Annotated in this window: 47 protein-coding genes (1 of these 47 running past the window's edge); 22 read left to right on the forward strand and 25 right to left on the reverse strand. The window is 64.2% G+C overall.

Translation table 11 applies throughout. The features are described 5' to 3' along the window. Positions 1–274 precede the first annotated feature (274 nt). The 17 genes from NN5_RS10825 to NN5_RS10905 all read right to left on the reverse strand — a co-directional run bounded on the left by NN5_RS10825 (position 275) and on the right by NN5_RS10905 (position 20,450). A complete protein-coding gene (locus NN5_RS10825) occupies positions 275–1,414 on the reverse strand; it encodes an NAD(P)/FAD-dependent oxidoreductase (RefSeq protein ID WP_067734218.1) in 1,140 nt (379 codons plus the stop codon). Beyond that, positions 1,411–2,802, reverse strand: coding sequence for an FAD/NAD(P)-dependent oxidoreductase (locus tag NN5_RS10830; protein ID WP_245656412.1), 1,392 nt, complete (start codon positions 2,800–2,802; stop codon positions 1,411–1,413). The genes NN5_RS10825 and NN5_RS10830 overlap by 4 nt, the downstream gene beginning before the upstream one ends. Then, entirely contained in the window at positions 2,784–3,092 is a 309-nt protein-coding gene (locus NN5_RS10835) for a (2Fe-2S)-binding protein (protein WP_067734220.1), read from the reverse strand. The genes NN5_RS10830 and NN5_RS10835 overlap by 19 nt, the downstream gene beginning before the upstream one ends. Then, positions 3,089–4,879 (reverse strand): ABC transporter ATP-binding protein, encoded by a 1,791-nt coding sequence (locus tag NN5_RS10840; RefSeq protein ID WP_067734221.1) that lies wholly within the window; start codon positions 4,877–4,879, stop codon positions 3,089–3,091. The genes NN5_RS10835 and NN5_RS10840 overlap by 4 nt, the downstream gene beginning before the upstream one ends. Further along, on the reverse strand, positions 4,876–5,712 hold the full coding sequence (locus NN5_RS10845) for an ABC transporter permease (RefSeq protein ID WP_067734222.1): 837 nt from the start codon (positions 5,710–5,712) through the stop codon (positions 4,876–4,878). Before NN5_RS10845 ends, NN5_RS10840 begins: the two co-directional genes overlap by 4 nt. Continuing rightward, positions 5,709–6,692, reverse strand: a complete 984-nt coding sequence (locus NN5_RS10850) for an ABC transporter permease (RefSeq protein ID WP_174523889.1) — start codon at positions 6,690–6,692, stop codon at positions 5,709–5,711. Before NN5_RS10850 ends, NN5_RS10845 begins: the two co-directional genes overlap by 4 nt. Next, positions 6,689–8,227, reverse strand: coding sequence for an ABC transporter substrate-binding protein (locus tag NN5_RS10855; RefSeq protein ID WP_067734224.1), 1,539 nt, complete (start codon positions 8,225–8,227; stop codon positions 6,689–6,691). Before NN5_RS10855 ends, NN5_RS10850 begins: the two co-directional genes overlap by 4 nt. Further along, positions 8,224–9,510 (reverse strand): NAD(P)/FAD-dependent oxidoreductase, encoded by a 1,287-nt coding sequence (locus NN5_RS10860; RefSeq protein WP_067734225.1) that lies wholly within the window; start codon positions 9,508–9,510, stop codon positions 8,224–8,226. The genes NN5_RS10855 and NN5_RS10860 overlap by 4 nt, the downstream gene beginning before the upstream one ends. A 5-nt stretch (positions 9,511–9,515) precedes the next feature. Next, positions 9,516–10,196 (reverse strand): haloacid dehalogenase type II, encoded by a 681-nt coding sequence (locus NN5_RS10865; protein ID WP_067734226.1) that lies wholly within the window; start codon positions 10,194–10,196, stop codon positions 9,516–9,518. Between the two features lie 153 nt (positions 10,197–10,349). Beyond that, positions 10,350–11,276 (reverse strand): 2-hydroxyacid dehydrogenase, encoded by a 927-nt coding sequence (locus NN5_RS10870; RefSeq protein WP_067734227.1) that lies wholly within the window; start codon positions 11,274–11,276, stop codon positions 10,350–10,352. Then, a complete protein-coding gene (locus tag NN5_RS10875; RefSeq protein ID WP_067734228.1) occupies positions 11,273–12,331 on the reverse strand; it encodes a PepSY-associated TM helix domain-containing protein in 1,059 nt (352 codons plus the stop codon). The genes NN5_RS10870 and NN5_RS10875 overlap by 4 nt, the downstream gene beginning before the upstream one ends. A gap of 78 nt (positions 12,332–12,409) precedes the next feature. Next, entirely contained in the window at positions 12,410–14,578 is a 2,169-nt protein-coding gene (locus NN5_RS10880) for a TonB-dependent siderophore receptor (protein WP_067734229.1), read from the reverse strand. A 325-nt stretch (positions 14,579–14,903) separates the two neighbouring features. Then, positions 14,904–16,112: an acetyltransferase domain-containing protein gene (locus NN5_RS10885; protein ID WP_373280334.1), complete on the reverse strand. Its 1,209-nt coding sequence runs from the start codon at positions 16,110–16,112 to the stop codon at positions 14,904–14,906. 52 nt (positions 16,113–16,164) lie between these two features. Then, entirely contained in the window at positions 16,165–16,917 is a 753-nt protein-coding gene (locus NN5_RS10890) for a DUF4198 domain-containing protein (protein ID WP_067734230.1), read from the reverse strand. 308 nt (positions 16,918–17,225) lie between these two features. Beyond that, on the reverse strand, positions 17,226–19,469 hold the full coding sequence (locus tag NN5_RS10895; protein ID WP_067734231.1) for a xanthine dehydrogenase family protein molybdopterin-binding subunit: 2,244 nt from the start codon (positions 19,467–19,469) through the stop codon (positions 17,226–17,228). After that, on the reverse strand, positions 19,466–19,930 hold the full coding sequence (locus NN5_RS10900) for a (2Fe-2S)-binding protein (RefSeq protein ID WP_067734232.1): 465 nt from the start codon (positions 19,928–19,930) through the stop codon (positions 19,466–19,468). The genes NN5_RS10895 and NN5_RS10900 overlap by 4 nt, the downstream gene beginning before the upstream one ends. Positions 19,931–19,997: 67 nt before the next feature. Beyond that, the gene (locus NN5_RS10905; protein ID WP_245656414.1) at positions 19,998–20,450 is read right to left on the reverse strand and encodes a c-type cytochrome; all 453 of its coding nucleotides are present in this window, start codon (positions 20,448–20,450) and stop codon (positions 19,998–20,000) included. A gap of 170 nt (positions 20,451–20,620) precedes the next feature. Here NN5_RS10905 and NN5_RS10910 point away from each other — a divergent pair, with 170 nt between their 5' ends. From NN5_RS10910 to qhpE, 9 genes are all read left to right on the forward strand, one after another. Next, positions 20,621–21,283: a TetR/AcrR family transcriptional regulator gene (locus NN5_RS10910; protein ID WP_067734234.1), complete on the forward strand. Its 663-nt coding sequence runs from the start codon at positions 20,621–20,623 to the stop codon at positions 21,281–21,283. Positions 21,284–21,352: 69 nt separating this feature from the next. Beyond that, entirely contained in the window at positions 21,353–22,546 is a 1,194-nt protein-coding gene (locus NN5_RS10915; RefSeq protein WP_174523890.1) for an MFS transporter, read from the forward strand. A gap of 351 nt (positions 22,547–22,897) precedes the next feature. Beyond that, a complete protein-coding gene (gene peaA, locus NN5_RS10920; RefSeq protein WP_084384879.1) occupies positions 22,898–24,745 on the forward strand; it encodes a quinohemoprotein amine dehydrogenase subunit alpha in 1,848 nt (615 codons plus the stop codon). Next, entirely contained in the window at positions 24,742–26,208 is a 1,467-nt protein-coding gene (peaB, locus tag NN5_RS10925; protein WP_245656416.1) for a quinohemoprotein amine dehydrogenase maturation protein, read from the forward strand. Before peaA ends, peaB begins: the two co-directional genes overlap by 4 nt. Further along, the gene (gene qhpC / locus NN5_RS10930) at positions 26,205–26,537 is read left to right on the forward strand and encodes a quinohemoprotein amine dehydrogenase subunit gamma (RefSeq protein ID WP_067734235.1); all 333 of its coding nucleotides are present in this window, start codon (positions 26,205–26,207) and stop codon (positions 26,535–26,537) included. Before peaB ends, qhpC begins: the two co-directional genes overlap by 4 nt. A gap of 50 nt (positions 26,538–26,587) precedes the next feature. Continuing rightward, on the forward strand, positions 26,588–27,673 hold the full coding sequence (locus NN5_RS10935; RefSeq protein WP_067734236.1) for a YncE family protein: 1,086 nt from the start codon (positions 26,588–26,590) through the stop codon (positions 27,671–27,673). Positions 27,674–27,675: 2 nt separating this feature from the next. After that, entirely contained in the window at positions 27,676–28,671 is a 996-nt protein-coding gene (locus tag NN5_RS10940; RefSeq protein WP_067734237.1) for a hypothetical protein, read from the forward strand. Then, positions 28,668–30,377, forward strand: a complete 1,710-nt coding sequence (locus tag NN5_RS10945; RefSeq protein ID WP_067734238.1) for an ABC transporter ATP-binding protein — start codon at positions 28,668–28,670, stop codon at positions 30,375–30,377. The genes NN5_RS10940 and NN5_RS10945 overlap by 4 nt, the downstream gene beginning before the upstream one ends. Position 30,378: 1 nt before the next feature. Next, positions 30,379–31,086, forward strand: coding sequence for a subtilisin-like serine protease QhpE (qhpE, locus tag NN5_RS10950; protein ID WP_067734239.1), 708 nt, complete (start codon positions 30,379–30,381; stop codon positions 31,084–31,086). 100 nt (positions 31,087–31,186) lie between these two features. Here the strand turns inward: qhpE and NN5_RS10955 are convergent, their stop codons facing one another. Next, the gene (locus NN5_RS10955) at positions 31,187–33,886 is read right to left on the reverse strand and encodes a TonB-dependent receptor (protein ID WP_084384880.1); all 2,700 of its coding nucleotides are present in this window, start codon (positions 33,884–33,886) and stop codon (positions 31,187–31,189) included. A 534-nt stretch (positions 33,887–34,420) separates the two neighbouring features. Between NN5_RS10955 and NN5_RS10960 the strand changes: the two genes are divergently transcribed. After that, positions 34,421–36,463, forward strand: coding sequence for a tetratricopeptide repeat-containing sulfotransferase family protein (locus NN5_RS10960; RefSeq protein WP_067734240.1), 2,043 nt, complete (start codon positions 34,421–34,423; stop codon positions 36,461–36,463). A 111-nt stretch (positions 36,464–36,574) separates the two neighbouring features. Here NN5_RS10960 and NN5_RS10965 read toward each other — a convergent pair whose 3' ends face one another. Continuing rightward, a complete protein-coding gene (locus tag NN5_RS10965) occupies positions 36,575–37,480 on the reverse strand; it encodes a LysR family transcriptional regulator (protein ID WP_067734241.1) in 906 nt (301 codons plus the stop codon). A 278-nt stretch (positions 37,481–37,758) separates the two neighbouring features. Here NN5_RS10965 and NN5_RS10970 point away from each other — a divergent pair, with 278 nt between their 5' ends. The 3 genes from NN5_RS10970 to NN5_RS10980 all read left to right on the forward strand — a co-directional run bounded on the left by NN5_RS10970 (position 37,759) and on the right by NN5_RS10980 (position 43,694). Continuing rightward, positions 37,759–39,393, forward strand: coding sequence for a GMC family oxidoreductase (locus NN5_RS10970; protein WP_157081105.1), 1,635 nt, complete (start codon positions 37,759–37,761; stop codon positions 39,391–39,393). 148 nt (positions 39,394–39,541) lie between these two features. Further along, positions 39,542–42,217, forward strand: a complete 2,676-nt coding sequence (locus NN5_RS10975; protein WP_067734243.1) for a TonB-dependent receptor — start codon at positions 39,542–39,544, stop codon at positions 42,215–42,217. A 121-nt stretch (positions 42,218–42,338) separates the two neighbouring features. After that, a complete protein-coding gene (locus NN5_RS10980) occupies positions 42,339–43,694 on the forward strand; it encodes a spinster family MFS transporter (RefSeq protein WP_067734244.1) in 1,356 nt (451 codons plus the stop codon). A gap of 76 nt (positions 43,695–43,770) precedes the next feature. Here NN5_RS10980 and NN5_RS10985 read toward each other — a convergent pair whose 3' ends face one another. Next, complete coding sequence (locus NN5_RS10985; protein WP_067734245.1) at positions 43,771–44,766, reverse strand: GlxA family transcriptional regulator; 996 nt, start codon at positions 44,764–44,766, stop codon at positions 43,771–43,773. 126 nt (positions 44,767–44,892) lie between these two features. On the opposite strand from NN5_RS10985, the gene NN5_RS10990 reads away from it, so the two are divergent. Both NN5_RS10990 and NN5_RS10995 read left to right on the forward strand, forming a co-directional pair. Further along, positions 44,893–45,300 carry a hypothetical protein gene (locus tag NN5_RS10990; protein ID WP_067734246.1) on the forward strand — a complete coding sequence of 136 codons (408 nt, stop codon included), beginning with the start codon at positions 44,893–44,895 and terminating at the stop codon, positions 45,298–45,300. Then, positions 45,293–46,729 (forward strand): GMC oxidoreductase, encoded by a 1,437-nt coding sequence (locus NN5_RS10995; protein WP_067734247.1) that lies wholly within the window; start codon positions 45,293–45,295, stop codon positions 46,727–46,729. The genes NN5_RS10990 and NN5_RS10995 overlap by 8 nt, the downstream gene beginning before the upstream one ends. Positions 46,730–46,846: 117 nt before the next feature. Here NN5_RS10995 and NN5_RS11000 read toward each other — a convergent pair whose 3' ends face one another. From NN5_RS11000 to NN5_RS11010, 3 genes are all read right to left on the reverse strand, one after another. Beyond that, complete coding sequence (locus NN5_RS11000) at positions 46,847–48,322, reverse strand: autotransporter outer membrane beta-barrel domain-containing protein (protein WP_169800978.1); 1,476 nt, start codon at positions 48,320–48,322, stop codon at positions 46,847–46,849. A gap of 236 nt (positions 48,323–48,558) precedes the next feature. Further along, positions 48,559–49,335, reverse strand: coding sequence for an anti-sigma factor family protein (locus NN5_RS11005; protein WP_067734249.1), 777 nt, complete (start codon positions 49,333–49,335; stop codon positions 48,559–48,561). After that, positions 49,332–49,847, reverse strand: coding sequence for an RNA polymerase sigma factor (locus NN5_RS11010; protein WP_067734250.1), 516 nt, complete (start codon positions 49,845–49,847; stop codon positions 49,332–49,334). Before NN5_RS11010 ends, NN5_RS11005 begins: the two co-directional genes overlap by 4 nt. Before the next feature lie 158 nt (positions 49,848–50,005). On the opposite strand from NN5_RS11010, the gene NN5_RS11015 reads away from it, so the two are divergent. From NN5_RS11015 to NN5_RS25820, 4 genes are all read left to right on the forward strand, one after another. After that, positions 50,006–51,082: a catalase family peroxidase gene (locus NN5_RS11015; protein WP_067734251.1), complete on the forward strand. Its 1,077-nt coding sequence runs from the start codon at positions 50,006–50,008 to the stop codon at positions 51,080–51,082. Between the two features lie 2 nt (positions 51,083–51,084). Continuing rightward, positions 51,085–51,627 carry a cytochrome b gene (locus tag NN5_RS11020; RefSeq protein ID WP_245656418.1) on the forward strand — a complete coding sequence of 181 codons (543 nt, stop codon included), beginning with the start codon at positions 51,085–51,087 and terminating at the stop codon, positions 51,625–51,627. Positions 51,628–51,813: 186 nt separating this feature from the next. Further along, positions 51,814–52,509: a YkgJ family cysteine cluster protein gene (locus NN5_RS25125; RefSeq protein ID WP_169800979.1), complete on the forward strand. Its 696-nt coding sequence runs from the start codon at positions 51,814–51,816 to the stop codon at positions 52,507–52,509. Continuing rightward, positions 52,490–52,834, forward strand: a complete 345-nt coding sequence (locus tag NN5_RS25820) for a hypothetical protein (RefSeq protein WP_067734253.1) — start codon at positions 52,490–52,492, stop codon at positions 52,832–52,834. The genes NN5_RS25125 and NN5_RS25820 overlap by 20 nt, the downstream gene beginning before the upstream one ends. A gap of 50 nt (positions 52,835–52,884) precedes the next feature. On the opposite strand, the gene NN5_RS11035 is transcribed toward NN5_RS25820, so the two are convergent. Together NN5_RS11035 and NN5_RS11040 are read right to left on the reverse strand one after the other, a co-directional pair. After that, complete coding sequence (locus tag NN5_RS11035) at positions 52,885–53,493, reverse strand: hypothetical protein (protein ID WP_067734254.1); 609 nt, start codon at positions 53,491–53,493, stop codon at positions 52,885–52,887. A 192-nt stretch (positions 53,494–53,685) separates the two neighbouring features. Next, complete coding sequence (locus NN5_RS11040) at positions 53,686–54,843, reverse strand: Yip1 family protein (RefSeq protein ID WP_169800980.1); 1,158 nt, start codon at positions 54,841–54,843, stop codon at positions 53,686–53,688. A 262-nt stretch (positions 54,844–55,105) separates the two neighbouring features. Here NN5_RS11040 and NN5_RS11045 point away from each other — a divergent pair, with 262 nt between their 5' ends. The 3 genes from NN5_RS11045 to NN5_RS11055 all read left to right on the forward strand — a co-directional run. Further along, positions 55,106–55,516, forward strand: coding sequence for a hypothetical protein (locus tag NN5_RS11045; protein WP_067734256.1), 411 nt, complete (start codon positions 55,106–55,108; stop codon positions 55,514–55,516). A gap of 69 nt (positions 55,517–55,585) precedes the next feature. Beyond that, positions 55,586–56,134, forward strand: a complete 549-nt coding sequence (locus NN5_RS11050; RefSeq protein ID WP_067734257.1) for an ECF-type sigma factor — start codon at positions 55,586–55,588, stop codon at positions 56,132–56,134. 148 nt (positions 56,135–56,282) lie between these two features. Then, positions 56,283–57,671, forward strand: the 5' portion of a protein-coding gene (locus NN5_RS11055) for a serine/threonine-protein kinase (RefSeq protein ID WP_067734258.1). 1,071 nt of this gene lie beyond the right edge of the window; 1,389 of the gene's 2,460 nt are visible here — the first part of the coding sequence; its start codon is at positions 56,283–56,285; its stop codon lies off the right edge, out of view.

The following is a 57,671-nucleotide window of genomic DNA, read 5'->3' on the forward strand; positions in this document are numbered from 1 at the left end:
CTGAATGTCGATCGGCCCTAAAGTGACACTCGGCAGGGGTAAGGTGACACGTTCTCCTCTGGACCGTGTCAACCGTGTCAACCTGGGTGTCACCTTGTGCGCCTGCGCGCGGGTTAGAACGCATGGAGCCCTCTCCCCTTCAGGGGAGAGGGTTGGGAGAGGGGCTTTGCGCACCTTCCCCCTCTCAACTCCGGCTAGCGCCCTGCGGGCTCAAGCCTGCGTATCTCTCCCCTTCAGGGGAGAGAGCAGGCGTGGATCAAACATGTTGCGGGAATTACTTGTCGAACCGCCGCACGTCATAGGGCGCCAGCGGAATGTCCGTCGCGCCGGTGGCGATCAGTTCGGCCATGGTCTCGCCCACGCCGGGGCCGATCTGGAAGCCGGAGCCGGAAAAGCCGAAGGCGTGGAACAGGCCGGGCACTTTGGCGCTGGGGCCCATCACCGGCAGGTAATCGTCGGTGTAGCCCTCGATCCCCGACCAGACGCGGATGATCTGCAGCGGGGCGAGGCCGGGGGCGAGGCGGCGGATGTGTTCGAGCTGGGTCAGCGTATTCTGCGGCATCACCCAGGCGCGGTATTCGTCCGGATAGGACGGCGCGCGGGTGCTGCCGCCGAGCACCAGATTGCCGCGCTCTACCTGGCGGAAATAGACCGTCTCAATCTCTTCCGGCGTCATCACGCCGACCGAACAGGGGATCGCGAAAGGCACCGGCTCGGTCACGGTCATCGTCGGCGCGCGCGGAGTGATCGGGACGGGCTCATCGAACCACGCGGCGACCTTGCCTGCCCAGGCGCCCGCGGTGATGAGCACTACCGGCGCGCGGAACAGCCGCCCGTCCTCCGCCACCAGCTCGAAGTCCTCGCCCTGTTTGGAGGCGTGAACGATCTTCGTGTCCTCCACGATCGCGGCGCCCAGCCTTGCGGCGGCGCGGGCAAAGGCAGGCGCGGCAAGGCGCGGGTTGGCATGGCCGTCCAGCGGCGACCAGGAGGCGGCGAGCACCTCCGGCCCCAGCCAGGGAAAGCGCTGGCGCAGCATGTTGCCGCTGATGAGTTCGAGGTCGAGCCCTTCCTCGCGCGCCTTGGCGGCATAGTCCTCCATGGCGCCCACGTTCCCGGGCCGGTCGCGGAAGCAGACGCGCATGTGGCCGCCCTGCAGGTATTCGACATCGCTGCCGAGCAGCGCGTTCGCCTGCCGCCAGATCGCGCTGGCCCGGTTGGCGAGTGGAAGCTGGAAGATCGGGCGCCCCTGACGGCGGACATTGCCGAAATTGGTGCCGCTGGCCTGACGGCCCACTTTGTCGGTTTCCAGCACCGTCACCGAGATCCCGCGCTGGCGCAGGAAGAAGGCGGCCGAGCAGCCCATCAGACCGCCGCCGATGATCGCGACGTCGCTATGAGTGGTCACAGCGTTCATGCCCCGGCCCTCCGCGTGGACAGGCCGATCGGCTTGACCGGCGCCTGCCCGCGCAGCCTTCCGGCCGCTTCGAGCGAGCAGCCGCGCGCCTCGGCAACGATCTCCGCCCCGGCCGCGCCGCAGTACCGCCCCTGGCAGCGGCCCATGCCGACGCGGCTGTATGCCTTGGCGCGATTGGCCTCGGTCGCGCCGCCCACCGTGACGCTGGCGCGCAAGGTGCCCGCAGTCACGTTCTCGCAGCGGCAGACCACGGTATCGTCCGACACCGCGCGGGCGAGGTCGCCGCGCCAGGGGAACGCCTGCGCCAGACCATCGGCAAAGCGCCGGTATCCGGCCTTGGCGGACAGCAGCGCGCGGCGGCGGTCGGTGTCGATAGCACGGCCTAGATCGGCGAGCGCGGCCATGGCGGCCAACTCCCCCGTCACCTCGGCACAGCGCGCGCCGAGGATGCGGGCGCCGTCTCCGGCAAGGTACACCTGCGGCGCAGAAGCCCGGCCATCCTCATCGCATTCGGGCAGCCAGTGGCCGGTCTTCGCATCGAAACCAAAAGCGCAGCGGGCCAGATCGGCAATCTGGGTTTCCGGCCGCAAGTGCCAGCCCATGCCCATCGCATCGCATTCGAACGCGCGCTCGCTGCCGCTGGCGGTCCGCACGCGGACAGCCGAGACGCCGGTTTCAGGAGAGCCTTCGATGGCGATGGGCGTGACGCCGCTCAGCACCGGCACGCCGGCCCGCTTGAGCGCGAGAGTGAGCTTCGCCCCGGTCCACAGCAGATCGGGCTGCGCCGCGAGCTTGGGCAGTGCGGCGATCCGGGCGGAAAGCGGCGCGGTATCGAGCACCGCCGCGACATTCGCCCCTGCCTTGAGGTACTGCGATGCGACCAGATAGAGCAGCGGCCCGGTGCCGAGAAACGCGACCTTGCGGCCAATCGCGCAGGCCTGCGCCTTCAGCGCGATCTGCGCGCCGCCCAGGCTGTAGCAGCCCGCCAGGTTCCAGCCCTTCACCGGCAGCAGCCGGTCCGTCGCGCCCGCACAGACGATCAGCGCGGCATAGGGCACGGCGTCGGCGATCCCGTCACGGTGCGTCCAGACCTGGCCTTCGGAAACGTTCCACACCAGCGTTTCGGGCCAGTAATCGATGCTCTCCTTCAGAGCATCAAACGTCTCGTGCGCGGCCCGCGCCCGCACGGCTTCGGTGCCGTAGAGCGCCTGATAGCCGCGCGTGAAGCCTTCGGGCTGGCGGCGGTAGATCTGCCCGCCGTCGCGCCGGCCCTCGTCGATCACCAGCGGGCGCAGGCCAGCAGCGACCAGCGCCTCGGCCGCCCGCACGCCGGCGGGGCCGGCGCCGACAACGATTACGCGCTGCCCGGTCATTTGAGGTCCGGCCATGTCACCTCCGGCTGATGCGTGGAAATGGCAAGACCCGGCGCGACCACGGCGGAGCAGGCCCGCAGCCGCTCGCCCGCCTCGGTCCAGACCCAGCAGTCCTGGCAGGCGCCCATCAGGCAGAACCCCGCGCGGCGGCCATCACCGAACTCGCTGTCGCGCAAGGCAAGGCCACCCGCCAGCATCGCCACCATCAGCGTATCGCCTTCAAGCCCCCGCACCGGCTCGCCATCGACCGTGAACATCACCGCCGCGCGCTCCCTCTCGTCAAGGCGCTGGAACCGCCCGCTCATACTGTCTCCTTCATCGCCAAAGCCGCTGCATCGTGATGGCAAAGCCATTGCCGGTCCCGCTCCCGGTGAAGCGGCGCCGGTGTCCTGTCGCACCTGCCTGCAATCGCCACCGGGCAGCGCGGCAGGAAGCGGCAGAGCTCTTCACCCACCGGCGCACCGGGCAAAGCAGGCGCACGGCCCTCGCCGGTGTGCTCCAGCCAGCCGGGGTGCATCTCCGGCACCGAGTCCATCAGCAGCCGAGTGTAGGGATGATGGCGGCCGCTGGCGAACCCTTCGCGGCTGCCCTGCTCCACCACTCTGCCGCCATAGAGCACCAGCACCTGATCGCAGAACGCGCGCACCGTGGAAATATCATGGCTGATAAACACCGTCGCGATACCGAGGCGGCGGCGCAGATCGTCGATCAGTTCAAGGATCGCCGCGCCGACCACGGTATCGAGCGCCGACGTCACTTCATCGCACAGCAAAAGGTCTGGCCCGGCGGCCAGCGCACGCGCAAGATTGATACGCTGCTTCTGCCCGCCCGAAAGCCCGCGCACCGGCCGGCCGGCAATGTCGCGCGGCAAGTGGATCAGGTCGAGCAGCTCTTCCACCCGCGCCCGCGCCGCGGCACCTTTGAGGCCGTGATAAAAGGCCAGCGGGCGCGAGAGGATCGTCGCTACGCTATGTGCGGGATTGAGCGCGGTATCGGCATTCTGAAAGACCAGCTGGACGCGCCGGAATTGCTCCCGGCTGCGCCCCTTGAGACCGGCCGGCAGTCCAACGCCGCCGAAATGCACCGAGCCTTCCGCCCGCGGCAGCAGCCCCGCGATCACGCGCGCCAGCGTGGATTTGCCGGAACCGGATTCGCCGATCACTCCCAGCGTGGCGCCGGGCGCGAGCACGAAGGAGACATCGCGCAGCACCGGCACCGCAGGCACGCCATCACGGACGGCGCCGTAGCCCGCCGTCACCCCCTCCACCGAAAGCAGTGGCGCCGAAGCCCCGGCTGTTTCGGGGGCCACGGGGCGTTCGACGGGACGGGCCGCGGCTATAAGCGTGCGCGTGTAATGGTCGCGCGGCGTCTCCAGCACGGTGCGGGCAGGCCCTTCCTCGTGAAGGACGCCATAGCGCAGCACGGCGATACGGTCGGCCATTTGCGCCACGACGGCGAGATCGTGGCTGACGTAGATCGCGCTGGCGCCGCTCTTGGCAATGGCCGCCTTGAACAGCTTGAGCACGTCCACCTGGGTTGTCACGTCGAGCGCGGTGGTCGGCTCGTCCAGGATCACCAGTTCGGGATCGGTGATGAGCGCCATCGCCGCCATCAGGCGCTGCAACTGCCCGCCCGATAGCTGGTGCGGATAGCGCGCGCCGATACTCTCTGGCGATGGCAGGGCCAGCGCACGAAACAGCGCGATGGCCTTGACCTCCGCTTCCTTGCGGCCGGCGAGGCCGTGCACCAGCAACGGCTCGATGACTTGCGCCATGATCGTGCGGCTGGGATTGAAAGCCGCAGCCGCGCTCTGGGCGATATAAGATACGCGGCGGCCGCGCAGGGCCGTGAGACCCGCCTCGCCGAGCTGATCGATCCGGGTATCACCGATCCGGATCATACCGCCGGAGATGCGCGCACCGGGGCGGGTATGGCCCATCAGCGCCAGCGCCGTGGTGGTCTTGCCCGAACCGGATTCGCCGATCAGCGCAGTCACCTGCCCGCGCGGGATGGCGAACGAGACATCGTTCACGATGGCACGGCCGCCAGCCTCGATGGTCAGGCCCGAGACTTCGATGTGCGGCGCGGTCATCGCCTGCCCTTCCCGGCACCCAGCGCATCGATCAGCAGGTTGGCTCCTACGGTCAGCGTCGCAATGGCGAGCGCGGGCATGATGATCGCTGGCGCCCCTTCGGTAAGCCCGGAAATATTCTCCCGCACCAGCGAACCAAGATCGGCGTAAGGCGGTTGTACGCCGAGGCCGAGGAACGACAGGCCCGAAAGCAGCAGGACAATGAACACGAAGCGCAGCCCCATGTCCGCCAGAAGCGGCTGGACCATGTTGGGCAGAACTTCACGCAGGGCAATATGCACGGCCCCTTCCCCGCGCGCCCGCGCCACGGCGACGAAATCCATGCCCACAAGGTTCGTTGCCAGCGCGCGGGCAATGCGGAAGTTGCCCGGGATGTAGATCACTGAGGAAATCAGCAGCAGCAACGGTAGCGAAGACCCGAAAGCCGCGACCAGCACCAGCGCGAAAATCTTGGAGGGGATCGAAATCAGCGTGTCCATCGCACGGGCCAGCGCCTCGTCAATCCAGCCCCCGCGCACGGCGGCGGTGAGCGCCAGCGCCGTGCCGCACGAGCCCGCCAGCAGTGCTGCGCCCAAGGCCAGCAGCACCGTATAGCGCGCGCCCCACAGCAGGCGGCTGAGAACGTCGCGGCCAAGATAGTCGCTGCCGAGCCAGAACCGGGCGGACATCGGGCCGAACACGTCGCGGTCGACAAAAGCCCCGACCGGATGCGGTGCCAGCCATGGCCCGGCCACCGCCGCCGCGAACCAGAACAGCACCAGCGCCAGCCCGATCCGGCCTGAAAGCGGCCCGGAACGCAACAGGGCCCGCAAGGTTCCTCCCCACCGGCTCATTGCGCGCGCAACCTGGGATTGGCCATGATTGCAACGACATCGGCCGTCAGCACGAGCAGCAGGTAGGCAGTGCAGAAGATCATGGCGCAGGCCTGCAGCAGTGGCATGTCCCGGCTCGTCACGGCATTGACCATCAGGCTGGCGAGGCCGGGAAAACTGAAGATCGTCTCGACAATGATCGCCCCGCCCATGAGATAGGACAGCGACAGGGCCACCGCATTGACGATCGGCCCCAGCGCATTGGGCATCACATGGGCAAGAACGACGCGGCTGAAGCGCACCCCCTTGAGCTGGGCCATCTCGACATAGGGCCGGTCCAACTGATCCGCGACGGCCGCGCGGGTCATGCGCGCCATCTGCGCGGTAACGACAACGGTCAGCGTCAGCACCGGCAACGTGGAGGAACGGATAAGCTCGCCCCAGGTCGATGTGTCCGAAACCAGCGCGATCGAAGGCAGCCACAACAGTTTCACCGAGAACACCAGCACGCCCAGCGTCGCCACCAGAAACTCGGGCACGGCCACCATCGACAGCGTCATGATGTTGAGAGCCCGATCCAGCTTACCGCCCCGGTTCACGGCAGAAGCAATGCCGATCGCCAGCGCCAGCGGCACCGAAATCAGCGCAGTGAACCCGGCCAGCATCAGCGAATTGGGCAGGCGCTGGGCGATGATTTCGCGCACCGGCATATTGGCCACCATCGAAGTGCCGGGATCGCCCCGCACCATGCCGGCAAGCCAGTCCGCGTATCGGGCAAGCGCCGGGCGATCGAGGCCGATCTCATGGCGCAGCGCCGCCACTTGTTCCGGCGTCGCGCTCTGCCCCAGCGTCTCCTGCGCGGCATCCCCGGGTAACAGCCCGCTCACCGTGAAGATCACGGCCGAAACCAGCAGCAGCGTCAGCAATGCCGAGGCTACGCGCTTGCCCAGCAGCGGCAAAAGGCCCGACAGCATGGTTCTTGGCGCGGATGCTGCGCTCATCCCTCGTCCCACCAGACATGTTCGGCGAAACGATAGCCCATCATGCCGCCGAGCGGCACCGCCCTCAGCCCTTTCAACCGCCGGTCGTACCCGTCGATCAAGCTGATGAAGACCGGGATTACGGAACCGCACTGGTCATGCACCAGCCTTTGCATCTCGCCATAAAGCGCCTTGCGCCGCGGCTCGTCGGGCTCGCCGCGCGCCTCGACCAGCAGCTTGTCGAACCGCGGGTTTTTCCAGCCGCTCTCGTTCCAGGCGGCATCGGACTTGTAGAACAGGCTGAACACCAGATCGGCGGTAGGGCGCGGGTTGGTGTTGCCGAAAGTCGCCGCATGACGCATCCAGTGGGTGGACCAGTAACCGTCCGCCGGCATACGGTTGACCGCCAGGTTCAGCCCCACCCGCGCGCCATATTCCTGCAGGATAGAAGCCATGTCGACCGAACCGGTCGCCGCCGGACTGGCATAGAGCGGCAGGCGCACGCCGGTCAGACCCGCGCGTTTGAGGTGCCAGCGGGCCTTGTCGAGATCGAGCACGGTCTGCGGCACGTCCGGATTGAAATAGGGATGGAAAGGCGGGATCGGCTGATCGTTGCCGATCGTCGCGAAATCACGGAACAGGGCGCGTTTCACCAGCTTCCGGTCGATCAGGTGCTTGATCGCCTGGACAAAGTCCGGATTGCCGGTGGGGAGCTGGTCCTGCCGCAGGATCAGATTGGTATAGAGCGCCGAAGGCGTCGCCAGCACGGCATGGCCGGGCACGGCTTCAACGCGGCGCGTGGAGCTGGGGTCGATCGCATTCGCAAGCTGGATATCGCCTGCCAGCAGCGCATTCACCCGGCTGACCTCATCGGCGATCGCGATCAGTTCGATCCGGTCGAGATGCGGGCGGCCCGGCACCCAGTATTCGGGATTGCGCGTCGCCACCGTGCGCACGCCGGGCTGAAATTGCGCGAGACGAAACGGGCCGGTGCCATTGCCGGCGGGCGCCTTGTCACCGTCACGCACGATCAGAAAATGCGATTGCGAGAGGATCGCGGGCAGATCGGCATTGGCCCCGGTGAGGCGCAGGATCACGCCGTATTTTCCATCGGCTCGCACTTCGGCAAACTGGGCGGCGATCGTCGCCATCTTCGAGCCCAGTGCGGGATCCTTGTGGCGCAGGAGCGACCAGACGACATCGGCGCTGGTCAGTTCCGCCCCGTCATGGAACCGCACGCCCCGGCGCAGCGTGAACGACCATGTAACGCGGTCGGCGCTTTCAACACGTTCCGCGAGCGAGGGCCGCGCGATCATGTCGGCACCGGTCTCGGTGAGCCCGCTGTAAAGCATGAAATGGCGCACATAGTCGGTCGAGAGCGCGCCCTTGGCCGGGTCCAGCGTATCGGCGGTGGAGGCGGACTGGGTCGCGACCCGAATGCCGCCGCCCTTGCGCGCGGGCGCCTGCACGCGCGCGCAGCCGGGCAGCGCGAGCAGGCCCGCGCCCGCCAGCCCCGCACCGATCAGGCTGCGGCGGGAGAACGGCGCAAGGCTCAATACAGCCAGTCCTGCACGCGATACCAGGCGCCAACCATGGGCAGGAACCACGGCTTGCCGACGATATGGCCAGGGATCGCGGGCCAGGTGAGATCCGCAAGCGGATTGGCACCGGCATCACCGCCCATGACTTTGGCCATGCATTCGCCCATGTGCGTGGCCATCTGCACCCCGTGCCCCGAATAGCCCATGGCATAAAACAGCCCGTCGTGCTCGCCCGCGCGCGGCAGACGGTCGGCCGTGAGATCCACCGTTCCGCCCCAGCGATGCTCGACGGGAACACCGGCAAGCGCCGGGAACATGCGGCGCATGGCGGCTTCGAGCACATCGGCGCCCTTGAGATCGGACACCGGATTGGACAGCGCGAAACGGGCCCGCCCGCCGAAAATCAGGCGGTTGTCGTCGGCCAGGCGAAAGTAATTGCCGATGATCCGGCTGGTCACATAGTTGCGCCGGGCCGGGAACAGCTCCGCCACCAGCGCGTCCGGCAGCGGCGCGGTGGAAATGGCAAAGCTGCCGACCGAGACGATGCGGCGGCGGAACCAGCCGAACGGCGCCTGAGGCGCCGCACCGCCGGTAGCCACGAGAACCTGTTTCGCGCGCAAGGTGCCACGCGCGGTCCGGACCTGCCAGGCGTCCCCTTGCCGCGCGAGCCCGCCGACGGCAGCATCTTCCCAGATCGCCGCACTTGCCCGCGAAGCCGCGCCGGCGAGCCCCAGCCCGAACCTGCCGACATGAAGCTGCCCGCTGGTCCGCTGGACGAGCGCGCCGTGGAATTCGGCCGAGCCGACCTCTTCGCCGATCCGTTCCGGCGGGACGAGCGACACATTGGGATCGACCTCCCGAACAAGAACCTCATACGCCGCCGCCAGCTTGTCGAAGTGCTGCGGCTTGGCAGCCAGCTTCGCCCGGCCGCAACGCGTAAAGGCACAGTCGACCTCCTCTTCGCGCACGATCCGCTCCACCGTGTCCACGGCATCGCAATGCGCAAGATAGAGCGCGCGGGCCTTGTCGAGCCCCAGACTGGCGGAAAGCGCGCTGAAATCATGCGCGGTGCCGGCGTTGCACTGGCCGCCGTTGCGCCCCGACGCCGCGCCGATGACTTTGCCGGCTTCCAGCACCGCCACGCTTGCGCCCGCCTTCGCCAGGCTGCGAGCCGCGGAAAGGCCGGTAAAGCCCGCACCGATCACCGCTACATCGAATTCGCCCTCGACGGGCCCGCCGGTTCCGCCCTGAAAAGGCGGAACGCTCGCCTGCCAGTAGGACGGAGCCGGCGCCGGCATGGCGATCAGAGCCCGACCAGTGCGGGAAGACAGCCGATGTGCGGAATTTCCACGTCGCGGTAATTCGCGTTCGACGGCTCGTGCCCACGCCCGACGAAAACCCGGCAGCCGAAGCCGAGATCGGTCGCAGTGTTCTGGTCATAGCGGAAGCTGGACGAGACGTGCATACCCACTTCCGGCCCCCAGCCGAGCTGGTCGAACATATATTCGAACGCCTGCATACGCGGCTTGTAGGCCTGCGCGCTTTCGGCGGTATAGACGCGGTAGAACGGCGCGCCAAGCTTGGCGACGTTCTCGTTGATCTGGCAGTTCATCGCATTGGAGAGGATCACCAGCGGGATCTTGTCGCCAATCTTCGACAGGCCGCCCGGCACGTCCGGATGCGGCCCCCAGGTCGGCACGGCCTGATAGATCGCCTCGCCATAGTCTTCGAGATAGTCCACGCCCCACTTCTTCGCGGTGCGTTCGAGCGCATTGCCGATCACTTCGCGGTAGGGCTTCCATGCTCCCAGCACTTCGTCGAAGCGGTAGGCGGAAAAGTCCTTGCAAAAGCGCTCCATATCGGCGCCCTGGATGCGGTCGCCATAAAACTCGCGCGCCATGTCCGACATGTGGAACTTGATCAGCGTTCCATAGCAATCGAAGCTGATGAACTTCGGGGTGAAGATATAATCGGCACTGGTCATCGCTTACCCGTTCCTGATTGTCCGGAGCGTCGCGCTCCGTTCCCTGTTGCCCGCATATGGCCACCATGCGACCGGAACTTGTCTCCGATTGCCGGACCCGCGCAAGCGGATAGGAGCATTTGTGCCGTGCGTTTCAGCACAGCATGCTGCGGCTCAATATCCGCGGGTGCGGTCCACCTCACCCACGAGCGGCGCCCCTTCGGCAAGGCGGCCCAGATTGTCGATCAATACCAGCCCCGCACTTTCGGCCCGGGTTACTGCGGCCACGTGCGGAGTGAGGAAAACCGCGGGATGCGCGTAAAACGGATGGCCTTCCGGCAAAGGTTCGGGATCGCTCACGTCCAGCATTGCGGCCGACAATTGCCCCGAATCGAGCGCCTTGATGAGGTCCGCCGAAACGAGATGCCCGCCCCGCGCGGCATTGATCAGCATGGCCCCTCGCGGCATCTTCGCGAAGGTTTCCCGGCATAGAATGCCGCGCGTATCCTCCGTCAGCGGCAGCAGGCAGACGAGAATATCAGCCGAAGCGAGAAACGGCTCCAGCCCTTCCGCTCCGGCAAAGCATTCCACCCCGTCGATCGCTTTTGCGCTGCGGCTCCAGCCGGACAGGCGAAAGCCCAGCGGCATCAGCGCATCGAGCGCGGCGCGGCCGAGTTCGCCCAGCCCCATCACGCCCACCCGGCGCGCGCTAGGCATTGGCGGCGCACGGAAGCTCCAGCGCCCGGCGCGCTGTTCGGCCAGGAAGAACGGCATGTCGCGATGCAGGGCCAGCGTGGCCATCACCACATATTCGGCCATGCCCTCGATGATCCCCGGATCGACCATGCGCACCACGCGGACGTGATCGGGCACCGCGTCCAGATTCAACTGGTCGATGCCCGCACCGACGCTGAACAGCACTTCGAGATTGGGCAGTGCCGTGATAAGATCGGCGGGCGGCGTCCAAGCGACAAGGCAGCGCACTTCGGCGGGATCGCCGATGTCGGGCCAGCAGCGGAAATCGACTTCGGGCAGTCTCTCGGCGCAGAGGTGCTGCCAGGTTTCCCCGCGATCAAGTGTGCCATGATAGAGAATGTTCATCGTTTCACCTTGCCCCGATTGCGCCGCGCACGCCACCACATCAGCGGACCGCTGCCTGCCAGGAAGGCCAGCGAGAGAGCGCCTGCCAGCAGCAGCAACCGTCCGCCCAGACCAAAACTGTCGCCCGTGTGCAACGGGAGAATCGTCATCCACAACACCGGATTTTCAGCGGCCGGAATGGCGCGCAGCACCTTCGCATCGGGCAGCGAAACGGAAACCACATGCACGGCGCGCGGATTACGCGCCGGAGCGCAGAAATTGATGTCGAGCCGGTCCGCTGCCGGAAAGCGGATATCGCGAAGCCTGGCAGCGGGGAACCGCGCCTGGGCAGAGGCCACGGCCCGGTCGATCTGCCCCGGGTCGGGCATCGGAACCGCCCTCTCCCCTGCACTTGCCCCTGCATTTGTGGGCGCGGCCAGATCGGGCACGACCAGCAGCACCCCGCTCGTCGCACTGAACAGCAACAGCGCTGAAACGATGACGCCAGTGCTGCGATGCCATTGCCGCAGGCGCAGATGCGGCGGCGCGCCGGCACGGATCGTCAGACTGCGCCGCACCCGGCCGCGTCCCGGCCACCAGAACAGAAACCCCGTCGCCGCGAGCACGCACAGCGCCACGCCGTTGGCCAGAACGACAGCCAGTCCCAGTTTGGAATCCATCAGCCGGTAATGCAGTTGCAGCGCCGCCTCGAGAGGGAAGCGCCAGATTGTGCCAGCGGCCAGAACCCGCGCCGAGCCGGGATCAAGAGAGGCATAGCGCAGTGCACCTTCCGTGCAGGACAGATGCGCGAAGGCCGTCCCCGTGGGCGTCGTGGGAAGGAACAGCCGGGTCACGCGGCACCCGGGCAAAGCCGCAGCGGCCCGTTCGCGCAGCCGCGACACGCTGGCTTGCCCCTGCCCGGGCGGACTTTCGCGCGTCATCCCCGCCGGATCGGCAAGCTGTGCAAGGGAATCGCGAAACAGCAGAACGGCGCCGGTCAGCGCCTGCAGCATCAGCAGCGGCGCAAAGGCCAGTGCCAGCCAGCGGTGAAAGGAAAGATAGGTCTTACGCGTCATAAACAGACCCGAAAATGGCCGAACCGCCAGTAAGGATGCTGGGAATATCCCGGCGGTCCGGCCAAGGGTGGTGCCTGTTTAGAAGCTGAACGTCACGCGGCCGGTGATCGTGCGCGGCGCGCCCGGGGCCACCCAGTACTGCGAGTAGGAACTGGCGTACCAGATCACGTTGAACAGGTTGGTCACATCAACGCCGATCCGGATATTGTCCACCGGTTCATAACTCGCGAAGGCCCGCGTCAACGTGTAGTCGGGCAGATAGAAGCTCGTGGCCGTCTCGCCCAGCCGCTTGCTGACGTAATTGACGCCAGCACCGATGGTCGCCTTGCCCGCATCGCCCAGATCGAAGTCCTTGCTGACAATCACATTGGCCTGATGTTTGGGAATATTGATCAGGGGATCGCCCGGCGTGATCTGCACGGCGAAGTTCGGATCGAGCGAGGAGCTGCTCCAATAGGCGTCGGTATAGGCATAGGATGCCATCACGTTGATATCGCCCGGAAGCTTCGCATTGACGTCCAGTTCGATACCCTTCGACCTCGCGGCGCCAGCAGCCATCGAGTATCCGGCATTGACCGGATCGGAGGTCAGGATGTTGTTCTTCTTCATCGTGAAGGCGGCCAGCGTCGCGTTCACCATCGGCGAGGAATAACGCAGCCCCACTTCATACGACTTGCTGGTTTCCGGTGCGAACGGAGCGCGATAGCCATCCGCATCAGGCGCAGCCTGACCGCTGTTGGGACGGAAGCCGGTGCCATAGCCGCCGTAGATGCTGAGCGCCCCGGTGATTTCATAGAGCACGCCCGCGGATGGGCTGAAACGCTTCTTGAGGACGTCGATCGTCGGCGCGAACGCTCCTTCACGATTGCCGATCAACTGGTGGAAGTGATCGAAACGTCCGCCGAAACGGACTTTCAGCTTATCCGTGATGTCGATCTGGTCCTGCGCATAGATGCCGTAGGACTTCTGCTTTTCCAGCGAATTGGTGATCGTCGTGTTCGGCTCGGGCAGATAGCCATAGACCGGATCGTAGATGTCGATCGCGTTATTGGCCGCGGTAATCGTGCTGCCTGCAGTGTAGGCCGGCGGACGGTAGCGGGTCTGGTAGAGGTCGATGTTAAAGCGATCCCAGTCACCGCCCAGAACTACGTGGTGCGTAAAAGGCCCGGTCTCGATCCGGCCGGAAATCTCCGCGCGCAGTACCGTGTTGGTGGTGCTGAAATCGCGATAGCGGCGCTGACGGGCAAGATGGATGCCATCGTTGTCGAGGATCTGGCGGCTGCCGGCCAGTTCCGGATCGTCCGAATAGCCCTTAAAGCTGGTGTCGCGGTAGCCGAAGCCCGCCAGGAACGTCCAGCCGTTGCCGCCCAGATCCTGCTGGAACTGAACCTGATGGCCAAGCACATTGACGTGGGTCGGGCCATTGCCCGGCTCATCCAGAAAGCGCGAGCGCGGGATCAGGCCAAGCACGCCATCGACAGCGACGACACCGCGCTCGAAAGGCACCTTCAGATCGACGAATTCCATTTCGTAGCTGATGCTGGTCTGGTCGGACAGCTTGAGCAGCACCGACGGCGAGGCAACGTACTTGGTGGTGTGGACGTAGTCGCGGAAACTGTCGGAATCCTGCGCCGCACCGTTTACGCGCACTGCCAGCTTGTCGCTGATCACCAGATTGTAGTCACCTTCGACGCGGTAGTTGTTGAAGCTGCCGCCCGAGAGCGTGAAGCTGCCGAAGTTGCCGTCCAGATTCGCCTTCTTGGTGATGATATTGACCGTTCCGCCTGGCTCGCCACGCCCGAAAACGGCTGCATTCGGCCCCTTGAGCACTTCTATGCGCTCAATGTTGGAGGCATCACGCGGGCCGCCGTAACCGCGGCCGCCATTGAAGCCGTTGACCAGGAAGCCGCTCGGGAAGTTCTCGTCACCAGCAAAGCCGCGAATGGCGAAAGCGTCCCACAGACCGCCGAAATTGTTCTGCTTCGCGACGCCCGATGCCAGGCTGAGAGCATCGTCCAGACGCGTGACGTTGAGATTCTTCAACGTCTCGGCATCGATGGTCTGGATACTTTGCGGAATTTCCTTGATCGGCACATCGCCGCGGTATTGCTGGCGCTGGCCGGTAACGACGATTCCCTCATCGGCGCCCTCCCCTGTGGCGGGCCCTTGCGCCCAGGCTGTGGAAGGCAAGACCGAAAGCGCTACACCGGCCGCCAGAATCGAACGAAACGCAGATTTGTTCAACATCGCAAAATCACCCCTCAATCGAGTTGATCCCATCCTGCAGATCTCGGGACAATCCAGTTCGGTTTCGGTGTGCTCCATACCCTTAGCATGGTTCTGCCAATCCCCCCGTTTGCCCTCTTTTCAGTAAGGTCGAGCCTATGGGCGGCGAGAGGAATCTTGCGTCGAAGAATTCCCTCCGGGCGGCGGATAATTGTGAATAGTTGATGACAGCCGCGCTTTATGCCGCGCCCCCGCCGGGCAAGGATATTACAGCCAACACCCAAAAAATGGGCCGGACATTGCTGTCCGGCCCAGTCACAAGTTCCTGTGAGGAAACGCTGTCAGGTCAGAGATATTTCAGCCACCAGATATCCCGCCGGCGCTGCTTGAGGCGCGCGAACCATCGGGTGGGAAAATAGAGCAAGGGGATCAGCAGGATGACCCACAGCCAGACCGTCGAAAGGTGATCCACGCCGAAGACCTTGCCTTTGACCGGCCCGTACAGGACCAGCGCCACGTTATAGAGCAGCTTCAGGACATAGAGGTGCAGGATGTAATAGAACATCGGCGCCCCGCCCAGCAGCGCAAGGTGCGGCAGCACGCGACTGTCCTGGAACTTCTCGAACAGGGCAAGCAACAGGCAGCCTGTGCCCACTGTGGGCATCAGGAACAGCAGCGAAGGCGGATACTTGGTGAGTGCAAGGAAGCTCATCACCGTGCGCAGCGGCGTTTCGGCATGGAACCAGGGCTTGTCGCCATAGACGTTGAGGAAACGGATCGCCACGAAGCCGAGGATCAGCGTCAGTCCCAGCCTGACCAGCCGCCGCATCCGCAGATCCGGATCGCTGCCCTTCGCGAACCAGGGGCCGCAGGCATACCCGAGAAGGATCACCCCGATCCAGGGCAGCACCGGATACGTCGTCTTGGCAACGATCCCGCCCCCCAGATCGATGATCGCCCGTTCATGGAGCACGGCCCAGAGCGGATACCACGGCGAAGCATCGGTAAGCTGGATCGGATCGAGCAGATTGTGCAGGCACACTATCGCCAGACCCACTGCGAACTGGGCGGATCGCGGCAGGTGGATCAACACCGAAAGCGATATCATGCTGATGCCGATGGCCCAGATCACCTGCAGCCAGAAGACCGGCGGCGGAAACGCGATCGCCTGGGTCGGCCAGGCCATGCAGACCACGGTGAGTTCGAGAAAGATCAGGAACAGCCCGCGCTTGGCGAGAAACTCCGACACTTCGCGCTTCGTGTGCGACTGGCCATAGAGCCAGGCCGAAAGGCCGGTAAGCGCAACGAAAGTCGGCGCACAGAAGGTCGAGAGCAGGCGCGTGAAGAACAGCCCCGGATCGGTGGTATGGGCATCGACGGGGTCAGTGACCTGCAAGTGCAGGAACCATGTCTCACGCGTGTGATCGACGAGCATGAACAGCATGACAAGGCCACGCAGCGCGTCGATAGCAATCAGGCGAGTCCGGGCAACCGGCGCGGCTTTGCCGGCAGGAACCGCCGCAGCCTCCGGCACCGCTCCCAGAGACTGGGCCATACTGGTCATATCGTCTTCTCCCATTCGATGCGGTTCATCATCTGCACGCCGGTTACTCTTCGGCGTGCGGCAGGATGAAGCTCAGAGTCGCGCGATATTCGATGTAGTCATACTTCGTGGGCTGATCCGTCTTGCCGATGATCGTCGCGGCAATGACATTGAGGCCCTGATTGCGCAGGCGAAAGCTGACAGTGCCGTCCGGGCCGGTCATCAGCGGGGGCATGTCTGGATCGTTGACGAAGTCCGTCAGGATCTGGGCCCCGGCAGCAGGCTTGCCGTCCAAATAGACCTTGAACGTGACCGGCTGGCCCAGCTCCTGCGGGATATCGGTTCCTTCCGGCACGATCTGCAGGCGGTGGCCGGGCAGCAGCGGCACCTTCTGCTTGAGCGGCTTGGCCAGGAACACGGTGTACTTGAACGTACGCTCGGAGAACTGGACGTCAGGAACTTCATCCCTGGGCTTCTTCACGAATTCGCCGTCCGACTTGCGCTTGGTCCAGATGCCATAGTCCATTATCGCCGCAGCTGCCGCGTAAGGTGCCTCGGATTTGACCACGGGAATGGCACCGTCCGCTTCCACGCGGATCGGAACCGGCTTCCAATCGGCGTCATAGCCTGTCACCGGGCCCAGCAGCGGCAAACGCTGCACCATATCGAGGTCATCCGAACCGATGCCATAGATCAGCGCGATCTGCCGTGCGCGCTGGGCGAACCAGATGCCATGCGCCTGCGCCTCAAGGCACATGCCAAACGTTCCGGCCAGGACCGCCGTCGCAGCCGCTACGTGGGAGAGACGAAATCTCATCAGTGCATTCCCCTTAAGAACCTCCGAGAATGTCCACGGTAAGTGCTGTTCACGAACAATCCTTCCGAATTGGCCGAACAGGCGGCAGCATCGTCCATATCGGGAGCCAGCGACAAACAGTGATGTGGAAGGGAAGGTGCCGCCCCGCTTCCTGCCGGCACACCACGGCGAGGCCACGGAAGCCTCAGGCGACAAGCAACCGTCATTCGGCCAATGCGGCCGAACGTGGCGTGCCCCCGGCGGATATCGTGCCAGACCAGATTCCCGCGGAAGCGGGCCACCATCGCAAAGCTCAGCGGACTATTGTGTCACGCGGTCTGGCTGTTCAACGTCATCGGCAGCGAACGCACCCTCTTTCCGGTGGCGGCATAGATGGCGTTTGCGAGCGCGGGGATGACCGGTGGCAGGGCCGGTTCGCCGAGCCCGGTGGGCGGGAACGGCGATGGGACGAACTTGACGGCCACGTCCCGCGGCACGACATCGATGCGCAGGAGCGGGAAGCTGTCGAAGTTCTCCTGGACCACGGCCCCTTCGACCTGATCCACTTTCTGCCCGATCATCGCCTGGGCCAGACCCTCGATGGCCGCCCCCTGCACCTGATGCAGCGCGTTGAGCGGATTGATCACGTGGCTGCCGATGTCGCCTGCCACCCAGATCTTCTCGACCTTGATCTCGCCGTCCGGGGAAACCGCCGCATCCACCACTTCGGCGAAGTAGCCCGCGTGGCTGAAGTAGAAGCCGAAGCCCCTTCCCCTGCCACCGTTGTTGTTGCCGTTGCCCCCACCGTTACCGCTGCCGTTGCCGCCCGACGGACGCTTGCCGTCCCAGCTGGCGAACTTGCAGACTTCCTCGATCACCTTGCGGGCACGGCCGGTGTGGAACTGGTTCGCCCGGCCTACCTGGGGCAGCAGGCGGTCCTTGCCCAGAAGGCCCAGCACGAAGGTGGGCAGGTCGACCCCGGCCGCTTCCGCCGTCTCGTCGAGGAAGGACTGGAAGACGAAGCCCATGGCATTCGACGTCGGCGCGCGCAGCCAGCCGGTGGGCAGGTTGGTCGGCAGATAAGTCGCCCCGAAATGGACATGCGGGAGGATCTGCGCCGGAAACTCGGTCTCCTCCAGCGCCGCGGCGCGGACCGGCTTGCCATCGGCGCCGAAGCTCACGAAGTGGTCCCTGAGCGCGACGAGATTGCCCTCGCCGTCCAGCCCGGCGGTCAGTTCGTGCCATCCGCCCGGCCGATAATAGTCGTGCCGCACATCGTCGGCGCGCGTGTAGATCAGCTTGACCGGCTTGCCCGGCACGGCGCGGGCGATCTGGGCGACCTGGACCATGTAGTCGCTCATCAGCCGCCGGCCGAAGCCGCCGCCGATCCGCGTCATGTGGATGGTCATCGCCTCCGGGGCGATGCCGAGCATCTCGGCAACTTGCGCCCGCCCGCCAGCCGGGGCCTGCGAGGGCGCCCAGAGCGTGAGCGCGCCGTCCTCGAACAGGCCGGTGCAGTTCTGCGGCTCCAGCGTGCCATGCGCCAGGAATGGATAGTCGTAGCGCGCCGTGACTGTCCGCGCCGCGCCGGACAGGGCCGCTGCGGCATCGCCCTTGTTCAGGATGTCGGCCTGCGGGGCCTGCTTCAGCGCGGCCTCGGCCTGCCGGGCATAAGCGGCGGTCGAGAACTGCTTGAGCGTGCCGGTGTCCCAATCGACCTTGAGCTTGCCGCGAGCCTGCTGCGCGGTCCACCAGCTGTCCGCGACAATCGCCAGGGCGTCGAATTGCCCCTTGGGCACGAGGCCGGTGTTGAGCTGCACCACGGCGATCACGCCCTTGACCGCCTTGGCCGCCTTGTCGTCGAACGCGGCGATCGTGCCCTGGAACACCGGGCAGGCCTCGATCGCGGCATAGACCATCCCGGGAAGCGCGGTATCGATGCCGAACAGCGGCGTGCCCCGGACAATCGCGGGCGTGTCGACGCCGCGCCGCGAGGTGCCGATGATCCGGAAGGCATCGTCCGGCTTGAGCGCCACCGCGTCCAGCGCCGGGGGCTCGATCCTGGCGGCGGCCGCCGCCAGCGAGGCGTAAGTCGCAGAGCGCCCGGAGGCTGCGTGGCGAACCATGCCGCTGCCGGTCGTCAGCGATGCAGGCGCGACGCTCCATTGTTTGGCCGCGGCCATGACCAGCATCGACCGGGCCGCAGCGCCGGCCTGCCGCATCGGCAGCCAGTTCACCGGCGTGGAGCGGCTGCCGCCGGCGACCTGCGGGCCGTACTTCGTGGCATCGGCCAGCGTCTGCTCGATGTGGACCTGTTCCCAGTCGACATCGAGTTCCTCGGCGATGAGCATGGGCAGCATGGTCTTCACGCCCTGCCCGATCTCCGGGTTCTTGGCGCCGATGACCACGCTGTTGTCCGGATTGATGCGGATGAAGGCATTGAGCACGGTGTCTCCGCCGCCCGCTTCCGCCTCGTCCGACAGCGCCAGCCAGGCGCCGAAGCTCAGGACCGCGCCGCCCACCAGCGACACGGAAAGAAACGACCGGCGGCTGATCTCGAACGGCGCGTTCATGCCGCGGCTCCCTTGGCCCTGGCGGCCTGCTTGATCGCAGCACGGATGCGCAGATAAGTGGAGCAGCGGCAGATGTTCCCGCTCATCACGGCATCGATGTCCTCGTCCTGCGGGTTGGGCATCTGCTCCACCAGCCAGGTGGCGGACATGATCTGCCCCGCCTGGCAATAGCCGCACTGCGGCACGTCAAGCTCTTCCCAGGCCGCAACGACATGCTGGCCCGCAGGCTGGGACGCGACATCCTCGATCGTGGTGATCGCCGCCTCGCCCACCGATCCCACCGGGGTCTGGCAGGACCGGACAGGCTGGCCGTCGAGCAGCACCGTGCACGCCCCGCAAAGCCCCGCACCGCAGCCGAACTTCGTGCCCGGCAACTGAAGATCCTCGCGCAGCACCCACAGCAGCGGCTTCTCCGCGTCCACCAAAACACTGTGCTTCGCGCGATTGACTGTCAGTTCCATAAATTATCCTGACCTTCCAGATGCCGGCGTCGGCGGAACTCTCTGTACCGGGATTACCCCGGGCTGCTCAGGGAATCACACCTTTGGTGGCAAGCTCCGCCCTCTGCTTGGCAACCCCTGCGGCCGGCAGACGTCCGGCCCCGCGTACAGTCTTGACTTCGGCCGCCGTGAACACTGCCACTTTCTTCCTCGGCTTCTCCAGCGCTACAGCGAAGTTCAGCGTATCCGCAATATCCTGATCACTAAGTGACCCCATGGGCGGCATCATTCCGCTGATTTGGCGTCCATCGACGTTGATAGCGCCAAACATGCCATACAGCACCACTGTAATCAGATAGCCCCGTCCATCCTTGGACGCCGCAATCTGGCTGATACGTCCCTTGAGCCTCGGAAACTGGCCGGGCACACCCGCCCCATCCGGCTGATGGCAGGCCGAACAGCGGGAAGAAAAAACCTGCACTCCCGCGGCATTGGCCAACGACGCATAGCTCGCAGACAACAATCCGGCAGCTATCAGCATGACACGGCCTGGCATGGACCTTCCCCGCGGCATTGCGGCTCCTTGAGAACGAAAACTGGGCACAGCCCAAAACTTGGACAGTCATCAAGATTTCGTCAAGCGGCAATTGCCGAACCCGCCCGGATCAAGAGAGGGGTAGTCCAACAAGCGAATGAAGCGTAATGGGTCCTATGGCCGATACCGAACTTGCGCCGACGCGCCCGGGAATTTATTCGCGCGGCACCGAAACAGTCGATGCCATTCTCAAGGCAGCACTCAATGTGCTGATCGAGGAAGGAGCGGAAGCCTTTACCGTCCGCCGGATCGCTACCGAGTGTGGTCTGCGCGTCGGAAACGTCAGCTATCATTTCCCCAAAAAGGAAATGCTCGTCCAGGTTCTGCTGGATGAGATCATGGAAAAGTACAACACCAAGCTGGAAGTCAACGTGCGCCAGCCGGACCTTTCCGACGAGGACCGCCTTCGGCTTGTTATCGTCATTTGCCTGGACGACATCTGCTCGAAGCGGACCACGCATCTGTTCACGGAATTGTGGGCGCTGGCCAACCACAACGACTTTATCGCCGAACGGGTCCGCAGTTTCTACGCGAAGGTCCACGATGTGATCGGCGAATACGTGCAACGGATCAATCCCGCGCTCAGCGCCGACGAGGCACATACGCTTTCACTGTTCATCAGCGCTTCCATGGAAGGCACCACGCCCTTCCTCGGCTACCAGAAGCCATGGAACGACAAGATGGCGGCAATAACGGCGATTTCGGCAACCTTCTTCATCGATCTTGTCAAATCGATGAAGCCGGGTGACATTGCCGCCCTGACAAAACATGTGACCTGAACGAATCGGAGGGGACGTCCTGCGGGCTCCGCGCTTTGAGCGCGGCTGTTCTGCTGTTGGGGGTGTTCCGTGATTCCATCGTCTGGCGAACGTCTGATCCTGCCCGCGGTCATTCTGGCTTGCGTCGGTTGTCTGCAGCCGGGAATCGATCCGGTCTTCCTCACCCTGCTGTCGTCCGTCCACAGGCTGACACCGGATTTCCACGGCTGGGTGGTAAGCGCAACGCAGTCGGGGATGGCGGCGGGATCCCTGCTGACCTGGCGCTGGGGAACGCGGATCCCCCAGGCAGGCTTTGCACTGGCAGCGGGAATCGCGATAATCGCCGCCCTGGCAACTCCGCATACCGACCAGTTCGCCGCCTTGCTGACGGTCCGCGGCCTTTATGGAGGCGCGATGGGCATGCTTTACACCCAAGCCATGAGCAACGCGGCGGCCAATCGTCCGCACGGAGCCTATGGCGCCGTATTCCTGTGCCAATTGATGCTGTCCACCGGTATCGCTATCGGCCTTCCGGCCATATCCCAGGCCGCCGGCCCGGCCGCGGCACTAACTACATTGGCAGCGGCCCCGCTCGGGGCCCTGATCCTGGTGGCCTTTTCAGCACGATCCACAGCCCAGCGCGCCCATCGCCCGGAAACCGCCGAACCACAGGAAACCACAGAAACGTCCTTTCGTGCCTGGGCGACGGCTGGTGCAACCCTGCTTTTCATCTGCTCCACGATGATGGTCTGGACCTTTTCCGGTGCGCTTGCCGTAGAGGCCGGAATTTCAGAAGCCGTGATCGGCCAAGCCGTCGCGCTCGGTTCGCTCGCGGGTGCGGCGACTGCCATTCTTGTCATGCGGGAGCGGTCTATCGTGCCCCCTCCGGTTACTGGACTCCTGGCGGGCCTTTCCCTGCTCGCGCCGATTGCCGCGACTCGCAGCGGCGGCGCGATACCGTTCATCGCGGCCATCGTCCTGCTCAACATCGGATCGACCGCAATCATCGTCCGCAGTTCCGGCCTTGCCAGTGCCGCCAGCAAGGACAGCCTGTTCCGCCGTTTCGTGGCCTGCACACATGCCCTTGGCATGATCGCGGGGCCGCTCGCCGGCTCCTTGGCGACGGGAATCTTCGGGCGGACCGGCCTGCTGATCGCTGCGGTTCTGGCGATTACAGCGGCCTGCCTGCTGCTACTGCTGGCGGAAGTGAGATCGTTCAAGCTGCGTCCTTCGCTCACACGCCGGGATACGCTCGAAGCACTCGTTACCGACGCCGGCTGTTAGATGAACGGCCTGTCCCCTGCGACACCCACGGGGACGCGCCAGTTGCGGCAGCCAGGCATCACCCGACTCCGGGCCTTCATCCCTGCCAGACGCCGCCCATAGCCGGGCCTCGGACGAGGACGAACGGGCAGAAGTGTCAACCAACGCCGCCTGTGCAACCAGCACGCCGCAGCCCCCCGTAAGCGCCAGCCGTTCGCCGGACGCACTGTTGCAGCGCCTGCCAAAGCGCCTTTTCGAAGCCATTTCGCATTCGCACAAAATTGCCCCTTGACCGATTTTTGACAATCGTCCTATATTCGAATCGCTGGATCAAAAGTCCGCAGATTTCTGGTCTTTGGGGGCATTTCGAACATGACCGCTGCACACGAGGATGTTGACGGCAAGGCATGCGGCAGCACAGCATTCGAGCTGCCCAGCCCCTCCGAGACGCCGCCGCTGCTCCGCAGCACCTGGCGCCGCGTGAGCGGACGCAGGGTTCTGCTGGCGCCCTTGCTGGCGACGACCGTTTTTTCAGCCTCGATCGTTGTCGCGCAAGTGAAGGCGGACAACGAAGCCGATCTCGATCCGGCAGACTGGGTCGAGAAGGAAGCCGGCATCCCGGTGACTGACCCGTTGACCCTCGAGAAGTGCGGCGCGTGCCATGCTCCCGACGACAAGGGCAATCTCTCGCGCATTTCCTGGATCCGGGCGACGCCCGAAGGCTGGTCACAGGCGATCAAGCGCATGGTCAAGCTCAACGGCTTGTCGATCACGCCGCAGGAAGCGCGCTCCGTGGTCAAATACCTCGGCACCTGGCACGGGCTGGCACCGGAAGAGGCCAAGCCGGTCATGTACTTTGCCGAGCACCGCATCCAGGATGAGACGATCATCCCGAACGAAACCATTCACCAGGGCTGCGCGTCCTGCCACGCCTTTGCCCAGCCGATGTCCTCGCGCCGCAGCCACCGCGAATGGGGCCTGTTGCAGAACATGCACAAGGCACTCTACTCGCAGGCCGAAGTTCAGATGGACCGGCCGGCGGAAGCGCAACCCGCTGATGTAGAACCTCCGAAAAAGCCGGTGACCCGCGGCCAGGTTGCCCTGGCCTGGCTCAGCAAGGAAGCAGACCTCCACAGCAAGGCCTGGGCGGACTGGCGCCCGCGCATCCGGACACCGAAGCTTGCGGGCAAGTGGCTGCTCTCCGGCAAGTTACGCGGTCAGGGCCGCTTCGTGGGCGAGATGACGATTGCTTCGGCAGGCGACGACTTCACGACGACCACGACCCTGCGTTCGCTCGACACCGGCAAGACGATGACGCGCTCCGGCAAGGGGCTGGTCTACGCGGGCTATTCCTGGCGCGGCACATCAGCCGGCAACGGACAGCCTGCAAGGCCCGACGACATGTCCGGCACTCTGCGCGAAACGATGTGGTTCGCGCCGGACCAGTCCAGCGCCGAGGGCCGCTGGTACTGGGGCGACTATCACGAATTCGGGCTGGACGTGAAAATGATCCGGATCACTGGCGGCCCGGTGCTGGCGGCAGTCTCCCCCCTGGGCGTGAAGACCGGCACCAAGAGCACCGAGCTTCACATATATGGCGCCGCGCTGCCGCCGGACATGTCTGCAGCCGATCTGGACTTTGGCGGCGGCGTGACGGTGCGCAAGGTCGCCGTCCTGTCCCCGGGCGAAGCGGTGGCCACGATCGATGTTTCACCGCAGGCCATTGTCGGCCTCCACGACGTCGCGCTGAACGGCGTCGTCTTGCCCAAGGCTTTGCCCGTCTACGGCTCGATCGATTACATGAAGGTCTCGCCCGAGACCGCGCTGGCACACCTTGGCGGCATCAAATACGGCAAGGGTTATGAGCAGTTCGAGGCCATTGCCTGGTCGAAGGGACCGGATGGCAAGCCCGGTACGGACGACGATTTCCCGATCATGCCGGTCGATGCCGACTGGGCAATGAAGGAATTCCCGACCGTCACCTACGATAACGACGTCAAGTTCGTCGGCCAGCTCGACAAGGCGGGTTTCTTTACGCCGAACGTCGAAGGGCCGAACCCGGAACGCCGGTTCAGCCGCAACAACTACGGCGAGGTCTGGATCGTCGCGACCGCCAGGACACTCAAGGACAAGGACGGCAAGCCGATGAGCGCGCAGGCCTACCTCGTCACGACCGTGCCTGCTTACAAGCGTTGGGACCAGCCGGAGGTTTCGCAATGAACGATATGACCGTCATTCCCTCGGGCCGCTACCGTCTGGGAGAGTTGCACGAATTCAGCGCGGCCGATCAGCCGTTCATGTATCTGGTTACCGCAGGTGCCATCTTTTCCCTCGACGAAGGGGCTCATGCCGTCCTGCGCAGGCTGGAGACCGAAGAGCTGAGCCATGGCGAACTCGTCGAGGCGCTGCTGGAAAGCGGATATACCCGCCAGGATGCCGAGGAACTGATCCGCGAACTGCTGTTCGTGCAGGGAATCGTTTCGGACAAGGCCCGCCTTTCGCCCGCCCCTGCGCCCAGCGCCCCTCCGGCCGATTTCCCGCTGCAGGCACTGGTGCTCAACATCACCAACCAGTGCAACCTGGCCTGCACCTACTGCTACGAATTCGGCGCGGACAAGATCGCCACGCCGCAGGGCAAGCCCAAGTTCATGTCGCTGGAAACGGCCAAGACTTCGGTCGATTTCCTGCTGCGCAAGTCCGCTGGCAGGCAGGCCGTCCACATCACCTTCTTCGGCGGCGAGACGCTGATGAACTTCCCCCTGCTGAGGGAAGTGGTGCTCTATGCCCGCGAACAGGCAAAGGCGCAGGATCGCGGCATCGGCTTCAGCCTGACGACCAATGCCACGCTCCTGACCGACGAGATCATCGCCTTCCTCTCGGACAACGAGATCGGCGTCACCGTCAGCATGGACGGCCCCCCCGATCTTCAGGACAAGCGCCGCGTCTACAAGTCCGGCAAGGGCAGCTACGCCGTCATCGAACCGCGCCTGCGCAAGCTGATCGCCAACCACAAGACCCGCGCCATAACCGCGCGCGTGACGCTGACCGATGGCGTTACCGACGTGATCCGGATCTACCGCCACCTCAAGGAAGACCTCGGCTTTCACGAGGTCGGCTTCGCGCCCGTCACCAATTCCGGCGAGCGGGACTACATGATCGACGACAACGGCATGGACGAAGTTCTGCGCCAGTTCCATGAACTGGCCGACGAATGGCTCGAACATGCGCTGCGCGGCCAGATGCACGGTTTCTCGAACGTCAGCGAGACGATCGGCGAACTGATCCAGGGCGTGAACAAGTCCCACCCCTGCGGTGCCGGCCTGGGCCTGCTCGGGGTCAGCCCTTCGGGCGACCTGTCTCCCTGCCATCGCTTCACCGACGCCGATACCCACACGCTGGGCCATATCTCGACCGATATCGACATGGAGAAACGCGAGGACTTCCTCTCGCGCGGCCATGTCGGCGCGAAGTACGAGTGCCAGAGTTGCTGGGCCCGCCCGCTGTGTGCCGGCGGTTGCCATCACGAGGCCTTCGTCCGCTATGGCGACACGGGCCACGCCAACCTCCATTATTGCGACTGGATCCGCGAATGGACCGACACCTGCCTGCGCATCTACGGCGCGGTCAGTGTGCTCAACCCTGAATTCCTGGAACGCTTTGCAGCACGAAAGGGCCTGTCATGAAGCATCTTCGCCCCGTCAACCGGAAGGCCGCCCGGATCGATGAATCCGCCGCGCTGATGGAAGAAGACGTGGTTGCCCTCCAGCAGCCGGCTCCCAAGCCGCATGTGCCGATGGGCTGCACCCTCTCCTTCTCGCCCGGCTGGGAAGTCGATGCGGGCGGTGGCACGGCCGGCCTGTGCCAGCCGGTCGAGCGTGACATCTACGACTGCTACGTCACCTGCTTCTGGCCGGTGCAGGTCCCCGATCACGTCAACTACTCGCCCGACTGGGCCAGCAACTGCGCCGTCGCCACCAAGGACTGGCGCAATCTGGATCTCGTCTTCCCCTGATCGACACACCGCATCCGTCCAGACGCATTTTTCGAGGAAGAGCCCTCAGCATGAAGATGTTTCGCCTTGCACTCGCGGCCCTTTGCGCCACCACCGCCGCAGCGTCGGTCCAGGCCTCCACGATCGTGCTCGGCGGCTATCCCGACCAGATCCAGATGGTGGACGACACCAGCGGCAAGGTCGTCCAGAAGGTCGAGCTGAAATCCGGTCTTCCGACGAACCTCCAGTTTTCGGCTGACAGCAAGCGGATCTACATCACGACGCTGACGACCGGCGGCATCGAAGTGATGGACGCAGCGACGCGCAAGATCATCTCCAGCTTCAGCCTGAACACGCCGGTGACGCGCTACCGCTTCAGCGGCGGCGTCCCCGATCCGAGTGGCCGTTATTTCTACATCGTCGGCAACCGCATCGACAAGGAAGCGGACCTCTACCGCTTCAGCAAGCCGCGCTTCATGAAAGTCGATCTCAAGACCGGCCAGATCGTCAAGTCGGCCGATCTTGATCCGAAGGACGAAGGCCCGAGCTATCGCACGCGGCTGGCCATGGCCCCTGACGGCAAGACCATGTACGTCTTCCAGAAGAAGGTTCTCGTCGTCGATACAGGCGATCTCAAGGTCGTGGACCGCATCGAGCTGGAGAAGCCGGATTTCCCCGGAATGCAGGACGTGGGTATCGGCGGTGGCCTGGAAACGCTGCGCCAGCCGGGTGTCTATGTCTCGGTATTCAATTCCGAGGACCCCTACATTCACAACAAGGTGTTCGGCATCGCCCGCTTCGACCTGACGGCCCGCACATTCGATTTCAAACCGATCGGCCCCGCGCCCGAACAGATGGCAGGGCTGGAAGTGACGCCCGACGGCAAGCATGGCTATACCGTCGCCGTCACCGGCGCACTCGGCAACAAGCGCTGCGAGTTCTGGCATTTCGACCTGACCACCAATGCCGCGCTCGACAAGGCCGAATTCCCGTGCCGCTCCCGCTTCTATTTCGGCATGTCGCGTGACGGGCAGAAGCTGTATATCTATGGCGCTGGCTTTGACATTGCCGTCTATGACGCGAAAACCCTGAAGTTCGAGCAAGATTGGGAACTGACGAACGACATCACCATGGCCGGGCTGCTGACCCTGCCCTGAGCGTGCGCTGGACGGTCGAGATCGCGGGTGGCGGTGTCGCAGCAGCCTGCTGCGATCACCTGCTGACGCAGGAAGGGGCAGCCGTCCACCGCACGGTCGCCGCGCGCGCCGGCGTCCCGGCGCTCATGCTGAGCGATCCCGCACGCGCGCTTCTGAGAGATTGTCTCGGCCAGCCTTCGCTCTTTTCCGGCAGGCCCCGCATAACGCGCCGCATCGTGGCGTGGGGCGGACAGGAACCCGCCGCTCTGCCCCATCAGGCCGTGATGCTCGGCGCGGGCGATCTGGATTTTGCGCCATCCGGCAAGGCGCCCGCCACGTATCCTGCGCAATTCACCATCACGACCACGCGTTCCGGCCAGGACGATCAGCTGATACGCTTCGGTGACCGTATCGGCGAAACCGCCCCGGTACAGCTGCTCGAAGCGGATGATGCCGATGCCTGCTGGGTCGAAGCGGTGGAGGACGGCTGGCTGTTCATGATCCCCTCCGGTCCGGTCAGCGGGTGGCTGCTGGCAATCGGGGCGCCCTGCCCCCACCTGCTCGACCAGAGCCGTCACCTGGCACCGCGCATCGCTCTGGACAAGGACCAGACCGCGCAGTTCGACACCACGCCCCGCATGCTGCGTACCATTGCACGCGACGGCCTGCTCGCCTGCGGCTCGGCCTCGATGGCGTTCGATCCGATCTGCGGCGACGGCACCGCGCTCGCCGTGAGGCAGGCGATCCTGGCCTCGGCCATTGCGGTGGCCTGCCACGAGGGCGAAGACCCGGAACCGCTTCTCGGCCATTACCAGGCCATGATGACAGCGGCGATGCGGCGCCACTTGCGCCTCTGTTCCGAATTCTATGCCTCCGGCGGAACCGGCCCCTGGTGGCGCGCCCAGCTGGAAGCGCTCGCCGAGGGTTTCGCCGCCTGCAGCGCCCGCCTCGAACGCGAGTCGCCGCCCCGGTATGCGCTGGACGGCTTTCGCCTCGTGCGCCGGGAACTGGCGGCATGACGCAAGGCGCTGACGAGATTCCGGGCTGGTCGAGCTATCGCAGGCTCCTGCCGTTCCTGCGGCCTTATTACCGGCCGCTGGCACTGGTCCTGATGCTCAGCCTGCTATCGACCTCGCTCAATCTCATGCAGCCCTATCTGTCGAAACTGATGATCGACAAGGCCCTGCTGCGCGGGGACATGCAGGCGCTCATCCAGATCGCAGGAGCCATGGTCGCCGTCTCGCTGGGCGGCTTCGCGCTGAACATGCTCGCAAGCTATCGCTACGTCTCCGCATCGGCCGACATGCTGTTCGATATCCGCGCGGCGCTGCTGCAACACCTGCAACGGCTTTCTCCCCGCTTCTATGCGCGCTTCCGGCTTGGCGACCTCATGTCGCGGATCAACAGCGACGTGAGCGACATCCAGCGCGTGACGGCGGACTCCCTGCTCTCGGTGCTCAGCAACGTGCTGATGCTCGCCGGCTGCGTGGTGATGATGCTGTGGCTCGATCCCGTGATGTTCATGATCGGCGTCGTCATCATCCCGGTCTGTATCGGCCTTTTCGTCCACTACCAGCGCAAGCTCACCGCACTCACGCGGATGATGCGCGAAAGGGGCGCGGACCTGGGCAGCCTGCTCGTCGATACGGTCATGGGGATGCGGACGGTGACGTCGCTGAACGCCGAAGCCCACGAGATCGGCCGTTTCCGCAAGCGCAACGACGCCTTCGTGTCCGCCATGCTGAAGATGCAGCTTACCTCGTTCACAGCGGGCGCCCTGCCCGGCACGCTGCTGACGGCTTCGACATCCGCGATCATTCTCTACGGCGGCGCGCAGATCTTCGCGGGCAAGATGACGATCGGCACGCTGGTCGCATTCATGACCTACCAGTCGCGCCTGTTTTCGCCGATCCAGGTGCTGATGGGACTGGTTTCGGGGCTGGCCTCCGCCCGCGTCTCGCTCGGCCGGATCTTCACCCTGTTCGACACTCGCCCCGACGTGGCCGAATGCGCCGATGCCCTGCCCTTCGATGGACTGCACCGGGGGCTACGTTTCGAGCAAGTTTCCTTTCGGCACGACAGCCGGACAATCCTCGACGGGATCGACCTGTTCATCCCCGCGGGTCGGTTTTGCGCCGTGCTCGGGCCGAGCGGCACCGGAAAGTCCAGCATGGCCGATCTCATGGTCCGCCAGCTCGATCCCGATCACGGCAGGATCACCGCCGATGATACAGACTTGCGCAGGCTGAAGCTGGACGATCTGCGGCGCGCAATCCTGCTGGTCGATCAGGCACCGCACCTGTTCAACGACAGCCTGGCCAACAACATCGCCTTTGCCTGCCCGGATGCATCCGGCGATGACATTGCCGAAGCCGCACGGCTCGCCGGTCTCTCGCCCCTGATCGCCCGTCTTCCCGAAGGCCTCGCGACACGCACCGGCGAGCGCGGTCTTGCGCTGTCTGCCGGTGAACGGCACCGCGTGGCCCTCGCCCGCGCACTGCTGCGCCGCCCTTCCGTGCTCATTCTCGACGAGCCGACCGCAGCGCTCGACAGCGATACCGAGCGCCTGGTCGCAGAAGGCCTGAGGCAGGCCTTGCCCTCCGCCACGATCATCGTGATCACGCACAAGCCGGCTTTGGCCGCACTGGCCGACTTGACCGTCACTCTGATCGACGGAAAGGCGGAAGTCCGGCAAGCCGCGGACGTGATGGGCCTGGCGCTGTAACATGAGCAATCCAGCGACAGGGCGCGGCATCCGCATCGCCATCATCGACAGCGGCGTCCATCCTCAGCACGGCCACATTGATGCATCCCGGCTACTCCCCGGTGCTGCGATCGGCAGCGACGGGACCATCGGCACTGCGCCCGAAGACACGCTCGACCGGCTGGGGCACGGCACCGCAGTCACCGCCGCGATACAGGAAAAGGCGCCGGAGGCCTTTTGCATCCCCATCCGGGTGTTCCATGAAAGCCTGAAGACCACCGGCTACGCTCTCGTCACCGCGATCGACTGGGCCGTCGCGCAAGGTGCCGACATCATCAACCTGAGCCTGGGTTCGACCAACCCCGCCCATGCCCCGGCCTTTGCCGCCGCTGTCGAAAGGGCATGCCACGCAGGGGCAATAGTGGTGGCGCCGCGGGCCGTCGACGACACTCCCTGTTACCCCGGAGCGCTGGAAGGCGTGCTTTCCGTCTGCCTCGACTGGGATTGCCCCCGCGAAACCTACCGCCCGGCAACGGACGGGTCCGGGCACTTCTTCGCCTCCGGCTTTCCCAGGCCCATTCCCGGCGTCCCGCTTCGCCGCAATATCCACGGGATCAGCTTCTCCACCGCGCAGATGTCCGGCTTTGCCGCACGCGCGCTCGAACGTTCTGGAATAACGGACGCCGGAAACCGGCGGGTCCAAACGGTACGGGCCGCCCTCGGCGCATAAGCCGGGCTTGAACGGCCGGCGTCCGATTTCCGGCTTCCCGACGAAAAAAGACCTGCTGCGGAAGAACCGCAGCAGGTCAAAAAGTCTTGCCGTCAGGAACTTAGAATTTCTGTCCGAACTTGATACCCATGAACTGCGGCTTGACCGGGAACGTGCGCGACGAGCCCGAGCAGAATGTGATCGAACAGAATGTGTTCATCGTCAGCGGGCCGCGCCTGTCGAACGCATTCTGGAAGAACACATCGAGATGCCAGTTGTCCTTCTTGATGCCGGCCGAGAAGTCAAAGGTCACGAAGCCTGGTGTGGAACAAGCGGTCGTCCGCACATCAGCCTCGTCCGGACATACCAGAAGGTTGTTGTTATAGACGTTCAGGTTCTGCGTGGCCCCGGTCTGATAGAGCGCGGCGCCCTGCAGATAGGCATCCATGTCGCCGATCTGCGTATCGTACCGGATCGAAGTCGTACCCTTGAACTTCGGCTGGCGCGGCAGGCGCGTCCCGTCGACGGCGGCGACCTGTGCGACTGCCGGGCTGCCGAACGTCTCACCGACCGTGCAACTGCTCAACTGGCTGATTTCCAGTGACGAGGTATCAACGGCGAAGTTGCAGAAGTTACCGGACAGCGCAGCATCATTGTAGGCACCTGACGAGGAGATGGTGACCTTGCCCAGTTTAAGGTCGGCATCATATTCCACGCCCTTGACCTTGGCCTTGCCGGCATTGCCGGTCATGCCCGCGCCCTGCGTGCCCGAAATCACGACGGAATACTGGATGTTGTCCCAGGTCTCGTAATAGACCGCCGCGTTGAAGCGGAAGATGTTGTTCCAGGTGGTCTTCACGCCCAGTTCGAAATTGGTGAGCGTTTCGGATTCATAGGCCGGTGCCGCCGCGATGCCGACGCCGCGGATGCGCAGAGGCCGGTTGAAGCCGCCCGGACGGAAACCGGTCGAATAGTTGAAATAGACCATCTTGGTCGGCGAGAACTGCCAATCAACCGCGATCTTGTGCGTTTCGCCGTCTTCCTTGTAGCGCCCGACCTGATCTGATGCCGTAACGTTGGTGTTGAGGCACTGCAGGCGCTCATCGGGCAATGGCACAGGGCAGCCGAATTCCCCGGTCGGGACATAGAGCGAAGTGGACGTGCTCTTGGCAGAGGCCATCACGCCGCTGAAGCCGACGGTCGCGAATTCCGTCCAGAAATACCGGATACCGCCTGTGATCTTCAGCGTCGGCGTAATGTTGTAGTGGCCCTCGGCGAAAATCGCCTTGTCCTTCCAGGTGTTGTCCCGCTCACTCAGGTAGAACGCGTCACGTTTCACGGCCGGCGAGCCGAGAACCATCGTGCCGCCGTATTCTACCGGCACACCATAGCCGTCGGGATAATTGGTATCTCCGCCGCCAGCCATCGTATAGCCCGCAATGGTGTCCAGGCCATGGATGGCGTAGTCGCTGTTCGTTTCCTGCTTGCGATACTGATAGAAGCCGCCAGCCGTGATATCGAATGGCCAGCTCTTGGGCGTGGACAGGCGCAATTCCTGCGTGAACTGCTTGTCCTTGGTCCAACCCTCATAGTACTGCTGCGGATTGATCAGAGTAGTGCAATGGTAGCTTGACCCGGTTCCAGAGCAGCCGCTGGCATCGAAGAACTGCAGGTAGTTTTCGTAGCCCGGCCCGAAACCGTCGTACGTCACCGTGTAATAAGTATAGTCGTTCCGCAGGTGCACCTTGCGCTGGTAATAGCCGGTCGCCGAAACCAGATCCCAGTCGCCGATGTGGCCGTGGATCGCCAGTTGCGCCTGATACCACTTGTCGTCCTGGCGCGTGAGATCGTAATCGTGCACCTCAAGATCGCCGACCCGCGGGTCATAGCCGAAGTACCCGTAGGCGATCTGCCGCTGCGCAGTCAGTTCCGGCTTGATTTCCCAGTCCGGCGCCGGCTCCCACAACAGCTGCACGCGGCCGCCATATTCGTAGATCGGGTTGTAGTCGTCCTTCGCAATGTTCGAGTTGTCCAGAGTGTAGGACGTAGCCGGATTGTCATCACCCAGGCTGAGAGTCGACGAAGTACCATTGGTGAATGTGCCATTGTTGGGCTTGTTGTCGACGTAGCCGCCATCCCGCCGGTAATAGCCCATGGCCCGGATCGCCATGGTATCGCTCACCGGCACATTGATGTAGGATTCAAGCTGACCGCCGAATGCACCGTCGCCGTACTTGTTGCCTTCGACGTCATACCCGAATGCGAACTGGCCGATCTCCGGTTTCTTGGAAATGAAACGGATGGTGCCCGCCAGCGACCCCGCGCCGTACAGCGTCCCCTGGGGACCGGACAGCGCCTCGATGCGCTCGATGTCGTAGACGTGGATGTCGGGAAGCCCGGTGCCGGCGATGGGGATATCGTCAAGATAGTAGCCGACCGACGCGTAGCTGCCGCCGGCCGGGACGATGCCACGGAAATAGGGGGTCTGACGGCCCGGCCCGAGCCCGGCGATGCTGACGGAAGGAAGCAGGGTGCTGAAGTCGGACAAGCCTTTCACCTGCCGTTCGTCCAGCTTCGCAGAAGCCAGCGCCTGCATGGAGATCGGCACCTTCTGCACGCTTTCCGACGTGCGGGTCGCCGTCACGACAATGTCGCCAAGGCCGCCCTGGTCGCTTTCCGCATCACTTGATTCAGCGGCAGTTGCCGCCGATGCGGCTTCATCCGCCAGCGCGGTTGCGGGCGTCAAAAATGGAGTGATGAGCGCAGTCGTCGCCAACAGAGAAACGACACACGATTTTCGTGACCCGAAAGGAATGCTCATGAACAGAATGCCCCCTGTGTTACCTGTTTGTCCTCTCCTTTCCCCTTCGACCGTCCGCGTCTTGCGGATCAGCTTCGACAAACGCCTCTCCACCCGTTTTCGAGTTGACGAGGACGCAGACCTCCTGCCCCGAAGGAACACCTTCAGGCCCGTCGCCAGCACAGCCGGCGACGCCGAACAAACATACTTCGAATCAGACGGAATTTCGCGGATGCAGCATCCAGAACAACCGTCCTAAATTGGATAGTGCCATTCGAATCGGCGCTGTCAAGCGCCTTGTTCCGGTGTTTTTGAAACTTTCACGACAAGCCGACTCGACGAAACCTAACGATCGTCCTAAGTTGCGTGTGCACTGCAAAAAAGGAATCGCATGGGGATCGCACCGGCAGTTTCAACACCAGTCCCGGCCCGGAACACGCTGGCACGAGCGGTGCGAACATGGGGCCTTCCCTCTGAATTCGCGTATATGAACGCCGCTGCAATTCAGGCCGGAAACGCGCGCCGCGTTCCGTGGTCATGAAGGCTCATGCCCGAATGAGCGGCTCCCCCGTCGGCACTCAGAAACCGCCTGCACATTCCTCAACGCTGGCTGCGGCAACCTCCCTGCTCGACAGCCGACCGGAAGCGGCTCTCGCACAGGCAGAAGCCATTCTTCAACGCACCCCCGGCCTGCCGGCTGCGGAATTTCTGGCATGTCAGGCCTTGCGGAAACTGGGCCAGTCCGACGCAGCCCTGCCGCGCCTTGCGGCATTGGCCCGCAGTCAGCCCCGCGTGCCAGCCGTGCTCTGGGAACTCGCGCAAGCCGCAAGCGAAGCAGGCCGAAGCCGCGAGGCCATCGGCGCACTGGAAAACCTGACCAGGCTCCAGCCTGCCGTGGCCGGCGGATGGTTCCTGTTGGCAAGGGAACTCAGAAAGTCCGGCCGCGATGAAGAGGCCTGGCGCGCCGATCTTTCCGGCGTGCATGCATCGTCGCGCGATCCGGAATTGCTGAAGGCCGCCGTGGCCATGAACGAAGGCCGCCTGGACGAGAGCGCGTCCATGCTGACGGCGCGGCTTGAGCGGCTGCCCGGCGATCCTGCAGCCTGCCGCCTCCTGGGCGAAGTCAACTGGCGGCGCGGAGACATGACGGAAGCGCTGGCATGGGTCGAACGCGCGTTGGAACTCGCCCCCGGCTTCGACCTTGCCCGCGATTTCCTCGTCCGCCTTCTACTTCAGAACAATCGCCTGCCAGAAGCCCTGGACCATGCCGAAAAGCTTACCACCTCGCCGGTCAGAAGCCCCGGCCACGATCTCCTCAAGGCATCGGTACTCGTTCGGCTGGGCCAGCAGGAGCAAGCGCAGCAAATATATGAGCAACTGCTCGCCTTGAAGCCAGAGCAGCCCCAAGTCTGGCAAAACCTGGGCCATGTGCTGAAAACCATGGGCAGGCAACCCGATGCCATTCACGCTTACCGCCAGGCCGTATTGCACCAGCCTTCCATGGGTGAGGCCTGGTGGAGCCTCGCGAACCTCAAGACAGTGAAGCTCGGGCCGGACGATATTTCGGCCATGGAACAGGCGCTCGCATCTCTGGAGCCGGAAAGAGAAGAGCGGCAGGAAGACATCTTCCACCTCCATTTCTCACTGGGCAAAGCCCTGGAAGATGCCAGGGATTATGCGGCCTCGTTTCACCACTACGATCAAGGCAACCGCCTGCGCCGCACCCTGGTGCGCCATGACGCCGATGACTTCTCGGCCGAAGCCAGGGCCACTGCAGACACCTTCTCCGCCGCATTCATTGCCGAAATGGGACCGGGCGGCTGTCCTGCGCCCGACCCGGTCTTCATTGTCGGCCTGCCCCGCTCCGGTTCAACGCTCGTCGAACAGATCCTCGCCAGCCACAGTCAGGTGGAAGGCACGATGGAACTGCCGGAGATGATGATCATTGCCAGCCGCCTCCAATCGCGGGTGGACGAAGGCGAGTTTCCCGATTTCCGGACCATGATCACGTCCCTCACCCCTGCCGACCGCCTGCGGCTTGGCGAGGAATACATCGAGCGCACCCGCGTCCATCGCCAGACGGGCAAGCCACGCTTCATCGACAAGATGCCCAACAACTGGCAGCACGTTGGCCTGATCAGACTGATCCTGCCGAACGCCAGGATCATCGACGCCAGACGTCACCCGCTGTCCTGCTGTTTTTCCGGATGGAAGCAGCACTTCGCACGGGGGCAGACCTTCTCCTACGACCTCACCGACATCGGCCGCTACTACCGTGACTACGTAGGCCTGATGGCGGCCTATGACGAGGCTGCACCGGAGGCAGTGCACCGGGTCCTCTATGAGAACATGGTCACGGACACCGAACATCAGGTGCGCCGTGTGCTGGACTATCTCGACCTGCCGTTTGAACAGGCCTGCCTCGAATTCTACAACAACGACCGCGCAGTCCGTACCGCAAGCTCAGAACAGGTCCGCCAGCCCATCTTCACCGATGGGATGGAACGCTGGAAGCACTTCGCGCAGTGGCTCGGCCCATTGATCGAGGCTTTGGGGCCATTGAACCATGCCGGGTTTGCCGAAGGCCATTCGTCTTAAATCACGCTGCCATCTGGCGTGCTGCCGCTTCTGTCCGAGCTGCGAGAAATGCGATTGATCCCGCAAGGGCCAATCACCGCAAAGCGACCCGAGGGAGGAAACCACCTGCGGTCACTCCCCATTTAGGCTGTCTGCCCGGATTTCCTCCACGGTCTTGAGGAAATGGCGCAAGGCCGGGACGCGGTTGCTCTTCAGCCAGACAAGCGCCAGTTCGAGGCTTGTATTCAGCCCCTGCAAAGGGCGCAGCACCAGTCCGCCGCAATTGATTTCCTCGACCGTGCGGTTGACGAAGCCGACCCCCAGCCCGTTACGGATCAGGGCAAGCTGCATCTGCTCGTTGGCGGCTTCCTGCACGATCCGCGGTTTCAAGCCGATCTGGCGGCAATCGGCCATCAGCTTGACCTGGGCCGGCCCATAGCGGGTCAGGCGCACGCCGACGAATTGTTCCTCCGCCAGGTCTTCGGGCGCCAGGACGGCTTTGGAGGCCAGGGGGTGACTGTCCTGCAAGGCGATCTGGAACGGGTCCGAGCCGATCGGCATATGGATGAATTCGCTGTCATCCTCTGGCCCGTCGATCATCACCCCGGCATCGAGACGGCCTGCCCACAACGCTTCCACCTGCTCGCTCGAATACATGCGCTCGACGATGAGTTCGATCTCGGGGTGTCGCTGGCGGCAGGCGGTGATGCAGCGGGTGACAAGGCCGTTGCGCGCGCCCAGTTCGTTGACGCCGAGCACCAACCGGCCAATTTCGCCCGACACGACGCGGCGCGTGCGGTCTATCGCACTGTCGGCGCGTTCGAGCAGATCTCTGGCCTCGTCATAGAAGACCTGGCCGAGGATGGTCACGTTCACTCCGCCGGGCACGCGCTCGAACAGGGCGCCGCCCAATTGCTGCGACAGCGCATGCATGTGGCGCGACAAGGCCGATTGCGCGACATTGAGCACTTCGGCGGCGCGATGGAAATTGCCCTGTTCGGCAATGGCCACAAAGTAACGCAGCTGGCGTAGGTCCATGCCGGGCAGTGCTATTCATCGGCCGCGCGTTTGGCAATCTTCCAATCCCGTACTGACAGCCGGCACGGATCGGACGTTGTCCAGGGCAGGAGTCCCCGCAGGCCCAAGCTCATGATCGCAAATTGCGATCACATGACCCACACTAATGTATTGGAAGTCGGCATCCCGATACGCGATCTGAGGCGTGGGAGAAGATTCGATGCCCTTTGGCCGTTCCGGCGCGCGCGCATATTGCCCATCATCCTGCTGCAGGCCACGCCGCTGCCCGGAGGCGCGGCGTGGCTGACGAAGTCTATGATTTCATAGTCGTGGGCGCGGGGCCTTCGGGATGTGTGGTGGCCGGCCGTCTTTCGGCGCATTCACCGGCGCGGGTGCTGGTTCTGGAGGCCGGCGGGACAGGCAGCGGCCCGCTCTATCGCGTGCCCGCGGCCGCAGCGCTCAGCATGAGCCGGCCCGCCAGCAACTGGAACTACCGCACCGAGCCTGTGCCGGGGCTTGGCGGACGGCGCCTGCCCTGGCTGGCGGGGCGCGTGCTGGGCGGCGGGGGCAGCATCAACGGACTGATGTTCCTGCGCGGCGGCCGCCATGATTTCGACCGCTGGCGCGACGAGGCGGGGTGCCCCGGCTGGGGTTTCGACGACGTGCTGCCCTATTTCCGCCGTTTCGAGGGCAGTGTGCGTAAGGGCGATCCGTGGCACGGGACGGAGGGGCCGATCGCCACCTCTCCCGCGCTGCCGCTGCTGCCAATTTCGGACCTGTTTCTGGAAGCGGCGCAGGAAGCCGGGCTTCCCCTGGTCGATGATCTCAATGCCGGCATGGCAGAGGGCGCGGGCCTGTTCGACATCATGGCCGCCGCCGGACAGCGCTCCCGGCCGGACCGGGCCTATCTCTCAACCCGGCTGCAAGGGAGGGAGCGTGCCGGATCGCTTGAGGTGCGAACCCGCACCCGGGTACTGAGGGTGGACGTGGCCGGAGGCCGGGCCTGCGGCGTCACCTACCTGCACCGGGGGCGCGTGGTCCGGGCCCGCGCCGAAACGGAAGTGATACTGGCCGCAGGGGCGATCAACACGCCGCAATTGCTGATGCTGTCCGGCATCGGTCCGGCCGGGGAATTGCGCGCTTGCAGCATCGCGCCGGTCCTTGACCTGCCGGAAGTGGGGAGAAACCTGCAGAACCATACGGCCTGCTTCCTTGACTATGCCTGCTCGCCCGATGTGACGGCGCGGCGTTTCATGCATCCGGCGCGAGCCACAGGCGCAGGGCTGGCCTACATGATGCGGCGCGATGGCATACTGGCGCAGGCCCCTTGCCAGGCAGGCGCGATCCTGCGCGCGGACCCGCTGGAACCCGGTGCAGACACGCAGATCATCCTGGGCCCCGGCATTCCCCGAGGCGGGAGCGGGGCTTTTGCCGCACTCCCCGGTCAAGGCGGCTTCCGCCTGATGGTAAACCATGGCCGCCCTGCCAGCCGGGGCCGAATGAGGCTGCGCAGCAGTTCGCCGCTGGATCCTCCGCTGATCGAGCCGGGTTACTTTTCCGAAGCCTCGGACATTTCGGCGCTGAGAGCGGGCATGATCCGGGCGCGGGAAATCGCTGGCGCCGGGCCGCTGGCCCGCGTGATCGACCGCCCGCTGAGCGAGGCCGCCAGCATCAGCGCCTCATCCGATCCCGAAGCGCTGATCCGCCGTACGGCAGTCAACCATTTTCACCCCGTAGGCACCTGCCGCATGGGCATGGACGAAGGCGCCGTGGTGGATACCAACCTGCGTCTGCGCGGGCTGGAAGGATTGCGCATTGCCGACACGTCGGCGGCGCCGCTGCTTGTCAACGGCAACACCTGCGCCACGGCGCTGATGCTGGGAGAACGGGCTGCCGCCTTGATCCTGGGAGAGGAGGAAGAGGGCGGGTTTTGACCGATCTCATTTTGAGATCGCGTGATATGAAAACGTCATTGGACAGAAGCGAAGGGGTATTGGAAGTAACAAGGCCAATAACGGGGCCGGAGCCAGATAATAAGCGGCGCGGTCAACCGGAAACGATGTAATACCAAGGGAGGGAGCGATGCCAAGACAACAAGCTGTCAGGACGATTCTGTCCATTTCCGCCTCACTGGCGGCACTGCTGGCGGGCCAGCAGGCCATGGCCCAGAACACGGCGGAGGATGCCCCGGCGCCCGAGGCCAGTACCGGCCAGGAGATCGTCGTCACCGGCACCCTGATCCGCCAGACGCGGATATCCTCGCCTCTGGCCTCGATCAGTGCCGACGATATCACGGCGCGCGGCATCACCAATGCCGCTGAACTGGTCAATACAATGCCCAGCAACGCCGGTTCCGAAGCAGGCGTCGACCAGCTCAACCAGCCGCTGACGGCGGGCACGGCCCAGTTCAATCTGCGCAACCTCGGGCTGGGTTCCACGCTCGTGCTGGTCAATGGCCGGCGCCAGACGCTGGCCGCCGTAGCTTCCAACGACGGCAGCACTTTCACCGACATCAATTCGCTGGTGCCGCTTATCGCCCTGCAGCGCGTGGAAGTGGTGAAGGACGGCGCGGCCGCCACTTATGGCTCGGACGCGGTTGCGGGCGTGGTCAACTTCATCACGCGCAAGGTGGTGGACCGGCCCGAGATCAGCGCCAAGACCAATCTGATGGATGGCGCCAGGCAGATCAACGTGGAAGGCATCATCGGCGCGGAAGTGGGCCGGGGCAATCTGGTGGTGGCCGCCTCCTACTACAGCAGCACGCGGCTTTCCTCGGCCGACCGGAGCTTCTCGACGGCTTCCACCTTCGGACGGCCATCGTGGCATTCGGTATCGAGCTTCGGCCAGCCGGGCTCCTATTTCGTGCCCAGCCAGAACACCTATGTGCCCGACCCCAACTGCACCAATTCCGCATTCCCGGACAGTTACATGAATTCGGCAAGCGATGCGCTCTGCCGTTTCGACTTTTCCGGCTATTACGATCTGATACCCAAGGAACACCGTATTCAGGCTTTCGCCAGTTATGACGGGGAGCTGGGCGATAACGTGAAGCTGAACCTGGAGGCGGCCTATGCCGCTACGCGCAACCAGACCAGCTCCTCGCCTTCTTTCCCGATCCTGTCGATTTCGCCGGTGGTGCCCGCCAGCAACCCCTACAACCCCTTCGGCGAGGACGTCCTGTTCCGCGGGCGCCTGATCAACGGCACTTACGGCCCTTCGATCGCTCATAACGATTACGACACCTTCCGGCTGGCAGGCGGCCTGGAGGGCAAGCTGTCGAAAAGCTGGAACTGGTCGCTCAACGCCACTTACAGCCAGCAAACCGCTCTCTATAACAAGCCGGACACGATCAAGAGCCGGCTGATCAACGCGCTCAACGGGCTGGGCGGCATCGACTGCAATCCGTCCACCGGAACGCCGGGCGTGGGCGCCTGCCAGTACTACAATCCCTTCGGCACCGCCTATCTCGATCCGGCGATGGCCAACAGCGCTTCCCTTATCAACAGCCTGATCGGCCACAGCGACCTGCATGGCCGATCCTCATTGGTCACGGTCGACGGGCTGGTTTCAGGCGATCTGTTCGAGCTTGGCGGCGAGACGGTGCAAGCCGCCCTCGGCGCCCAATACCGCCGCAGCACTTTCCGTCACGACTGGGGCGATCTGGTGAACGAGGGCGAACTCATCACGCTCGGCCAGGCGCCGGATTTCTCGGGCTCACAGCAGACCGCTTCGATATTCGGCGAAGTGAAGGTGCCGCTGGAAAGGCTGGCGGAACTGACTCTTTCGGGCCGCTATGAGAAATATATCGACAGCTTCGGCAAGTTCACGCCCAAGGTGGCGCTGCTGGTCCATCCGGTGGATCAGCTTTCGCTGCGTGCCAGCTGGGGCAAGGCCTTCCGCGCGCCCTCGGTCTATCAGCAGGTCGCGGTCCAGGCTTCGCAGCCCCCGGTCAGCTACAACGGCACTTTTCTTTATGTGAACACGCTGGCCTACGGCGATCCCGACCTCAAGCCGGAGCAGTCGACCAACTGGAACATCGGCGCCACTTTCACGCCCGTGCGCCATGTCGAATTCAACATCGACTATTTCCGGTTCAAATACACCGACCTCATCGTCAAGGAGAACGCCCAGGCGATCATCACCCAGGCCGTGTCCGACACCAATGCCGGCCTGAGCGGCACCGATGCCCAGAGCCGGCTGACGTTCGACACCACCGGCAACCTGCAGCAGGTGCGGGTGAATTTCATCAACGCCTCTTCGGTGCTGGTGAAGGGCCTGGATGTTGGCGCGCGTGGATGGGTGGACACCAGCTTCGGCAAGCTGGAAGCGCGGGTGGATTACACCCATATCAGCACCTACGACATGCAGACTTACGCCGGCGGGCCGGTCATCCATGGTGCAGGCAGTGTGAACTTCAACAACATCGGCCGTTCCATGCCGAAGGACCGGGTCGAGTTCGGGGTGAACTGGACGATGGGGCCGCATCACCTTTCGCTGCTGGGCCATTATGTCAGCCCCTATACCAACGACCGTTCGGGCATCACCGAGACCCATATCGATTCCTCGAACACGTATGACATCCAGTACAACCTCTCGCTGTACAAGCTGGTCGGCACGCAGGAGACGACGCTGACACTGGGCGTGATCAACGTTTTCGACAAGAATCCGCCGCTTGCGCAGCTGAACCTCGGCTTCGATCCGATCGTGGCCGATCCGCGCGGCCGGGTGGTCACGCTGGGCATCAACCAGAAGTTCTGACATTTTTCAGAACCTCGATACCGAAGCGTCTGCCCCCTTCCCCGCGAGATGGCGGGGAAGGGGCTCGCGCTTCGCCAAGGCCGGCGGCCAGACCGGCCCATCTTGCGGACAGGAACCAGCGATGCACCCTCTTCCGGCCAAGGCCTCCCGTCCGCTATCCGGGCGGGAGGCGAATTACGCCCTCGCCGTCTTCCTCATCGCCTATGTCCTGTCCTTCATCGACCGGCAGACACTGAGCCTGATGGTCGACCCCATACGGCAGGATCTGGGGCTCAGTGATATCCAGATCGGCCTGTTGCAGGGTTTCGCCTTCGCCTGCCTCTATGCGACCATGGGCGTGCCCTTCGGCATGTGGGTGGACCGCGGCTCGCGGCGGCGGATCATCATCGGCGGCGTGCTGTTCTGGAGCCTTGCGACCGCCATGTGCGGGGCTTCGGGCAGCTTCGCCCAATTGTTCGCCGCGCGCGTGGGCGTTGGCGTGGGGGAAGCCACCCTGTCGCCCGCCGCGCATTCCTTTCTGGCCGATGCCTTTCCCCGCCACCGGCTGGCGCGGGCCATGGCGATCTATACCCTGGGCATTACACTGGGCGGAGGCATGGCGCTGATCATCGGCGGGTCGGTGGTTCAGCTTATCGCCCGAAGCGGCGGACTCCATCTGCCGGTGCTGGGGACGCTGCACGCATGGCAGGGCGCGTTCCTGGTGGTGTCCGTGCCGGGCGTGCTGGTGGCGCTGCTGGCCTGGTTCACCCGCGAGCCGCCGCGCACGCGCATGGCGGGGGATGAGCGCCAGAACACCGGCGCTTCCCTCGGCGAAGTGGCTGGCTGGCTGCGCCGTCACCGCGCGGCGTTCCTTTCCATCCATGTCAGTTCCGCCAGTTTCGCCATCTACGGTTACGGCATGGTCGGCTGGTATCCGACGCTGCTGATCCGCAATTTCGGCCTCAATGCCGCGCAGGCAGGGGCCGGACTGGGCATTCTCTACCTCGTAACCGGCAGTCTCGGCTCGCTGGCAGGAGGCACGATGGCCGAGCGCTTCGCCCTCAAGGGGCGTTCTGACGCCAACCTCAGGGTCGTGATGCTTCTCGCCGCGGCCGTGCTTGTGCCGGCCACGCTGGCGCCGCTGATGCCGACGGCATGGGGTGTGCTGGCGATCTTCGCACCGGCCTGTTTCCTGTTCAGCGGCTATTTCGGCTGCTCGATCGCGGCGATCCAGCTCGCTTCCCCGCCCGCCATGCGCGGCACGAACGCGGCGCTGTTCCTCGTGAGCAACAGCATGATGGGCCTTACGGTCGGAATGCTGGCAGTGCCGCTGATCGACAGGCTGGCCTTCGGCGGTACGGGGCACCTGGGCCCGGCACTGGCCGTGATCGCAGCGGTGTCTTGCGGCGCTGCCGGACTGGCGGCGCGCTGGGGGCTGGCACCCTATGGCGAGCTTGTGGCGCAGCAGGAAGCGGCGACACAGACGCCCGTGCATTGAGCGGTGCGAGCGGGAAACATGATTGTTCCCTTTCGCGGCAGCATCGTCAGGAATGCCCGCTCTGCCGTCCATTCCGCTATTGGTGCGCCTGCTTTCCTTCCGGATAGCCGACACCCGGCACCGCCCGAAAGCGCTGGCGATAGGTGCTCGGCGTCATTCCGGTATGCTTGCGAAATAACCGGCGGAAGAAGCTCGCGTCACCATAGCCGACATCGTACCCGATCTGCTCAATTGCCGCGGGGCTGTCCGCAAGCGCGAGCTTGGCGGCCTCGATCCTCAACTGCTGGACATAGTATGAGGAGGTCATGCCCGTCGCCTTGCGGAAACGGCGCTGGAATGTGCGCTGATGCAGGGCCGAACGGCGCCAGGCGCGTTCGATGCAGTCATCCTCGGCATAGTGCCCCGCAAGCCATGATTGCGCCTCAGCGATGACGCTGTCGTCATGCGGGCTTGGCGCGAGCCCGCAATAGGGGCGTTGCCCGAAGTCGTAACTCTGCATGAGGAACAGCTGACGCAGTTGCAGCAGTTGCCCTCCGGGCAGCACGTCATCAAGCACGGCGAGCAAAAGGGCCTGCCAGGCCAGACCGGCACCGGCGGTACATACCCGGCCCTCGCATAGGAGCGTCGCATCGCAATCGAGCAGGACGCGCGGATAACGGCGCCGGAACGCCTCGGCATAGGCCCAATGAGTCGTTGCAGGCAGGCCGTCGAGCAGCCCCGCCTCAGCCAGCATGAAAGCACCGGTGCACACGCTGGCGACCTTCGCTCCCAGTGCGGAATGCCGCCGAAGCCAGTCGAGCAGCGGCTGCTGGCCGGAAAACCAGCTCGCCATGTCGAGCGACAGCGAAGGCACTATGATCAGGTCGGTGCGCTCGATTTCGTCGATCGCATGGTCGGGCTGAAGATCGACGCCGAACGCGCAGCCCACCGGCGAATTGCCTTGCGCCACTTTGACGACCTCCAGCGTGTCCCGTCCCGGGCGGCCGATCGCGCTGGTCGAATGAAGGACGTCCCAAGGCCCGAGCAAGCTGTAGCTCATCGTACCGGGAGACAGGATCAGGCTCACATGCATGGCATCACATTGTCGTTTTAAGCACTATTTTGTCATTTTCTGACCTTAAATGACCTGAAAATCGGGTCAATAGCGGTAGCGGCACGGCCAAAGGGAAAGGCCGGCTCCGGAAAGGGATACCGCCTCGTGATCAACATGCTCGCCATCGCACGCGTGATCTATGCGCTGTTCGGCCTCAGCGCTCTTGTCGTCAGCGGATGGGCGATGGTTTCGCCCGCCGGCTTCTGGTCCTACATGGGACTGTCGGTCGGCAGCGACCTCGTGGTCGCCACCTACTATGCCGGCGTCTTCTTTGCGGTCGGGATCATGTGCCTGCTTGGGCTCGGCCATCCGCACCGCTATTCCGGCATCCTGCTGTTCATGGGCATCTACAAGTCGGCATCTTTCGTGGCGCTGATGGCGCGCGCCGCCGGGTTGCTCGGCGCGCCCGCCGGATTGCCGGAAGCGGGATGGACGCTGACCTTCCAGTATCTGGCGATGGCGGTGATCTGCCTGTGGGTCTATCGCGGGCTGGCGAGCGCAGACAATGGATGATGTCCTGATCGTCGGAAGCGGTTTCGGCGGAGCGGTGGCGGCATCCGAACTGGCACATGCCGGCATGAAAGTCCGCCTGATCGAGCGCGGCCCGTGGCGTGACACGCTGCCCATGCGCCAAATGGGCATCACGAAGCGGGCGCCACTCCCACGGGGGCGCCATTTTTTCACCCATCTTCTCTTTCGCCTCCATCACCGCCGGCTGCCTGCGCGCGGCCTGCAATTGAACCACAACGGGCTGTTCGAATTCTTCGGGGGCGACGGCGTGCAAGTTGTCTGCGCCAGCGGCGTTGGCGGAGGCAGCCTTGCCTATGGCGGGCTGATGGGGCGGGCACTGCGCCCCGATTACTGGGATGGCTGGGCCGATCCGGTCAACAGCAGCGGAATGGAGGCGCATTATCAAGCGCTGCTTGCACTGTTTCGCCCCCGATTGCCGCCGGGCGGCCAGGGGCACGATATCGCGATACGTGGCGACAGTCCGTTTCTCGACGTGCCGGCGACGGAGCAACCCCGCTGGGCCTTTCATGCGGCCGATGGCAAAACGGTCGACTTCAACGACGAAGGGGTCTTCGGGTCGTTCACGGGCGCAAAAGTGACGATGGACCGGATCTGCGTTGCCCCGGCCATGGCCAAGGGCCTTGCTGTTGAAAGCGGCCAGGAAGTGCTTGCGATAGAGGCCCTGCCGCAAGGCGGGTTCGAGATTCATGGCAAGGATATGCGCGATCGCCGTGCGAAACGCTGGCGGGCGTCCCGCGTTATCGTCGCGGCCGGGGCAATCAACAGCACGAAACTGCTGCTGCGCAGCCGTGCGGCGGGCGCCCTCCGCGGCATGCCGGCGCTCGGGCAAGGGTTCGGCGTCAATGGCGATTTCATCGGGCGCTGGCCGCTCAAGCTCGGCCCCGGCCACCTTGCCCAGGCGGGCGTCTATGCCCGCCTGTTGCGGCACCGGGACGACCCCTACGGCCCATTGTTCATGCAAGGAGGCTTCGCCGGGGCGGATGCCATGCCGATCCCCGCCTTTCTCCGCCGCAGGATTGCCCAGACCCAGGGCCTTGGCGCGATGGGCATCGACAGTGCGAACGGCTTGATCGATCTCGATGGCGAACGGCTCGGTCTGCACTACGACATTGCGGCGAACCCGGTCTATGCGCGGATCAAGGAATTACACGCCGAGTTCCACCGGGTGAGCGGAGTCCGGCCGATCGCAAGCAAAACGCCCCTGACGGTTCATCCTTTCGGCGGCGCGCGCCTGGGACGGGACATCGCGCGTTCTGTCGTCGACGGGCACGGACAGGTTCACGATATTCCTGGTCTTTTTGTAAGTGACGCCAGCGCGCTGCCCGCCGCCCCCGGCGGCCCGCCATCGCTTACGGTCGCGGCCTGGTCACGTCATGTCGCGCACGCGATACTCGCGGTGCACGGTCCATGACAGGGCTACCGGCGAACGGGCGAGGTGACATGCCGTAGACATGTCCGTACGGCGCCAGAACATTCCAATGCGCGCTCCGCAGATGGCAACCACGGAGCGCGCGCTGGATCGTGAATTTCAGGGGATGCCTAGAGCCTCATGCCGAGGGAAAGCAGCGCGGCGTGATCGATTATCCCGTCGCCATCGAAACGGGGCGCATAGCTGACACCAAGGTGCAGCCCCCCCTTTGGTGACGATATCCGCGCCAAGCTCGACAGTTCCAAAGTCAACACCCGTCACCGGGCCATCGAGCGTTCGAAACTCATTGGCGCGCGCGGTGTAGGCGAAGTTGATGACGTCGTACTTGTCGGCGAGCTCGGTGACGTAACGTGCCTTTGCGTGCAGCGCGAAACGGCCCCACTTCTGTTCCCTGGCATAAGCGATCTGCGCGCCCAGGCCGAGCCGCGCACTGGTGCGGTCTCGCGCGGATACGGCCGATCCGAAATCGTAGTCGTTGGCTTCGGAATAGGCGTCCACGTGAACCGTGGTGACGAGGATATCGGCCAGCGGCGTAAAGGTAAGCGCCTTGCCGCCAAGATCGTAGCCCAGACTGGCGCCATAGCTGAAAGCGTGTCCGTCCGGGCTGGCCGCGGCGATCAGGGCCTCACCGCCGATCGGCAGAACACGCCGGGAATCATAGCTTACCGCGCTGTAAGACGCATAGCCCTCGGCATGGAACGCGCCGGTGCTGTAGCCTGCATAGATCTCGGGCGAGAGAATATCGGCCTTGAGCGATCCGCCATAGGCAAGCGCCGCCTCCGCCTTGTCGGCGGCAAACGCGATACCAAGAACCGTGTGCGAGCCGATGGCGTAGTCGATACCGACGGAGAGCACACGGTTCGTCGTATCACGCGCCAACGAACCCCCGACACCCCGATTGCCGAAACGCGCGCCGACGTCGATGAACCCGCCAATCCCTCCATAGCTGCCGATCCCCGCACGCTGATCGTAAAGGCGGCGCTGGATCCGGTCGAAACGGTCGTTCGCATCGTCGAACACCAGCTCGGTCTGGACCGATGCCGAAACCGGCGTGGGGAACGCGAGGATCAGCGGCACGTCAGAGTTATCGGGCGCGAAGTCGGAGATGGTCTCGTCTCCCCCCGCCACGTTGCGCGGCCAGAGATTGACGAGGAATTCGGCCTGCGCGAAGCCTTCCGGCGACAGCAGGTTCGCGGGGATCTCTACGCTGATCTCATTGCCCGAAACCTTGATCGCACTGGCGGGAAGGACTGTGGTGATGTTGTTGACAATGTCGCGGACGACCACGGTGCCGGCGCCCGGATTGACGATGATGACCGAATCGAACAGCACGTTGGTCGCGCCGATCTGCGCAAACGCCGCCGTGCCCTTTCCGCGATCGAAGCCCCAGACGTAGAGGCCGGTCGCCGTCGTACCGATGGGCGCTGCAGTCGTTGCATCGAGCCGGAAGGTCGCGCCGTCGAATGTCGCCTGGATGCTGGTCACGTCCAGATCGCCGTTGAGCGGGCCCGTGTAGGTCGACAGGAAATCGCCAGCCGGATCGCTGGTCGACTGGGCATGGGCGGGAGAAGTCATCGCGGCGCAGGCAAGCAGGGTGCACGCAACACTTCGGCGGACGCGCGGCCCGCCGGGCAATATGGAAAACATGATGGATATCACTCCCTGTTGAGCAGTTTCACGCCGGCCGGGGCTGGAGCTTCGCCAGCCGACATTCCGTAGACAGTCCTTCCGCGGGAATATTCCGGCCGAACGTGAATTTCTTTCGCTGACAGTCCTGCAGGGACCGGATCACGCGTAATTTATCGGTTCGTTCAACTGATGCCGCTGGACTGCGCGCGCGCCTGATCTGCGATGCTGTGCAAGTGCCGGGGAGAAAGCGGGCCAACCAGGCTGTAGCCCAGCCCGTCTCTTGCCCAGCTCACCGTTGCGACCGCTCCCCTGTCGTCGGTGGCCATCGGCGCGTTCTTGTCGATGGCCATGTTGCGGGTAAGCATGACCAGCCGCGTGCCGCTGCCGTTGTCATACATATAGAGCGCGGCGGGGCCGTGTGGCGTGGGCACGACGCGGCCGCCAAGAAAGGTATATCCCGCCGCCGACAGGTTGGGCACCTTCACCGCGCGATCGAGACGCCGTGAGGCCCAGCGCACGAGTTGCGCTTCGTCCGATGCGCCGATCTCCACCGGGCGACCCAGATCGGGCGCGAAGACCGCATAGCTGTCCGCAGCCTCCTGGGCGAGCGAACCGATGCCCGCGGCCGGCCTCTCGCTGGCGAGACGGAGCGACCAGCCTCCCGCGCCCCCTGCCAGCATCAGGGCCAGCGCGGCGGCCACTGAGGTCCAGCCGGTGAAACGCGACTTGCCGCGCTCCTCGGCCAGTCGGGCAAGATTGAGCCGAGCCGGCAGCGGCTCTTTTGCGACCGGCGCCAGAGCCTCCCGCAAGGCGCGGCGGTGGTGCAGGTCCATGGCGACCCGCTCCTCGATTTCCGGATTGCTGGTGAGAAATGCGGCAACCGCGGCGCGGCGCTCGGGATCGAGCGCTTCGTCGACATAGGCCTGCAAGTCGTCTTCGGTGATCGGGCGCTGGGTCATTTCACTCTCCGAAGATGCAAAGTCGCAGGAGTATCGGCCATTTCCCGGCGCAGCCGTTCGCGCGCGCGCGACAGGCGGGACATGACGGTGCCGATGGGGATGTCGAGGACGCGGGCGGTTTCGGCATAGCTCAGATCCTCGACCGAAATCAGCAGCAGAACGGCCTTCTGGTCGTCGGGCAGGCGCTGCATGGCGGCCACGATGTCACGATTGTGGAGTGGCGATTCCTGCGCCGGCGGCTCGGCCAGCGCGGCTTCGGGCGCGTTCTCCATCGTGAGATGCGTGCCGCGCCGGGCGCGCTGCTGCATCCGGTTCACCGCGAGGTTGTGCAGAATCGTATAGGCCCAGCTTCGGGCATTTCCGTCGGCCCGCCGTTGGTGCCACCGCCCCACCACGCGCTCCAGGCAATCCTGCACAAGATCGTCGGCCGCATCCGCATCGCGCAGCAGGGACCGGGCGTATCGCCTGAGCCCCGGAATGAGCGGTTCGATCAACACCATCATGTCACGCATGCATCTACCATCGGCGGCTGTCCCTTTCGCCGGGCGAACCCGGCCGATGATAGACAAGCGCCATCGGGATTTATTCCAGCCTTCGCACAAAATTTGCAGACCGGGGAATAATTCCCGTTCGCATCTGTCTTTCCGGCCAACCAACCGAAAGGACAGCCATGACGCACCGCCGCGCGCGCTCCGCACTTCCACCCTGGGCAGCCTATGGCCTGATAGCCGCGATCGTCCTCGTCTTGCTGGCGCTTTTCGCCTTTGCCGGGGGATGGATCGGCCCGTCGAGAGTCAGTGGGGCGGCCGTTTCGGACGCACTCGAATACAACGCAGGCCGCCATGCCGGCTATCGCCGTGCCCATGCCAAGGGGCTGTGCATCTCCGGCACGTTCGAAGCCAACGGGAACGGCACCGCGCTTTCGCGGGCAAGCATCTTCAAGCCGGGGCGCTATCCGGTCGAGGGCCGCTTTTCCATCGCAGGCGGCAATCCGCTGGCGAGTGACGGCCGCAACGTCTTCCATTCCATGGCGCTGATCCTGCGCACACCCGACGGCCAGCAATGGCGCACGGGAATGGACCATGCAGAAATCTTTCCGGTTGCCGACGTCGCCGCATTCGTCGGCCTTCAGCGCGCCTCGCGGCCTGATCCTGCAACCGGCAAGCCCGATCCGGATGCCATGCAGGCCTTTCTGGCCAGTCATCCCGAAGTCCGGAGCTTCCAGCAATACATGAAGGCACACCCGCTGCCCGATGCTTTCACCGATGGTCCCTATTACAGCATCAACGCGTTTCGCTTCACCAATGCCCAGGGCGTGACGCGCTTCGTGCGCTGGGCCATGCTTCCCGAAGATCCGCTCGTTGCACTCGACAAGCGCACTCTCGGCGGCCTGCCCCGGGATGCCGTATTCGATCGCACCTTGAAGCGCCTCGCCAACGGACCTGCCCGCTGGCATCTGATCGTAACCATCGCCGATCCGGGGGACATCACCGACAAGGCAACGGTTGCATGGCCGGCAGGGCGCCGCACCGTCGACGTCGGGACGCTCATCATAGACAAGGCCCTGCCCGCCGCGTCCGGCGGCTGCCGCGACGAGGTTTTCGATCCGACAATCCTGCCGCCCGGCATCGCGCCTTCGGACGATCCGCTGCTGACGGCGCGCTCGGCCGCCTATTCCAATTCGTTCACGCGCCGCGCCAGCGAAAGTGCGCGTTCGATCCTGTCCGTCTCCGCAAAGGAATTCTGACCGTGCCGCCTGCTGCCACCCCTGCCTTTCACCCCGTCCTTCGTATGCTCCACTGGTCCATGGCCGCCCTGATCGTGTCGATGCTGTTCATCGGCGTTGGCATGGTCTCGACGGCGGGCCCCGCCTACTCTTGGCTGCTGTCACTGCATCGCCCTCTGGGCGTGGCCATTCTGGCGCTCGCGCTGGTCCGGTTGCCGGTACGGGTCTGGTCATCGACGCCTGCCCTGCCTGCGAACCTTCCCCGCTGGCAGGCAAGAGCTGCCCGTGGATCGCATCTCTTGCTCTATGCCGGCATGATCGTCATGCCGCTAATCGGCTGGGCCATGGTTTCGGCGGCAGGCAAGCCGGTCAAGCTTGCCGAAGGCATAGTGCTTCCCGCCATCGCCCCACACGACCTGACGCTCTACGCCATGCTGCGGGAAGCCCATGGCATCCTCGCCTATGCCCTGTTTGCATTGATTCTGGCCCACCTCGCCGCCGCGCTGATGCACGGCCTGGTCCGCCGCGACGGGGTTCTGCGCTCGATGCTCACCGGCAACGCGTAGATGTGACCAATCCGCAGGGACCTTCAACGGTATGAAATACCGGAATAGTCGGCTCGCGCGAGCCACGCCGGCAGCTTTTCAAGCTCTTGATCCGGAAGCCGCCGTTCATTGATGATCTTGGAACCACAGCAATGCGCCCTCCAAGTAATCGTGGCGGAATTGGCTGCGTGTTTGCGTTTCCCTGGCATGGAGCAGCTATTCCGAAACGAAGACGGACATACGGACGCATTGGAAAATCGGGATAGCCCATTCGGCTTTACCTGCGGGGCTTGCTCGCGCTGCTGCTATGACAAGAAAATCCAGATCAATCCCTTCGAGGCCGCCAGTCTTGCCGGTTATCGGGGGATTTCAACTGCGCGACTGCTGAACGAATTCACGCTGGATGGCGCGGGTATTTATCTTGCCCAGTCGAGTGATGGGGCCTGCGTGTTCCTTGGTGTTGGGGGCTGCTCCGTTCACCCGGTTCGCCCGCTGGTTTGCCGGCTCTATCCGCTGGGGAGGATACGCCATGCAAACGGCAGTGAGGATTGGGAACTGCTTGCCCCACATCCCGAATCCGAGGGACAGTTCGATATTGGCGGGACGATCGCGGACTACCTTGCCGCCCAGGATGCATTGGAACTCATCAGCATCGCTGATTCCTATGTCGACTGGGTCAATCGGGCACGCGTGGTTCTGGCTACCTGTCAGCAGGATGCAGAAGGTGAAGAGGTTCTGGATGCGAGCCTTTTCGACCTCGACCTCAGCGTCAGCGATTATTGTGCGCATCACGGCCTGGCATCCCCGGAATGCCTGAAAGAGCGCCAGCACATGCATCTCCACATTCTCGGCCAGGAACTGGAAGAACTCGAAGGAGGACATAATGGGCAAAAAGCATCGTGATGACACTTCCCAGCTCACCAAATGCCTTGGCGCAGCGGGATTGATCGGCGCAACGCTGGGAATGGGCGCTCCCCCGGCAGGCGCACAAACCAAGCCTGCGGCACCCGTATCAGATACGAAGGCTTCAGCAGGCAGCGCCGAAGTCAGGATCCGTACTTCGCCTTTGCCAGGTGGCAGCAGCAGGCAGATCAAGATGGAAAGCGTTGATGGCAGGGGAGATGGATCGTCACTGCAGCAAAAGTTGACGGCGCCAGGCATGAATTCACGCCAGCTCAAGATCAGCTCGCCCAAAACCCTGCCCGATGGCGTGGCCCCGCCGAAATAACGCGTTGCCCCTGCCCGGTGCCACGCCACCGGGCAGGGCTGCCAACATGATCAGTCTTGCGGTACGAAAAAACCTCCACCGGCAAGGCTTTCCGGGTCAGCGGCAGGATAAGCGGCTACCAGGAAGCCGCGCCTGCCTTCGGAGAGGCGGATAGCCGCGCTGAAAAGCTGCTCTTCGCGCCTGCCGCGCGGCTGAATACGGGCAATCCGCGCCTCTGCCCGCTTCCCGCCGAGAAAAATGCCGGCCGGGACAACCCTATCGCCAAGCAGAAATGTGTCTCCCGGCAAAAAGGTATCGCCCGGCAGGAACGTGTCTCCGGGCAGCCGCGATTGAGCCTGCAGCAGATCGTCTTCATAGAGATCAGAGGTCTGCATGGCCTCGATATTGCCGTCCTTCAAACGCAGGAAGTAGAGTGTGACGCCGCCTTTCACAGTCTCGCGGCTCGCGGAAATGAAGATTGATCTGGCGAGCATCTCCAGCAGTTCTTCGCCGGAGGCACTGATGACCCGCTCCTGGTTGGTGAGCAACGCGAGCGACGCCGCAGGGCTGCGTATCGGCGTGAAGGACGGCACCGGCGTGGGGCGGCGGGCTTCGGCGGCTTCCGGCAGGCACAGCACAAGCGATACCGCAATTAGGACGCCAGACAGGATATGACGCATGGGACTGTCTCCGTAATCTGCTCTCTTCCGTCAAACGCAATCAGAGTGGCATGTCCGCCATCCGCTCTCTTCCTGCCGACCGGACTTTGGCTGTGTTGAATGCTGGCTTGGTCTTCTGTCCGAGAATAGCCCCAAGGCTAACCGCATGGGCGCGTTCACAGGCCGCGCTGGTCTTGGGCGGATGCCCGCGCTTTAACGAGCGAGTCCGGCAATGCCCGACAGGTCGATATCGCCGATCATGTCACTGATGGTTGCGTAGTCATCAGCCTCGCCCTCTATCGAAATCATGAAGCGATCGCCGAAGGTGGTGGAATAAGTCCCGTGCCGGGAACTCTTGTTCCATTTCTCGGTCACCATGCGGCCACCCTCGCTGAATGTGCGCGAGAAGCCGTCCGCGGTTTCGCGCTCGCTTTCGATACCCAGCGCGGCCCCCATCCCGGCGACGGCTCCCAGTGCAGCCATGTCGACCAGTTCCACTTTCACACGGTCGTCTCCCAAGGCGTAGACCGCATTGACGGAACTTCCCCTCACCCCGCCAGCCTGTCCCATGCTTGTGCTGGCGATCTCGACGCGCTCGTAGCCCCCCAGGTGCTCGGGCATGTAGGCTTTCAACTGGTCCGCCGCGATCGGCGTGACCGATGCCTTCCTGGCGGCGTCCTCCATGTGATGCAGCCGCTGTTCCAGATTGCCTGTCACCCTGTCCTTGCCGATGCCGGGCAGGTTCGCCGTAGGCTCGTAGGATGCGGATCGTCCGGAAACCAGTACCGCGAGCGGCGATACGATCGCCGATGCCACCATGAGCACCACGGCTGAAGAAAGCGCGATGACCAGAGTGCAGACCAGTGCCTTTTCGCGCGGCACCTCCATCAACACGGGCAGGCCGGTGTAGAGGAGGTAGAAGCTGTAGAGGCCCAGCAGCGAGAGAAGCCCCAGCCCCGGGATCAGTTCGAACGCTCCGGCCAGCCAGCTCGCCGTAAGACTGAATGCCGCCAGATTGAAGGCGTTGCCCCGATGGGCACGGCCTTCGAAGCGGGTAACGACCATGTTGGCGATCAACGCGATCACTGCCAGCGCGACCAGCGACAGCATGTATTGCAGCAGCGCCGTGGACAGCGCGGACAGAATGCCGGATCTATAGCGGAACAGAAAACCGTGACCGAACACCACGGCCCGGAAGAAGCCGGCAAGCGCTGGAATGGCGGCAAGGATCATCGCATAGTTGCGGTAAAGCACCGCAACGCTGGCCGGCGCTTCGCGGATCGCCAGCCATTCGCTTCGCGGTGACAGAATAATCGCCTTCGCCCTGGCGACGAGATCGAATGAAAGCGCTGCACTTTGCCCTGATTGCATGTTCATTCCCCCTGCATTGCGGACCAGCGCACCTCGTCGGCGAAGGTCACTCTCCATCGCCTAACGCAGGATCGGGAATCGAACCGCCACGCCGCGGGAACATGTCCGTGGCGGGTTTGCCCCCCGAACCCCGTTATCCGAAGCAGATCGGCAATCCGGGGAAATTCGCATGGAAAAATCAGCAGCAGGAACGACACCGGAGTGCGGGATATCACGCCATCGGCGAGCTTTTGTTCCCGCATGGCTGGCAGCGGCGGCGATCATGGTTCCAGGCAGCGTCGCCGCCGGGACTGCCGGTGCAGGCACTGCGCAAGATTGCACATCCCATGCACAGGAGCTTGAGCAGGATTGGGGCGTGGACCTCGGCATGGTGCAAGTACCGATGCCCGCGCAGCACCAATTGCGACTGTCCAACGGCATGGAGCCCGATGCCACGTCTCCCGGTTTCGCGCAGATCGCTGCGGTATCGAGCACGCCGCTTCCTGCGACACAGGCCTACATGCATTGCGCCTACCTGCGTCGCGGGTTCACCATGCGTGCCGCGCAAGAGCACTACAGCGAATTTGCGGCACCGGACGGCAAGGTTGTGTACCTGTCGTTCGCGCCCGAGGAAGGCGGCACCGGTACATTGATCATGGTGACGCTTTACCTGCCACGACAGCCATCTGATTGAATGAGTCTTCCCTGCCTTCCCGTTGTGGGCAATATTGCCCTCCGAAATGGTAATGACGGGGGCTGGCCGATGCATGGTCTTACCGATACCCCGCCGGATACCCGGCGTGTACTTGACCTTGACGGGGAATTACTGGCGGAAACCTACGACACGCTTCGCCGGCTTGCTTCCCGGCAACTGGGACGACAGGTCGGTTCCGCTTCACTCAATACCACGCTCGTTGTCCACGAAGCTTGGCTCAAGCTTTCACATGCGGGCAACGCGGCATTCGTCGATCGCGATCACTACCTCGCCACCGCGGCACGAGCGATGCGCCAGATCCTGATCGATCATGCGCGGCGCAAGCTCTCGGAAAAACGCGGCGGCGGAGCGATCCATGTGGAGCTCGACGAACAGCGTGACGTTGCAGAAGCGCTCGATGCCAGGTTCCTGGCGCTGGACGATGCGCTGAAGGGCCTTGCGATCGACGCGCCCGAGCTCGAAGCCATCGTCGAATGTCGCTTCTTCGCGGGACTGACCGTGGAGGAAACAGCTCGCGCACTTGGCCGCTCCCTTCGCACAGTGGAGCGCCAATGGACACGGGCAAGGGCCTACCTCGCCCAACAGGTCATCGGCTGATTGCGAGGCTCGCTCACAAGGTGGCGGGGAATGGCACCAGGCTGCGTTTGGAACTGGAAGACGCCGCCATGCCACACCGCTCGCGACCCTGCCCAGATTCCCGGTGCGGTGCCCGGAAGAAGATTTTCGCAGTCCAGGGGGCCAATCGATGCCGTCACCACAATCCCTGCCCGATTTCCGAAAGCGGGTCTCTGAGGCTTTCGAGGCGGCACTCGATGTGGCGGACGATATGCGCTTGGACTGGCTCGCGCAAAACTATGGCAATGAGCCCGAAGTGGCCGAGCAAGCTGCGCGCCTCCTTGAGCAGGAGGCCGGCAGCCGGGCGCTGTTCTCCAGGCTCGAACGACAGCGCGAGAGCTTGCTGGGCGACGTCATGTTCGGGGACGAGGAACAGGAAGACCCGCGGCTCGGCGCTTCTTACGGGGCCTGGCGGGTGCTTGCCCATCGCGGCACGGGCGGGCTTGCCGAAGTCTACGAAGTCAGTCGGGACGATGGACGTTACGAGCAGCGGGCCGCGCTCAAGATCCTGCGCTGCGGCATGTTGGGTGATTACGCTCGCGAACTGTTCCTGCGCGAGCGGCGCCTGCTGGCCGCGCTCGATCACCCCGGAATCGTGCGCATCCTTGATGCCGGGGAAACCTCCACGGGCGCGCCATGGCTCGTCATGGAACTGGCCGAAGGCGAAGCCATCGATCGCTATTGCAACGAACACTGGCTACCGCTTGAAGAACGCCTTTCCCTCATCGCGCAAGTGGCCGATATTCTCCAGGCTGCCCATGCACGCCTCGTCGTACACGGCGACATCAAGCCCGAACACGTCCTTATCGGCAAAGAAGGCAAGGTGCGCCTGCTCGATTTCGGCATTGCCCAGGCCCTCGACGAACAGGGGCGGGGTCGGAACGCCGAGGGCTTCACCCCCGAACACGCAAGCCCCGAACAAGCCGCCAGCGATACGCTGGGCACAGCCAGCGACATCTACCAGCTCGGCCGCCTGCTCGAACAGGTTACAAGGTCCTGCAAAGGTGATGGACGCCTTGATGCCATCGTGGAAAAGGCTTCCCGGCCTGACCCGGCCGAACGATATGCGGCGATGGCGGACTTTGCAGCCGATATCCGGGCCTTTCTCGCCGATAGTCCGATCGCGGCACGGCCCGACACCCGGAGCGATGCCTTCCTGCGTTTCGTGCGTCACAACCGGCTCGCCAGTGCGCTGGTAGTCGCCCTGCTGTTCGGGTCGGGTGGCTGGGCGCTCACCGCTACGCTTTCCGCACACGCCCTGGAGCGCCAACGCACGCTGGCAGTTAGCGCGGCAGACCGGGAAAGACGGGGCAAGGATGTGCTGCTCGAACTGTTCCGGCGAGCGGACATGCTCGAAGCGGACAGCCTGGGGCTGGAGCCCGGCACGGCAGCGCACATGCTGGACGATACACTTGCCGCCGCCCGCCTGTCGCTGACGGATGATCCGGCAATGCTCGCGAACCTCATGAACTGGGCCGCCCGGGCGCACATGCGCGCCGGAAACAACGCGCGCGCGCTG

It is taken from the genome of Novosphingobium naphthalenivorans NBRC 102051, assembly GCF_001590985.1.
GTDB lineage: Bacteria > Pseudomonadota > Alphaproteobacteria > Sphingomonadales > Sphingomonadaceae > Novosphingobium > Novosphingobium naphthalenivorans.

Coding starts and splice junctions, on each gene's coding strand:
- NN5_RS10825 (WP_067734218.1), bottom strand. CDS start 1,414: ATGAACGCTGTGACCACTCATAGCGACGTCGCGATCATCGGCGGCGGT.
- NN5_RS10830 (WP_245656412.1), bottom strand. CDS start 2,802: ATGGCCGGACCTCAAATGACCGGGCAGCGCGTAATCGTTGTCGGCGCC.
- NN5_RS10835 (WP_067734220.1), bottom strand. CDS start 3,092: ATGAGCGGGCGGTTCCAGCGCCTTGACGAGAGGGAGCGCGCGGCGGTG.
- NN5_RS10840 (WP_067734221.1), bottom strand. CDS start 4,879: ATGACCGCGCCGCACATCGAAGTCTCGGGCCTGACCATCGAGGCTGGC.
- NN5_RS10845 (WP_067734222.1), bottom strand. CDS start 5,712: ATGAGCCGGTGGGGAGGAACCTTGCGGGCCCTGTTGCGTTCCGGGCCG.
- NN5_RS10850 (WP_174523889.1), bottom strand. CDS start 6,692: ATGAGCGCAGCATCCGCGCCAAGAACCATGCTGTCGGGCCTTTTGCCG.
- NN5_RS10860 (WP_067734225.1), bottom strand. CDS start 9,510: ATGCCGGCGCCGGCTCCGTCCTACTGGCAGGCGAGCGTTCCGCCTTTT.
- NN5_RS10865 (WP_067734226.1), bottom strand. CDS start 10,196: ATGACCAGTGCCGATTATATCTTCACCCCGAAGTTCATCAGCTTCGAT.
- NN5_RS10870 (WP_067734227.1), bottom strand. CDS start 11,276: ATGAACATTCTCTATCATGGCACACTTGATCGCGGGGAAACCTGGCAG.
- NN5_RS10875 (WP_067734228.1), bottom strand. CDS start 12,331: ATGACGCGTAAGACCTATCTTTCCTTTCACCGCTGGCTGGCACTGGCC.
- NN5_RS10880 (WP_067734229.1), bottom strand. CDS start 14,578: ATGTTGAACAAATCTGCGTTTCGTTCGATTCTGGCGGCCGGTGTAGCG.
- NN5_RS10885 (WP_373280334.1), bottom strand. CDS start 16,112: ATGGCCCAGTCTCTGGGAGCGGTGCCGGAGGCTGCGGCGGTTCCTGCC.
- NN5_RS10890 (WP_067734230.1), bottom strand. CDS start 16,917: ATGAGATTTCGTCTCTCCCACGTAGCGGCTGCGACGGCGGTCCTGGCC.
- NN5_RS10895 (WP_067734231.1), bottom strand. CDS start 19,469: ATGAACGCGCCGTTCGAGATCAGCCGCCGGTCGTTTCTTTCCGTGTCG.
- NN5_RS10900 (WP_067734232.1), bottom strand. CDS start 19,930: ATGGAACTGACAGTCAATCGCGCGAAGCACAGTGTTTTGGTGGACGCG.
- NN5_RS10905 (WP_245656414.1), bottom strand. CDS start 20,450: ATGCTGATAGCTGCCGGATTGTTGTCTGCGAGCTATGCGTCGTTGGCC.
- NN5_RS10910 (WP_067734234.1), top strand. CDS start 20,621: ATGGCCGATACCGAACTTGCGCCGACGCGCCCGGGAATTTATTCGCGC.
- peaA (WP_084384879.1), top strand. CDS start 22,898: ATGACCGCTGCACACGAGGATGTTGACGGCAAGGCATGCGGCAGCACA.
- peaB (WP_245656416.1), top strand. CDS start 24,742: ATGAACGATATGACCGTCATTCCCTCGGGCCGCTACCGTCTGGGAGAG.
- qhpC (WP_067734235.1), top strand. CDS start 26,205: ATGAAGCATCTTCGCCCCGTCAACCGGAAGGCCGCCCGGATCGATGAA.
- NN5_RS10935 (WP_067734236.1), top strand. CDS start 26,588: ATGAAGATGTTTCGCCTTGCACTCGCGGCCCTTTGCGCCACCACCGCC.
- NN5_RS10945 (WP_067734238.1), top strand. CDS start 28,668: ATGACGCAAGGCGCTGACGAGATTCCGGGCTGGTCGAGCTATCGCAGG.
- qhpE (WP_067734239.1), top strand. CDS start 30,379: ATGAGCAATCCAGCGACAGGGCGCGGCATCCGCATCGCCATCATCGAC.
- NN5_RS10955 (WP_084384880.1), bottom strand. CDS start 33,886: ATGAGCATTCCTTTCGGGTCACGAAAATCGTGTGTCGTTTCTCTGTTG.
- NN5_RS10960 (WP_067734240.1), top strand. CDS start 34,421: ATGAGCGGCTCCCCCGTCGGCACTCAGAAACCGCCTGCACATTCCTCA.
- NN5_RS10965 (WP_067734241.1), bottom strand. CDS start 37,480: ATGGACCTACGCCAGCTGCGTTACTTTGTGGCCATTGCCGAACAGGGC.
- NN5_RS10975 (WP_067734243.1), top strand. CDS start 39,542: ATGCCAAGACAACAAGCTGTCAGGACGATTCTGTCCATTTCCGCCTCA.
- NN5_RS10980 (WP_067734244.1), top strand. CDS start 42,339: ATGCACCCTCTTCCGGCCAAGGCCTCCCGTCCGCTATCCGGGCGGGAG.
- NN5_RS10985 (WP_067734245.1), bottom strand. CDS start 44,766: ATGCATGTGAGCCTGATCCTGTCTCCCGGTACGATGAGCTACAGCTTG.
- NN5_RS10995 (WP_067734247.1), top strand. CDS start 45,293: ATGGATGATGTCCTGATCGTCGGAAGCGGTTTCGGCGGAGCGGTGGCG.
- NN5_RS11000 (WP_169800978.1), bottom strand. CDS start 48,322: ATGACTTCTCCCGCCCATGCCCAGTCGACCAGCGATCCGGCTGGCGAT.
- NN5_RS11005 (WP_067734249.1), bottom strand. CDS start 49,335: ATGACCCAGCGCCCGATCACCGAAGACGACTTGCAGGCCTATGTCGAC.
- NN5_RS11010 (WP_067734250.1), bottom strand. CDS start 49,847: ATGCGTGACATGATGGTGTTGATCGAACCGCTCATTCCGGGGCTCAGG.
- NN5_RS11015 (WP_067734251.1), top strand. CDS start 50,006: ATGACGCACCGCCGCGCGCGCTCCGCACTTCCACCCTGGGCAGCCTAT.
- NN5_RS25125 (WP_169800979.1), top strand. CDS start 51,814: ATGGAGCAGCTATTCCGAAACGAAGACGGACATACGGACGCATTGGAA.
- NN5_RS25820 (WP_067734253.1), top strand. CDS start 52,490: ATGGGCAAAAAGCATCGTGATGACACTTCCCAGCTCACCAAATGCCTT.
- NN5_RS11035 (WP_067734254.1), bottom strand. CDS start 53,493: ATGCGTCATATCCTGTCTGGCGTCCTAATTGCGGTATCGCTTGTGCTG.
- NN5_RS11040 (WP_169800980.1), bottom strand. CDS start 54,843: ATGCAATCAGGGCAAAGTGCAGCGCTTTCATTCGATCTCGTCGCCAGG.
- NN5_RS11045 (WP_067734256.1), top strand. CDS start 55,106: ATGGTTCCAGGCAGCGTCGCCGCCGGGACTGCCGGTGCAGGCACTGCG.
- NN5_RS11050 (WP_067734257.1), top strand. CDS start 55,586: ATGCATGGTCTTACCGATACCCCGCCGGATACCCGGCGTGTACTTGAC.